At 40.6% G+C, this 57,671-nt stretch carries 48 protein-coding genes (2 of these 48 running past the window's edge); 24 read left to right on the forward strand and 24 right to left on the reverse strand.

Annotated features, from left to right (window positions below; genetic code table 11):
* Both Q4534_RS14530 and Q4534_RS14535 read left to right on the forward strand, forming a co-directional pair.
* Positions 1-1,211 carry the 3' portion of a sulfatase-like hydrolase/transferase gene (locus tag Q4534_RS14530; protein WP_303613873.1) on the forward strand. 331 nt of this gene lie to the left of the window's left edge, so 1,211 of the gene's 1,542 nt are visible here — the last part of the coding sequence; its start codon lies off the left edge, out of view; its stop codon occupies positions 1,209-1,211.
* A gap of 94 nt (positions 1,212-1,305) precedes the next feature.
* Entirely contained in the window at positions 1,306-3,363 is a 2,058-nt protein-coding gene (locus Q4534_RS14535; RefSeq protein ID WP_303613874.1) for a CehA/McbA family metallohydrolase, read from the forward strand.
* A 148-nt stretch (positions 3,364-3,511) separates the two neighbouring features.
* Here Q4534_RS14535 and Q4534_RS14540 read toward each other — a convergent pair whose 3' ends face one another.
* Positions 3,512-5,017, reverse strand: a complete 1,506-nt coding sequence (locus tag Q4534_RS14540) for a sulfatase-like hydrolase/transferase (RefSeq protein ID WP_303613875.1) — start codon at positions 5,015-5,017, stop codon at positions 3,512-3,514.
* Between the two features lie 242 nt (positions 5,018-5,259).
* On the opposite strand from Q4534_RS14540, the gene Q4534_RS14545 reads away from it, so the two are divergent.
* The 4 genes from Q4534_RS14545 to Q4534_RS14560 all read left to right on the forward strand — a co-directional run bounded on the left by Q4534_RS14545 (position 5,260) and on the right by Q4534_RS14560 (position 11,585).
* Complete coding sequence (locus Q4534_RS14545) at positions 5,260-7,407, forward strand: carbohydrate binding family 9 domain-containing protein (protein ID WP_303613876.1); 2,148 nt, start codon at positions 5,260-5,262, stop codon at positions 7,405-7,407.
* A gap of 239 nt (positions 7,408-7,646) precedes the next feature.
* Positions 7,647-8,909, forward strand: coding sequence for a hypothetical protein (locus Q4534_RS14550; RefSeq protein WP_303613877.1), 1,263 nt, complete (start codon positions 7,647-7,649; stop codon positions 8,907-8,909).
* 158 nt (positions 8,910-9,067) lie between these two features.
* A complete protein-coding gene (locus tag Q4534_RS14555) occupies positions 9,068-10,225 on the forward strand; it encodes a DUF4221 family protein (RefSeq protein WP_303613878.1) in 1,158 nt (385 codons plus the stop codon).
* Positions 10,226-10,844: 619 nt separating this feature from the next.
* Positions 10,845-11,585, forward strand: coding sequence for a DUF3891 family protein (locus Q4534_RS14560; protein ID WP_303613879.1), 741 nt, complete (start codon positions 10,845-10,847; stop codon positions 11,583-11,585).
* Between the two features lie 12 nt (positions 11,586-11,597).
* Here Q4534_RS14560 and Q4534_RS14565 read toward each other — a convergent pair whose 3' ends face one another.
* The 5 genes from Q4534_RS14565 to Q4534_RS14585 form a co-directional block, all read right to left on the reverse strand.
* Complete coding sequence (locus Q4534_RS14565) at positions 11,598-12,251, reverse strand: hypothetical protein (RefSeq protein ID WP_303613880.1); 654 nt, start codon at positions 12,249-12,251, stop codon at positions 11,598-11,600.
* A 144-nt stretch (positions 12,252-12,395) separates the two neighbouring features.
* Positions 12,396-14,447, reverse strand: a complete 2,052-nt coding sequence (locus Q4534_RS14570) for a glycoside hydrolase family 127 protein (protein ID WP_303613881.1) — start codon at positions 14,445-14,447, stop codon at positions 12,396-12,398.
* A gap of 22 nt (positions 14,448-14,469) precedes the next feature.
* Positions 14,470-15,855, reverse strand: coding sequence for a polysaccharide lyase family 1 protein (locus Q4534_RS14575; protein ID WP_303613882.1), 1,386 nt, complete (start codon positions 15,853-15,855; stop codon positions 14,470-14,472).
* Positions 15,856-16,006: 151 nt separating this feature from the next.
* Positions 16,007-17,131 (reverse strand): pectate lyase, encoded by a 1,125-nt coding sequence (gene pelA / locus Q4534_RS14580; RefSeq protein WP_303613883.1) that lies wholly within the window; start codon positions 17,129-17,131, stop codon positions 16,007-16,009.
* Between the two features lie 66 nt (positions 17,132-17,197).
* On the reverse strand, positions 17,198-18,487 hold the full coding sequence (locus Q4534_RS14585; protein ID WP_303613884.1) for a nucleoside hydrolase-like domain-containing protein: 1,290 nt from the start codon (positions 18,485-18,487) through the stop codon (positions 17,198-17,200).
* 315 nt (positions 18,488-18,802) lie between these two features.
* Here Q4534_RS14585 and Q4534_RS14590 point away from each other — a divergent pair, with 315 nt between their 5' ends.
* From Q4534_RS14590 to Q4534_RS14650, 13 genes are all read left to right on the forward strand, one after another.
* Entirely contained in the window at positions 18,803-19,576 is a 774-nt protein-coding gene (locus Q4534_RS14590) for a DeoR/GlpR family DNA-binding transcription regulator (RefSeq protein ID WP_303613885.1), read from the forward strand.
* Positions 19,577-19,614: 38 nt separating this feature from the next.
* Entirely contained in the window at positions 19,615-21,030 is a 1,416-nt protein-coding gene (locus Q4534_RS14595) for an L-fucose/L-arabinose isomerase family protein (RefSeq protein ID WP_303613886.1), read from the forward strand.
* 36 nt (positions 21,031-21,066) lie between these two features.
* Positions 21,067-21,894: a transketolase gene (locus Q4534_RS14600; RefSeq protein ID WP_149394731.1), complete on the forward strand. Its 828-nt coding sequence runs from the start codon at positions 21,067-21,069 to the stop codon at positions 21,892-21,894.
* A gap of 3 nt (positions 21,895-21,897) precedes the next feature.
* The gene (locus tag Q4534_RS14605; protein ID WP_303613887.1) at positions 21,898-22,869 is read left to right on the forward strand and encodes a transketolase family protein; all 972 of its coding nucleotides are present in this window, start codon (positions 21,898-21,900) and stop codon (positions 22,867-22,869) included.
* A gap of 14 nt (positions 22,870-22,883) precedes the next feature.
* Positions 22,884-23,840, forward strand: coding sequence for a D-ribose ABC transporter substrate-binding protein (locus Q4534_RS14610; RefSeq protein WP_303613888.1), 957 nt, complete (start codon positions 22,884-22,886; stop codon positions 23,838-23,840).
* A complete protein-coding gene (locus tag Q4534_RS14615; RefSeq protein WP_149394733.1) occupies positions 23,837-24,460 on the forward strand; it encodes a DUF2291 domain-containing protein in 624 nt (207 codons plus the stop codon). Before Q4534_RS14610 ends, Q4534_RS14615 begins: the two co-directional genes overlap by 4 nt.
* Before the next feature lies 1 nt (position 24,461).
* Positions 24,462-25,982 carry a sugar ABC transporter ATP-binding protein gene (locus Q4534_RS14620; protein WP_303613889.1) on the forward strand — a complete coding sequence of 507 codons (1,521 nt, stop codon included), beginning with the start codon at positions 24,462-24,464 and terminating at the stop codon, positions 25,980-25,982.
* Positions 25,979-26,953: an ABC transporter permease gene (locus Q4534_RS14625; protein ID WP_303613890.1), complete on the forward strand. Its 975-nt coding sequence runs from the start codon at positions 25,979-25,981 to the stop codon at positions 26,951-26,953. The genes Q4534_RS14620 and Q4534_RS14625 overlap by 4 nt, the downstream gene beginning before the upstream one ends.
* Positions 26,954-26,999: 46 nt before the next feature.
* Complete coding sequence (locus Q4534_RS14630; RefSeq protein ID WP_303613891.1) at positions 27,000-28,475, forward strand: glycerol kinase GlpK; 1,476 nt, start codon at positions 27,000-27,002, stop codon at positions 28,473-28,475.
* A gap of 27 nt (positions 28,476-28,502) precedes the next feature.
* Entirely contained in the window at positions 28,503-29,927 is a 1,425-nt protein-coding gene (locus tag Q4534_RS14635; RefSeq protein ID WP_303613892.1) for a DUF1593 domain-containing protein, read from the forward strand.
* Positions 29,928-30,016: 89 nt separating this feature from the next.
* The gene (locus tag Q4534_RS14640) at positions 30,017-31,489 is read left to right on the forward strand and encodes a DUF4038 domain-containing protein (protein WP_303613893.1); all 1,473 of its coding nucleotides are present in this window, start codon (positions 30,017-30,019) and stop codon (positions 31,487-31,489) included.
* A gap of 85 nt (positions 31,490-31,574) precedes the next feature.
* A complete protein-coding gene (locus Q4534_RS14645; protein ID WP_303613894.1) occupies positions 31,575-32,999 on the forward strand; it encodes a DUF1593 domain-containing protein in 1,425 nt (474 codons plus the stop codon).
* 189 nt (positions 33,000-33,188) lie between these two features.
* The gene (locus Q4534_RS14650) at positions 33,189-34,034 is read left to right on the forward strand and encodes a mechanosensitive ion channel family protein (RefSeq protein WP_303613895.1); all 846 of its coding nucleotides are present in this window, start codon (positions 33,189-33,191) and stop codon (positions 34,032-34,034) included.
* Positions 34,035-34,286: 252 nt separating this feature from the next.
* Here Q4534_RS14650 and Q4534_RS14655 read toward each other — a convergent pair whose 3' ends face one another.
* Complete coding sequence (locus Q4534_RS14655) at positions 34,287-34,514, reverse strand: hypothetical protein (RefSeq protein WP_303613896.1); 228 nt, start codon at positions 34,512-34,514, stop codon at positions 34,287-34,289.
* A gap of 11 nt (positions 34,515-34,525) precedes the next feature.
* A complete protein-coding gene (locus Q4534_RS14660; protein ID WP_303613897.1) occupies positions 34,526-35,833 on the reverse strand; it encodes a S8 family serine peptidase in 1,308 nt (435 codons plus the stop codon).
* 476 nt (positions 35,834-36,309) lie between these two features.
* Between Q4534_RS14660 and Q4534_RS14665 the strand changes: the two genes are divergently transcribed.
* Positions 36,310-37,446, forward strand: coding sequence for a DEAD/DEAH box helicase (locus Q4534_RS14665; RefSeq protein WP_303613898.1), 1,137 nt, complete (start codon positions 36,310-36,312; stop codon positions 37,444-37,446).
* Positions 37,447-37,551: 105 nt separating this feature from the next.
* Here the strand turns inward: Q4534_RS14665 and Q4534_RS14670 are convergent, their stop codons facing one another.
* Entirely contained in the window at positions 37,552-38,412 is an 861-nt protein-coding gene (locus Q4534_RS14670; protein WP_303613899.1) for an alpha/beta hydrolase, read from the reverse strand.
* A gap of 443 nt (positions 38,413-38,855) precedes the next feature.
* Here Q4534_RS14670 and Q4534_RS14675 point away from each other — a divergent pair, with 443 nt between their 5' ends.
* Positions 38,856-41,006: a prolyl oligopeptidase family protein gene (locus Q4534_RS14675; protein WP_303613900.1), complete on the forward strand. Its 2,151-nt coding sequence runs from the start codon at positions 38,856-38,858 to the stop codon at positions 41,004-41,006.
* A 35-nt stretch (positions 41,007-41,041) separates the two neighbouring features.
* On the opposite strand, the gene Q4534_RS14680 is transcribed toward Q4534_RS14675, so the two are convergent.
* The 15 genes from Q4534_RS14680 to Q4534_RS14750 form a co-directional block, all read right to left on the reverse strand.
* Positions 41,042-41,497, reverse strand: coding sequence for a phage tail protein (locus Q4534_RS14680; protein ID WP_303613901.1), 456 nt, complete (start codon positions 41,495-41,497; stop codon positions 41,042-41,044).
* 38 nt (positions 41,498-41,535) lie between these two features.
* Entirely contained in the window at positions 41,536-41,991 is a 456-nt protein-coding gene (locus Q4534_RS14685; RefSeq protein WP_303613902.1) for a hypothetical protein, read from the reverse strand.
* Positions 41,992-42,314: 323 nt separating this feature from the next.
* Complete coding sequence (locus Q4534_RS14690) at positions 42,315-43,166, reverse strand: cryptochrome/photolyase family protein (protein WP_303613903.1); 852 nt, start codon at positions 43,164-43,166, stop codon at positions 42,315-42,317.
* Positions 43,153-43,296, reverse strand: coding sequence for a DUF2256 domain-containing protein (locus Q4534_RS14695; protein WP_303613904.1), 144 nt, complete (start codon positions 43,294-43,296; stop codon positions 43,153-43,155). Before Q4534_RS14695 ends, Q4534_RS14690 begins: the two co-directional genes overlap by 14 nt.
* Positions 43,293-44,273, reverse strand: a complete 981-nt coding sequence (locus Q4534_RS14700) for an FAD-binding domain-containing protein (protein WP_303613905.1) — start codon at positions 44,271-44,273, stop codon at positions 43,293-43,295. The genes Q4534_RS14695 and Q4534_RS14700 overlap by 4 nt, the downstream gene beginning before the upstream one ends.
* A 101-nt stretch (positions 44,274-44,374) precedes the next feature.
* Positions 44,375-44,644, reverse strand: a complete 270-nt coding sequence (locus Q4534_RS14705; RefSeq protein ID WP_303613928.1) for a TIGR03643 family protein — start codon at positions 44,642-44,644, stop codon at positions 44,375-44,377.
* A gap of 253 nt (positions 44,645-44,897) precedes the next feature.
* On the reverse strand, positions 44,898-46,487 hold the full coding sequence (locus Q4534_RS14710; RefSeq protein ID WP_303613906.1) for a carbohydrate-binding domain-containing protein: 1,590 nt from the start codon (positions 46,485-46,487) through the stop codon (positions 44,898-44,900).
* Positions 46,488-46,668: 181 nt separating this feature from the next.
* Entirely contained in the window at positions 46,669-47,151 is a 483-nt protein-coding gene (locus tag Q4534_RS14715; RefSeq protein ID WP_303613907.1) for a hypothetical protein, read from the reverse strand.
* A gap of 29 nt (positions 47,152-47,180) precedes the next feature.
* Positions 47,181-47,321 carry a hypothetical protein gene (locus tag Q4534_RS14720; protein ID WP_303613908.1) on the reverse strand — a complete coding sequence of 47 codons (141 nt, stop codon included), beginning with the start codon at positions 47,319-47,321 and terminating at the stop codon, positions 47,181-47,183.
* A gap of 2 nt (positions 47,322-47,323) precedes the next feature.
* Complete coding sequence (locus Q4534_RS14725) at positions 47,324-48,316, reverse strand: nucleoside hydrolase (protein ID WP_303613909.1); 993 nt, start codon at positions 48,314-48,316, stop codon at positions 47,324-47,326.
* Between the two features lie 675 nt (positions 48,317-48,991).
* Positions 48,992-49,666, reverse strand: coding sequence for a hypothetical protein (locus Q4534_RS14730; RefSeq protein ID WP_303613910.1), 675 nt, complete (start codon positions 49,664-49,666; stop codon positions 48,992-48,994).
* A gap of 432 nt (positions 49,667-50,098) precedes the next feature.
* Positions 50,099-50,401 carry a HigA family addiction module antitoxin gene (locus Q4534_RS14735; protein ID WP_303613911.1) on the reverse strand — a complete coding sequence of 101 codons (303 nt, stop codon included), beginning with the start codon at positions 50,399-50,401 and terminating at the stop codon, positions 50,099-50,101.
* 14 nt (positions 50,402-50,415) lie between these two features.
* Positions 50,416-50,691: a type II toxin-antitoxin system RelE/ParE family toxin gene (locus Q4534_RS14740; RefSeq protein ID WP_303613912.1), complete on the reverse strand. Its 276-nt coding sequence runs from the start codon at positions 50,689-50,691 to the stop codon at positions 50,416-50,418.
* A 205-nt stretch (positions 50,692-50,896) separates the two neighbouring features.
* Positions 50,897-51,700, reverse strand: a complete 804-nt coding sequence (locus tag Q4534_RS14745) for a hypothetical protein (protein ID WP_303613913.1) — start codon at positions 51,698-51,700, stop codon at positions 50,897-50,899.
* A 373-nt stretch (positions 51,701-52,073) separates the two neighbouring features.
* Positions 52,074-54,626 carry a phosphoenolpyruvate carboxylase gene (locus Q4534_RS14750; RefSeq protein WP_303613914.1) on the reverse strand — a complete coding sequence of 851 codons (2,553 nt, stop codon included), beginning with the start codon at positions 54,624-54,626 and terminating at the stop codon, positions 52,074-52,076.
* Positions 54,627-54,869: 243 nt separating this feature from the next.
* Here Q4534_RS14750 and Q4534_RS14755 point away from each other — a divergent pair, with 243 nt between their 5' ends.
* The 3 genes in view from Q4534_RS14755 to Q4534_RS14765 are tightly spaced (at most 2 nt apart) and all read left to right on the forward strand, a layout consistent with a single transcriptional unit that may run on beyond the window.
* The gene (locus tag Q4534_RS14755; RefSeq protein ID WP_303613915.1) at positions 54,870-57,176 is read left to right on the forward strand and encodes a putative monovalent cation/H+ antiporter subunit A; all 2,307 of its coding nucleotides are present in this window, start codon (positions 54,870-54,872) and stop codon (positions 57,174-57,176) included.
* A 2-nt stretch (positions 57,177-57,178) separates the two neighbouring features.
* A complete protein-coding gene (locus Q4534_RS14760) occupies positions 57,179-57,589 on the forward strand; it encodes a Na+/H+ antiporter subunit B (protein ID WP_014020897.1) in 411 nt (136 codons plus the stop codon).
* A 1-nt stretch (position 57,590) separates the two neighbouring features.
* A protein-coding gene (locus tag Q4534_RS14765; protein ID WP_014020896.1) for a Na+/H+ antiporter subunit C crosses the window boundary here: on the forward strand, positions 57,591-57,671 show its 5' portion. 273 nt of this gene lie beyond the right edge of the window; only the first 81 of its 354 coding nucleotides appear in the window; its start codon is at positions 57,591-57,593; its stop codon lies beyond the right edge, outside the window.

Consider the following 57,671-nt stretch of genomic DNA (forward strand, 5'->3'; position numbering starts at 1 on the left):
GAACCATTTCGTCTGACTTCCAAGTATATACCGATTTGCTCGAAGAATCGGGCTATTTGGTTGGTCACCAAGGCAAAGGTTGGGGACCCGGGAATTATGAAGCAGGGGGATGGGAGCGTAATCCGGCAGGCAATAAATTTGACCGCTTTCAGGATTTTTTGGATCAAAGAGAGGAAGAGCAACCTTTCACCTATTGGTTCAGCTCCAGAAACCCCCACCGGCCCTATGCTGACAATGCAACGAAAGGTACTATTGACTTGTCAGCCATTGAAGTCCCTACCTATTTACCTGACAACGATTCCGTTAGAATGGACATGGCTGATTATTATGCTGAAATTCAAAGTTTCGACAGTGAAGTAGGAGAATTTTTGGAGACCTTAAAGGCTTCCGGCGAAATGGAGAATACCATCATCATTGTTTGTAGTGACAATGGTTGGCAAATGCCTCGGGGATTGGCCAACCTTTACACTTTTGGAACCAAAATACCTATGGTGATTTCCATGCCGGAAAGGTCATCTGGTGCGCGGGTAATCAATGATTTTATTAACCTCAGTGATTTGGCTCCTACTTTTCTTGAATTGGCAGGCCTTCAAATCCCCAAAGAAATGACAGCCAAAAGTCTGGTAAATATCTTGGAGTCAGATAAAAGTGGCACAATTGAACCTGAGAGGGACTTTATGGTAACCGGCAGAGAACGGCATGCCTTTGTCCGAAACGGTGGCGCCGGCTATGGAGGAAGATCTATTGTCACCAAAGATTTTCTATATATCCGTAATTACGAACCGGAACATTGGCCTGCCGGAGACCCTCCATTATTTGGAGATGTTGATGCACACATGCTCCACTACCCTTCCCCGACTAAAGAGTATATGCTTAGGTATCGGGAGAAAGAGGAAGTACAGGAATTGTTTAACTTGGCCTTTGAAAAAAGACCTGAAGAGGAGTTATTTGACCTTCGCCAGGATCCATATCAATTGAACAATCTGGCTTATAATGCTGACTATCAAAACACCAAGGAAATGCTTTCCGAAAGGCTGAATGCTTACCTCTCCAAAACAGGGGACCCAAGACTGGTCGGTGGCGAAATGAAATGGATAGGTGCTAAATATTTTATGGATAGAGACAAGCGGCCAAAACCGAGTGAAAACTCCCAGAAAATTTTAGGCCTTAAAGAGTCCTACAGTTATGTTGAAGACAGTGTAAAGCAATAGAAATAACCACATTAGGAATAAACCCCTAAAGCCTGAATTTAAAAAGATGACCCAAATTGTATTGAACCCTTTACCCTTCCGTTTCAAACTGACCATGCATTGTTTTTTCATGATCGTTTTTTCTCTCTTATTGGAAAATAGCTATGGGCAAGAAATCATTATAAGTTCAGGAATGCATCATTTGCGCTTTGGTGAGCAACAAGAATGGTCGGATTTCCCTAAAAAAGCAGCGGGAGACCGGCTGGAAATTCCATTTGCTTTAGAGAATACGGATGGTAATCAAACCCTACAAATTCGGCAACAGGACGTAAAACATGCTTGGCAGGTAAAAATTAACGGCCATGTTCTGGGCAAATTAGACAGGGATGAAAAAGACAAGATCATCTATTTAGCCATTCCATCAGGAATACTAACTCTCGGAAATAACAGGCTGCAAATTGATCAAATGGATACAATTCCGGATGACATTTGGATAGGTCAAATAACACTTATTAATCAGCCTATTTCTGAAGTTTTGTCTGACGTTTCCCTCAACATTGAAGTTTATGACAAATCTAGCGGGAATCTTCTCCCGGCGAGAATTACAGTTACCAATCCTGAAGGTGCCCTTCAAACGGTGGGGGCATCTTCTTCCAAAACTCTTGCGGTAAGACCGGGCATTGTCTACACCGGCAATGGAAAAGCCTCCTTTGGACTCCCATCAGGGAAGTTTACCATTTATTCCACTCGAGGAATTGAATATGGTGTAGATTCTCTCCAATTGGAAATAAAACCGGGAGATCAGATCCATAAAAAGCTTTATATCAAGCGAGAAGTACCAACTGAGGGATGGATAAGCAGTGACACCCATATCCATACCTTTACCCATTCCGGACATGGTGATGCCAGCATGCAGGAACGTGCCATCACCATTGCAGGAGAAGGAATAGAATTGCCTATCATAACTGATCACAATATAAATATTGACTTGGCACCAACTGCCAAGGAAATGCAGGTAAACCCTTACTTCACCCCAGTCATCGGCAATGAAGTGACCACCCATCTCGGTCACTTTAATATTTTCCCGGTTGCAGAAGAAGCACCTATACCGGAAATAAAAGCGGAGAACTGGGAGGCACTGCATCGAAACATGAAGAAAACTGTGGCGCAGGGTGTTATCATACTGAACCATGCTCGAGATGTGCATGGTGGGTTCAGACCTTTTGATCAGGAAAGGCATATTGGAGATGCCGGAATTAACCTTGAAGACTGGAAAGTTCCGGCCAATGCGATGGAGGTCATTAATTCAGGAGCCCATCAAACAGATCTCATGCGTTTATACAAAGATTGGTTTGGCTTGCTGAACAGGGGCTATTCCATAACCCCCATAGGATCCAGTGATTCACATGATGTCAGCAGGTACTTAGTAGGTCAAGCCAGAACCTATATCCAAAGCCAACGTGATGACCCGGGAAAAATAGACATAAATGAAGCCATTCAAAATACCCGAGAAGGGAAGGTAATGGTGAATTTTGGCCTGATGGCAGAGATGATTGTTGACAACAAATCTGGATCAGGTGATCTGGTACCAAACACCGGAGAGATTAATGTAGCGGTACGTGTTCTAGGACCAAGTTGGCTAGATGCGGACACAGTAAGGCTATATGCAAATGGTATAAAAATTCGTGAAGCAGTCATCTCTAAAGAAGATGAAAGTGAACCAGGCGTAAAATGGACCGGCACATGGACACTTCCAAAACCAGCGCATGATGTTTTTCTTGTAGCCATTGCCTCAGGCCCGGGAAAGGCTTTGCCCTTTTGGCAAATCGCCAAACCCTATCAGCCCGACAGCCCACTTTGGGAGCCAAAGGTAATGGGTTCATCAGGTGCCGTGTGGATTGATGTCGATGGGGATGGTACCCGAACAAGCGCTTACGATTATGCTGAAAAATTATGGAAAGATGCTGCAGGAAAGGTTGAACGGTTGATACAGAACCTAAAACCTTATGATGAAGCAGTAGCCATTCAAGCCGCCTCTATTTTAATGGAGGAAAGGTTACTAGGTAATCTAATGAAGAGCGACAAACCATTCCAACATGCTTCTCCAACCACAAAGGCTGGATTTCATAAATTTATAGAGGCATGGGTGCTTTCAGCAGCTGGTAAACCATAGCTTACCTGCAATGGGAATTAACTTGGTATTAATGCTTTCATTTGGCAAAAGGTTTAGGGGAGTAATTTTTCGTTTAAATCATGAAAGCCCTAGACCCTTACCTTGGATACCATTTAATTGAAAAGGTGAGGGCAACTTAAACCTAAACTCACTCATTCCCCTTCAACAAAAATCGCTTTTGATTCCTTTTAAACTCTCCGGGCTTATTGTGGTTGGCTTTTTGCTCATTGTATTTTGGCAAGCCTTCCCATTCCGGACCTTCTGTTTTAACCTCTTCCAGCAGGGCAAGCATTTCATTTTTCATTTCTTCCAGTTTTTCGGGTTCGGCAGCTGCCAAATCCATTTGTTGGCCGGCATCACTACTTACATTGTACAATTCAAAAAACTCGGGTTGAATCCTTTTTATAAAAGCCATGTCTATATCCGATACCCCATGGGTTCTTGGTACTTTATCATTGGACCTGCCTATTAACATATAATCCCCCTTCCGCATGGCAAATTCCGGTGAACTTCGGTAAAAATACCATAGCATGGGTTTTTCCCTTTGAATGGCCCCACCTTTCAACAAGGGTAGCAAATTTATCCCATCATATTTCCTGTCCTTAGGAATGGCCACTTCGCACAATTCACCTATGGTAGGCAGTAAATCCTGAAACCATATGGGCGTGTCAATTTCCCTATTCCCGGGAAAAGCACCGGGATAGGTGAAAATCCCGGGAACCTTGATACCCCCATCATATACCTCCCCTTTCAATCCGCGAAGTTCGCCTTGAGAACCTATCCGATAGGGGCCGTTATCCGAGGCAAAGAAGACCATTGTATTATTATCCAATCCTCTTGATTTTAAGGCTTGCAAAATCCTACCGGCGGCCAAATCCATGTTTTCAATATTGGCGAAATATTCAGCGGTTTTCTTGTCATAGTCTGGGTAATTGGCGATTAAATTATCAGGTGAAGCAACCTTAGCATGAGGCTCATGGAAAGCCACATAGAGGAAGAAAGGCTGTTCTTTTTGATAATTTTGCTCAAACCAAAGGTCTACTTCATCTGCTACCAATTGACAAGAATACCCCTTCTGCTCTCCTATTGGGTTTCCATTTCTAATAAAGTTGACAGGATTGAGATGAGAAGGCTGGGCATTGTTTTCCGTACCAAGTGAATAATCAAAGCCCTGCTGGTTTGGTTGTGGCTGATTGAGTTCCTTATCTTGAGGAAGAACGCTCAAATGCCATTTACCAAAATGAGCAGTCTGATATCCCGCAGGTTTGAGTAGTTCCGCAATTGTTCTTTCATTGTCCGGAAGGTGCATTACAGACCCAGGAGGCCTGTAGCTATACATGCCCGCCCGTGCCGGAATCCTGCCTGTCAAAAGTCCAACCCTTGAAGGGGAACAGTTGGGAGCGCCGGCATAGCAATTGGTGAATTTCACCCCTTTAGATGCCAAAGCATCCAAGTTTGGAGTGTTGGCTACTCCACCGTATCCCTGAAGATCCGCATAGCCCATATCATCTGCAAGGATGACCACCACATTTGGGCGTGTACCCCCATTCTCGCCCTTTGTTACCTTATAGTTTTGGGACCAATTATTTTGAGCATTCACCGCCTGGTTCAGTCCAAATAAGAGGAAAAGTAAGCAGCATAGATTTTTTGGCATTTTTATAACGATTAACATGCTATTGATAGGGTTTATATTTATCCTTTATAGGATTAGAATGTAAGAACAACTAATTATCGTTGAATATTTCCGTAAAATCAACTAGAGCTTTAACTATTAACACAATTCTCAGCCCTTCCATATAATAACTTCTGACAAGTCCTAAATATTCACGTATTTCATACATATAAATGAATATATCTGGAATAAAATATTTTTATGGGTTCTTTTTTTGTTTTTTTATGCTGTCTGGCCTTTATGCCCAACAGCCTAGAGACATTACGGCCTATCGTTTGGCGGAAAAGGAACAAATCAGCCTCGATGGAAGGTTGGATGAATCTTTTTGGTCAAAAGTCAACGCAGCAACGGCATTCCGCCAGCAGGAACCACTGGAAGGGCAACTTGCCACCGAGCAAACCTCTGTACAAATCGCATTTGACGAAAATAACCTTTACATAGGGGCAAGGTTTTATGACAGCGATCCGGATGGTATCAAAGCCTTTCAGAAAAGGCGAGATGCGGTTCTTGATACGGATGATACCTTTGCTTTTATTCTGGACACCTACAATGACCAACGTTCAGCCTTTTATTTCGAAATCAATCCCCATGGCCTTATGGGAGACGGCATTTTAAGAACAGGCCAAGGTGCTGAGGTCAATAGGGACTGGAATGGGATTTGGAGAGTATGGGTGGCCCGTGATGACAAAGGATGGTCTGCCGAAATTCGCATACCCTTTATGACCTTAAATTTTGATCCCAAAAATGATACTTGGGGTATAAATTTTCTTAGAACCATTCGCAGGAAAAATGAAATCACCCTTTGGGAAGGCTATAAAAGAAATCAAGGAATCGAAAGACCTCAGGATGCAGGAAAACTTCGGGGCCTGTCAAACATTAATCAGGGTATTGGATTAGAAGCTATACCCTATGCCATTACCTCTCAATCAAGGGTAAGAAATGATCCTGAGAAATCAATGGAAAAGCAAACCACCTTTAATGCAGGTGGTGAATTAAATTATAACATTACCCCCAATTTAAAAGCAGGAATCACAATCAACACTGATTTTGCCGAAGCAGAAGTAGATGACAGGCAGGTTAACCTTACAAGGTTTCCCATAGTATTACCGGAGAGAAGGGATTTTTTCCTTCAAGGGGCTAATGTGTTTGTATTCGCCCCCTCCAGTAACCCCAACCCCTATTTCAGTCGAAGGATAGGATTACAAGAGGGCCGGGCAATACCTATAAAACATGGCGCCAGACTTATTGGCCGCATAAAAAATACAGATATCGGTTTTATCCAGACGAGAACGGGGGAATCAGGTGAGCTCCCAGGAGAAAACTTTACAGTAGGAAGAGTCCTTCAAAACATTTCTGCTGAAAGTACCATCGGAGCCATTTATACCCGTAGAGACACAGATGGAGACAGTATTCCGGTGAGAGAAACCTTAGGCGCAGACCTTAATCTAAGTACTTCCAAATTTTTGGGCAATAAAAACTTCCAATTTCAGGCTTTCTTTGTAGGCCATAGCCCAACATCTTTTAATGACAGCAGCAGTAATATGGACCGATCTGTCAGAGGGTTCAGGTTTAATTTCCCCAACCAACCTTGGGAGGCCCATGTCTCCTATCGCGAGTTTGGCGTCAATTACAATCCAGCTGTTGGATTTGTTCCAAGAATTGGTTTCAGAAGGCTTCAACCGACAGTCACTTACAGCCCTTTAATGAAAAGGAGCTCCATTTTGAGAGAATTAAGTTGGGAATATGATTTTGAATACCTGATGCTGATGGATTGGCAACCGGCCACTGTAAACCATGCTATCAGAGCATTGGGCCTACGTTTTGAAACAGGCGATTTTATCAATTTCTCTTTCTTGCACAACTATGAATTTTTGGATTTCACTTTTGATATTTTGCGGGATGGAATATTCTTAATTCCTGAGGGTACCTACCAAAATAGGGGATATTCCATAGAAGCTTCCTCTGCTCCATTTAGAAAAATCGGCGGTACAGCCACACTTACCAATATAGGTTTTTGGACAGGAAGACAAGTACAACTGGATGCAGATGTGTTCATTAGACCTTTTACCGGACTTAACATGACTGCAACGTATAGCTATAGTAATGTCAATTTGGAACAAGGAGATTTTAAAACCCACCTTTTAAGGTTAAACAGCAGTTATGATTTTTCCCCTTGGGTTTCGGTAAATTTCAATATTCAATACGATAATCTCACTGAAAGACTGGGTACTAACAGCCGGTTTATCTGGGTGATTGATCCCGGCAACACATTTTTCATTGTCCATAACCACAACTGGCAAAGGTTTACAGACCGATTCAATGTCATGGAAACTCAATCCATTATGAAACTTGCTTATACTTTAAGGTTTTAAACTTGTGATTAGGCTTTATGTTTCGACGATAAAAGTAAGTAATTTCTTAATAAGTGGTTCTTATTTTCAATTCCTAAAGAGTATACTAAACCTACACAATAAGTCGGGACTCAAAATAAAAAGCAGGTTTTTAAATAATTTTCATTAATTTAATTGTTCTGTACCATATGGTAGCTGAATTCGATGCCATAATATTTCAAGTACAGCGCTTTTACCCAAACCCACTAAGCAATCACCTCATGAAAATTAAATCCTATCTGCTATTGCCTATAGTATTGCTTGCCTTTGCCTGCAAAAACAATACAGAGAAAAAAAACATCGCCGAAGAAATAAAAATACTGGTTCCGGAAGGGGTTACCTTCAATAAAGCAACCTTGAAAAGAATGGGGGCCAGTGGTGACAATTGGTGTATTACCTGGACCGCTGATGGTTCGCAAGTGGTTTCAATGTGTGATGGCAACTGGCTGGATCAAAAAAATTACGCATCACAAATCCACAACCACCTTTACAGAATAAAAGGAGGCCCGGAAAACTTTGAAAGGGAAGATCTTCCTAATTACCCTGAATTCAGTGGCAAGGAAGGCAGCTGGTTTGGCTATGGCATAGTGGCTGTAAATGGCACTATTTATTCAGCAGTATCTAAAACTCCGGGAGTCGCTTGGTCAGGGCCCTTTACTGGCGTAAAACTTTTGAAGTCAACTGACAATGGGGAATCCTGGTCCCGTGTAGACAGGGAAGGAAATGAACTTGCACTTACTGCAATGGACAGCATGAGAAATGTAGTCAATAAACAGGAGATGTTTTCTCTAAAGGAGCATGGACTTCCACATCAAACGCAGGAAGCCTACCCTTTTTCCTTTTTCGATTTTGTGCAAAACGGGCAAGACAACTCTGCTGCCAAGGATGAATACGTATATATTTATTCCCCGGAAGGAGCCGCTGCCCATCAACTGAACCTAGCGAGAGTTTCCCATGACAAAATTGGCATTCGAAGTGAATGGGATTATTTCACCAAATATGACGAAAACAATAATCCTCAGTGGTCAAAGAACATTGAAGATAGAGGTCAAGTACATGTTTTCCCTGAAAAAAGCAGTAAAAACCATTATTTTGGTTGGTATTCTTGGTTGCCTTCTGTTGTTTGGAATGAAGGACTCGGGCTTTACATCATGGTCAATGGCGGCACCTATGGCGGTCATGGCATGAGCAATTCGGATGAAGATTATTACCACAGTTGGATGCATACCGAAACGGGTAGTTTGGGTTTTTGGTACTCAGAAAATGCTTATGGCCCATGGACGCAGTTTTATTATACGGATTACTGGACCGTGGATGACTCCAACAACAGGACTTACCAACCAAAGCTATCCCCAAAATGGATCAGTGAAGACGGTAAAAAAATGAACCTTATTTGGTCAGATGCCATGAAAAACGAGGAAGGAAAATCTCACTCAATCAACTATATATGGAATCAAATGGAGATAGAAATTAAGGTGAAATAAAGCCTTACACGAAATAAGCATCAGCCATTCAATAACCGGGTATAAATTAATCTCAGATATTTAAATATAAATTAATTATGTTCGGGTTGGTTGGCAAACCTACTGTTTCCAAATAAATAAAACGATACTTTTAACGCCAGTCCTATAGTAATCCTAATATGAAATATATACCCAATCTCCTATTGCCTATTCTTTTGCTCGCTTTTGCTTGTAACAATGACACTGGTGAAAAATCTGATAATGATGTAACAGATGATCCTTTAGAACTAGTAGTTTCCGCGGAGAAAATATTTCACTTAAATGATTCGACAGCACCTACATCAACTTGTTTTCAATTTGTTCCTGAATTGAACAATTATTTAATGTTAAATGAATTCACAAATGAGATCATTTTTTATGATTATGATAATGGTTCTATTGTGAATAAAATTCACTTCCCAGCACAAGGTCCAAATGGGATTGGGAAAAAAGGTTTAAGTTTCTATTTCGCGAACAAAGATTCAATATTTATATCAAATTCTTGGCAGAACAAAGTATTTTTATTCGATGAAAAGGGGACTTACAAAAATTCCTATCTCCTAGAAAGAGAAGGGATAGAGGAAGGATTTATGACTGGGAAGGATAATTTAATGTTTCTCATGAATGGTACTCTTTATATCCCAGCTGGAAGAACGGGCGCACTTCTTGACGACAATACAGCGCTTAATAATTTCTATAAATTAGATTTAACCACAGGGGATTTTTCAAAAGATTACAATAGGCCTGACATCTACAACAAGGGGAACTGGGGAGCAAATTGCATGATGGAACTTAGTTATTCAACAATCAACCGTAAGGATAATTTTATTATTCGTTCAATTCCGGTCGATGCTGACATTTACGTTTATCAAAATGATCAACTTGTTGAAAAGCATCAAATAAAAAGTAAATATTTCGATGAGGTTCCGCCTATGTCCTTGAACAGAGATAAGGAAATGGACTGGAAAAAATCGGTGGTCTACGATTATTCAACCTCCCACTATTTCAATATCATTTATGATGAATACAGAGATGTCTACTATAGACTTACCCTACTTGGAAACACGATAGATGAAATAAACAATCCAGAAATCCAATACGACCAGGAATTTACCATCATGGTATTGGATAACAAGTTTAAAGTATTAGGAGAAACAAAATTTCAAAGAAACAAATACTTGGTTTATAATACTTTTGTAAACGAAAATGGGCTTCATATCCAATTGAATCCAAAAAACTATACCAATGAGAACCAAATGGAATTTGAGGTACTTTCTTTTAACCAAAATTTGTTATAAATACCATTAAATCTTTCACTTTCAGGTAGCAGGTAAATAATAAGCTTAAGAAAACCAAGGTGCTCGAGTTGGATTATGATTTATCGTTCAAAAATTTCCCCACATGATACACCCCTCTTTCCCAACCTTATTGTTATCACAGGCTTTTTGGATTTCACTTTTGATATTTTACAGGATGGAAAATCCTTAATTCGGCAATTTGGAACAAGGAGATTTAAAAACCCATTTAAGGTTAAACAGCCCGGCAACACTTTTTTATCGTCCCCAACCACAACTAACAATGGTTTACAGACCGGTTTAACGTAATGGAAATTCAAACGATTGTAAAACGGGCCTATATCTCAAGGTTTTAAGCTTACCAAACTAGAATTGATCAAACCTGAAACCTGCCCGAGCATATGAAGAAAATAGGCCTCATATGGGACAAAATGATTCTTTCTTTCAGATTTCCTATTCAAAAAGTTTCAGAATTTAGGCATCAAAATTGGTAGAAGGATGGTATTGAAAAGGCTTAGAAAATAGGTAAGCCCTTTCGAAGGTTAATCCGAAACATCATAAAAATCGCCAAAGTGTTGGCTCGCGTAATCTAGATGCCATATTTTAAATTAAACGAAACTTGATGATCGTAAATAAATCCATAGTAGGGCTTCATATAATTCTCCATGAGTCACATGGCCTGTTGGCCGGTAAAATTGCTAACGAAATTAAAGAAGTATATAGACCCATTTATTGGTTTGAAACCCTAATAGCCATTAGTGAGCATGATGACAGGCAACTTGACTTAAATGAAAAAGAGTACCTTTCTGATCTTGGCGTACCCATGGATTTTACTGAAGAAAGTTATCGAGTGGATGAAGTTATGGAAAGGATGCAGCGTATTTTGAGAACTTCGGGTAATAAATCTCAATGGATAAAGTTATTGATCTCCTACCATTTAGAATTTATTTATGGTCCGCTCAAAAATAAGAGCAAAAGAATTTTAGCATTTTTTCAACAGCAAGCGTCGGAACGGAAAACAATACTCAAGCATTTTGGCCTCACTAATGCAAAAGCGAAGGGATATTATGAATTTTTGCGCTTTTGTGACCGATTATCTCTAATCCTATGCAAGGATGAAACCCCAGCCTTGGAGCGGCAGCTGGAAATAAACACCTCAATTGACGGAAAAACATTTTTTATAAAGCAAACAGAAGATGAACGATTGATTATAAGCCCATGGATTTTTAAGAAAGAGAAGTTTGAGTTATCGGTCGAGGAAAGGCTTTTAAAGGATACACAGTTTAGCTCTTTAGAAAATTTTAAGGAATCTCTTTTGCAGACAATGCCGCAATCAAAAAAATGGATCCTTGCTAAAGAATAATCAATTGAACGATTACCTACTTTCGCTTTCAGGCAAAGTTAAATTCGTCACTTTTTCCTCCGGATACTTTTCAGGATCGTAAAGTACAATCCGATCCAAAAAATGATGAGCAGATCTCGCTGATATCTCTAATGTGTAGGTACCTTTTCTATTGATGCGCACATAAATTTCATGTGGATCGTTGTCACTGGTTTTGGTACGCCATGTCCAATCTGTAGTGCCGTGACTATAAACCTTAAACCATCCTTCTTTACCGGCACCTTCAGGACAATCATCCTTACATATTCCGTGAGGCCTTACTATATGATTTTCTTTTTTACCGAAAAAGTCTGAGGCACCAACCACCCTAAGCCAAGTGTCATTATTATCCGTTGAAGAGTTTCCCTTCCCTACCTTAGAATGCCAAATGATTTTATAGAGCCCAGGGTTATTGATTTCAATAGGATACTTTAGTGTCTTATTCCCGGGATCTTTGAAGTGCTCAGTTGTGGAATACAAGTAATGGATCGTACCTCCTTCTATATTCACACTTTCTCGAAACCAATCCCCTACACCTTCTACCGACTCAACCTCTATAATCAGCAGGGAATTCTTTTCATTAAACGTAACCTGCGCTGTTGCCTGAAAACCAATCAGGTAAATAAAGAAAAGAAGCTTCCTTGGCATATTTCTCATAAGACATTCTAAATATAAATTAATCTAGATTTCAATATAATCAATTCTGTCAATAATATAACTTTTACATGACAAGGATACACTCGATCCCTATTTACCGACCCTTCCATATTACCCTTACTAAAATTAGGAAGATCATTTCCTCAAGGGCATCCAAACTGCCATTTCTGATTTTCCTCTATTTCCCCAGGCAAAATATGGAATCAACCTGATATTGATGGGCTTTAATGTGTTTTTTTGATCTAATTCTTGGTACAATTTGCCTTCCCAATCGGACTTTCCTTGTAGCAAGGCCTGCCCCACTAAGAAGGTGAGGGAGGCACCTTTCACCATTTTTTTGACAGGGGTAAATTGAATGGCAGCAGGAAGCTCCACATCAAAAATGCGGGCATCTTGCAAGTCCGGAGATTCAATACAATAAACAACTGGCCCTCGTACAACGGCTACCTGATTCCTGGTTTCCTCCACCAGTGGGTTGGCCTCCATCAATCGGGCAGTCATGGGTAGATATAATTCAATCACATCACCCTTTTTCCACTTTCGTGATAAGGACAGATAACTTCCGGCTATAGGTTTTTCATTCGATTTTTCTCCATTAACGGTGATTTCAGCCTGACTGGCCCAGGCAGGGATCCGTAAATCTATGGCAAAGGGATCTTGCCCGGTTTTTTTGATGCTTAGCTTTATCTTTCCATCCCAGGGATAATCTGTCTCCTGTCTTAACTCTAGGCTTGAACCATTTGGCAAATTAGTTTTCAGTTCATTGCTACCATATAAATTGACTATCAAACCTTTATCAGAGAGTGCATAAGCATAATTATGGGTTTCGGCTACCGTTCTGACGACATTTGGAGGACAGCAGTTCGATTTAGAAATATAGGGTTCCCTCACCTTATTCCATCGAAATGTAAAAGGCAAATCCTCATCCACTCTCAAAGGGTTGGTATAATTAAAATTAGTCCCTCCTAAATCTGTACCAGACAATACACTATTGATTAAGCTCAGCTCTAATATGTCTGCATAGCGGCTGTCCCCAGTCACCAAAAGCATGCGGTGGTTCCACAAAACATTGCCAATATTTGCACAGGTTTCATTGTAGGCTGAGATATTAGGTAATTGAAAAGCCTGCCCATAAGCCTGGTGGACTTGCTGAATAATAGATGGCTTGTAGGTGGTTCCATTTGGGGACACACCATCATACAAAGCACCTGTAGCTCCAGTGATGTAGAGTTTTTTAGTGACCACATCCTTCCAAATACTTTCCAATGCCATCATCAAAGAATCCTCCCCTGTTTCTGCATAAAGATCCGCTACGCCGGCATACAAGTAATTGGCACGAACGGCATGTCCTACGGCTTCTCGCTGCTGTCGAAATGGAATGCGATCCTGATTGTGGTCTGTACCATCAGTTATCATTCCACGAATATAAATCATTTTACCTGCTAAGTCGAGGTATTCCTTGTTTCTTGTGGTTCTATACATTTCAACCACTCCCATATAATGGGAAGGGCAAATTGCATTTTGAGCTTGTTCGGCAGTTGCATTTTCATGGTAGGCAACAAGAAAATCTGTTGCCTTGATCGCAATGTCCAAAAAGTTGGTCTGCCCGGTTATGCGATAATGTAAGCTGGCCGCCGTCATCAAATGGCCCATATTATACGTTTCAAAGTTCATTCGATCTTCAAACTCTACCGCATCTTCAGGGTTATTGCGCTGCTTTATTATTGTAGAAGTATGAATATAACCATCTGCTCTCTGTGCGTCCGCAATCACTTTTATGACCCGCTCTAGCTCATCATAATACCTTTGGTCTTTTGTGCTGGCATAAACGGACACTAAGGCTTCAAGGGTTTTATAAAAATCTCCGTCATGAAAAGGAGCGCCCCTATGTCTTCCTTCTTTGTATCCTGCTGCTATTTCAAAATTGAGAAAACCATGGCTAAGTGTATCATTCTCGTAAATGTGCAACATATTCATGGCCATGGTGTCCTTACTGACATTCGCCCAATACCCCCAAAAACCATCCGTCCATTTCACCGCATCCATATCCACCGAAATTTGTTTGGCAAATGGGCTTATGGAGGTGTTTACCAAAGCTTTTTCCTGAGCATTTACTGGCAATAGTGGTGCAAAAATGATTGCCGTAAAAAGGCCAATCCAATTACTGTTCCTTTTAAAATCAAGCATATATAGTATTCTGGGTCAAATATTAATTGATGCTATTTAAATATTTCTCTAGCATGGTGTAACCATTCGCTAAATTGTTTCTATCCGCCGCATTCGAAGGATCAAGACCGTTTTTCTTTTCCCAATCATCTGGCATGCCATCGTGATCTTTGTCCTCAGGTGCTGGTGCACTTTTTAAATTTGGCCAGCCCCCTACATCTTTTTGTGAATCTATTATACCGGACTTCTTGGACTTATCTGCCAGGTTTTTGTTTTTCTTATAGCTTTCACCCTCAAAAGAAGCCTGCCCTTCTTTTGCTTCCTTTATTATCCTTTTATCCACAGGATCTCTTTTGGGCAAGGTAGCTCCTGCATTTTCGAGAACTACCTCATAGGCTTTTTCCGCTGTGTGCTGGTGAATTGGCATGGAAGGCCATGATGCTTCCATCTTTATAAATTGAAGATTTTGGGCTCCTCCCTGTGGCTGCACTCCTCCATCCCAATTGTCAGCAGTCACTTTGTTATTTCCATCAATGACATTGTCAGCAATGTACCATTTGCCAAAATCACTGGTTTTCTTGCGCATGGATGGGTTGGCAATCCTATAGGAAACCTCTCCCGGAATTGTGGCCGGTCCTGGTTTATAATAATTGGCCACAATGTTGAACTTTGAAAAAGAAAATTTTGGATTACCAACTTGTTGGTTTTCCCCACCATAACAACTGTTGTACCCCCAATTGTATATTACATTGTTTCTATAATCCGTGTAGCCAGAACCTGATGCCATTCTCGGATTGCGACTGCCATGACTAGCAATGAGATTATGATGGTATGTCCCATAGTTTGAGCCCCATATCCCTCCAAAACCATGTGCTCCTTTTACATGATTGGAGTTATACATGCTCTCAGAAATAATGCTCCACTGAACAGTAATGCTGTCACAATGATAAATAGACATGGTTTCATCCACACTCCAACTGGCTGAAATATGATCCAGAATAATGTGTTTGGTATACCTGCTTGAGACCGCATCGGTATCTTCGCCTGATTCATTCCCCAACCTAACCCTCAAATACCTAATAATGACATGATCTGCCTCTATTATCAATGGATTCTTTTTAAGGCAAATCCCATCACCAGGGGCCGTCTGACCGGCAATGGTGATATAAGGATGCTTGATCCGCAAAGGAGATTCCAGAGAAATGGTACCTGAGACTTTAAAAACCACTGTTCTTGGCTCCGAAGCCTCTACTGCGGCTCTTAAACTCCCTTCACCACTGTCATTCAAATTGGTAACTTCAAACACAACACCACCTCGTCCCCCTTTAGAAAATTTCCCGTAGCCTTCGGCTGTTGGAAAGGCAAGCTGTTGGGCAGGGCTATTAAATCCTATCAATAGCAATACTGCACTAAGAATTAAATGTTTCATGGAATGTTTTATTTTAAAAGGGCTCAAATGAAGCGGAAAACCGAACTTTTGTACTCTTGTTAATTGTGTTTATTGTCCTCAAATTATTTGATTGGTATTAAAGAATCGATTAAAATCCATTTCATAAAAAAACAAATTGCCAATTATTGTTTTAGTTAATCCCATTTCTTTTTTTCCATTCCGGGTATTTTTCCAGCATTTGTTCCGGAGCGCGGGTGTACCAGCTATAGCCGTTTCTTCGCTCATGACCTATCTCCGTTATGGAATCCTTTTTAATACCGTCTCTATCGCAGAAATATATTTTCTCGGTTTCCAGGTCATAAAATCGTCCCCAATGTAAAGGCGCATTTATATCTTCTACCACAATTCTATCCTTGCTTCCATCAGGCATCGTCTGAGTGTCTACCCTTAATCGTCCTACACTGTGGTCTTCAAACCATTTTACAGCTCCATTTATAGAAGCCTTGACTTCATTGGATGGGTTTTCTATTTCCATAAGCATAAGCACTATTCCTACAGATTCCGATCCACTAAATGAAGGCAATTCATAACTTCTGGCTTTTGCGGGTGCAAGGGTCACCGAATCATGTTGAGCACACCATGCGGTAGGCTCCCCTTTGACGACAATCTGAGTATTTAAAAAACACGCTATTCCTTTGTCATAGGCTTCCTGAATTTTCGCTTTTTTACTATCCGACAATTGAATGGACTGAAAAGCATGGTCGTCGGATAGCAATTCTTTTAAGAAACGCATTATATTGACCATGGCATCGTCATTGAAGGTGATGTGCCCGGAATACGCCACACTTCCTTTGCGTACCGGATAAAACTGAGGCCAACCCCCATTGTCGTATTGGGCCTTGAGTATATAATTTATTCCTTTTCCAAAAGCCTGCTTGTAGCGTTCGTCCTTGGTTTTTGAATACACATTGGCGAGAAATCTCAACTCGGTAATGGTTGCATCATTATCAAATGTTGCTCCAATTTTACCTTTAGATTTTAGGTAAGCTGCTTTTTTACCAGCATCCATTGGGTGATGATAGGGCTTATTTTTTTCCCAACCACCAATAGCTTTTTGGGTCAGCAGTACATTTTCTGCTACAAGTTTTGCTTCATTGGAAGCATACCAGGCTTCCGGCATTTTCACAGCAACATCCTTCCAGCGCATGTCTCGAAAATCTTTGGAATCATTCTGACCCATTACGGATCCAATCGCTAAAACTGCAATTAACCCTATCAATCCCATTGTTTTTGAAAGTGCAATTTTATTTTTCATTGTAATTGAATTTCCTTATTTGTGGTAATATTAATCCTGAAAGAGGCAATAGCCCTTCTATTACGTCTATTTTTCCAACCATTTCCATCTTTCTCCCCAGTCGCCCAAAAAGGTTTCTCTGAATTTAGCAATGGTTTTCGCTCCTTGTTGGTCTTTTATAAATAATCCTTCAGCTAATCGATCACTGTACCAGTTGGAGCCTAACTGGTAATCGTCTGAAGAGGGTTTACCTGGCCAAGGAATGGTACTGATATATTCTCCTTCCAAGCCATTCAGTTCAGGGATTTCACTACTGGTTTTGTATTTACCGTGTTCAGCCTTTTTAGAGCTATATTTTACTCCGTAAATCCCCTCTCCGAGGTAATAACCCGGCCAAACCTGACCTTGTATTTTGATTTGAAAAACTGCAGAATCCTCCGGAACCATTATTTTAGGCCCTTTAAATCTCCATTCGATTGTAGCATAAGCCGCCACTGTATCTGCCTTGGTGCTGCCACCTTCAAATACACTTCTGGAACTGCGGTCTATCTTCTCAAAGCTACCACCCCAACTTTCTCCTGTAGGGTCTTCCGGGTCTCCATTCATAACATAAGCCAGTGAAGGGGTATCTCCCATTTTTATTTCTCCATTGTAATAATTGATGAAATCCTTACCCATTACTCCTCGCCCTTGAATAAAATTGTCATAATACGCATCCGCTTTGTAAGCTTCGGAAGAACCATCATCCATAAACCAACCCCTATAAGTTGCATTGGATTCTATCATCCATAAATCTGAATGATTGGCAGCGATATATGAATAGGCATTGATGCTCCATTTCTTATTTGGGCCACCTATCCAATAGACCCTGATCTTTTCTTTGATTTCAGGTGCATCATACAATGCCTGAGCAAGGTCTTCTATTCCTCCCCAGACAAGCACCCAAAGTGGCTGATCACTTTCTTTTTTGGCGCATTTAATGATCCAATCTGAACCTTCCGTAGAAGTAGAATACCCCTGAAAAGGAGCTGCCGGAATGGCGCCCTGCTTGACCACCGCTCTCAAAGCAGCGGGTTTCGGAAGACCACTTGTATGTCTTGCTAACTGGGCATAATCTTTTTCATAATCATCAATTATGTTCAAAAAATTGCTTTTACGCCCATCTCCGAAAGGTGAAGCTACTAGTCCCTCAATTTCAAATTGATCCGCATACATTAATAAATGTATCATGGACTGAAAATCATCAGGATCAGTCCCCCCTATATCAGAACTAATTAAAACCCTGGGTTTAACAACATCATTTTCAATGGCTTTACAGCTCGATATTAAAACCATATAAATCACACATTGTAAACCGATTCCAAATTTTAACTTCATTTATATTTTTTTTATTTCCGAAATACTTAACCTTAAAAATCATAATAATCAAACACTTAAGGGATGAAGAAATTAATATCAATAGATTTCAAACCTTAAAACGAAAGTAAATGAAGGTAAAAATAAATAATAATAAAAAATATTTACGGTTTTTTTTATTATTATTTATTTTTTTTGGTTTAATTTACAACAGTGAAAAACACAATGGCATAATTTAAAATTATACATTTAACAGGTTTTCAATAGATTACATAACAAAACCATTCCTTTGTAATACCAAATTATTACATCTCCTATTGCTTCAAACAAAAGAACATGTTACCAAAACAAAGAAAAGAAAAGATACTTGCCTTACTAAAAGAAGATGGGTCTGCCAAAGTAAACGATTTGGCAAAAATCTTTAAAGTCACAGAGGTCACCATCAGGCAGGACCTAGAGAAATTGGAAAAAAACGGTTTGGTTATCAGAGATCATGGTGGTGTACATTTAAAAAATGTCGAAGATCAGGTGCGAAATTTCTCACTAGTGCACCAAGATCATCTAAAGGAAAAAGAAATGATTGCTGAAAAATGCTTGGAATTCATACATCCCGGAGACACAATCATTCTTGATTCTGGCTCTACTACGACAGAGATCGCTAAAAAAATAATAAACATCAAAGGGTTAACCGTCATTACGAATGCCCTAAATATAGCACTGATGCTAGGAGCAAATCCAAACATAGACATTATCATGACTGGAGGTGAATTCAAGGCGCCTACCTTATCACTTACTGGCCAAAAAGCGGCTGACTTTTTTAAGGGACTGAATGTGCAGAAACTCTTTCTGGCAACTGCAGGCATATCCTTAAAATCCGGACTTACCTACCCAAGCCTTAGCGATCTTGTAGTGAAAAAAGCCATGATTGATGCCGCAGACATTACCTACCTGGTAGCTGATTCTTCAAAAATTGGAAAAAGTGCTTTTGCCAGCCTCGGTGCTTTATCCCTTATCGATTACATTATCACCGACGAAGGGGTCGAAAATAAACACAAAGAAGTCTTCAAAGAAAACGAAATACAATTAATCATCGCTGAAGACAATAATTAAAGAAACAGAAAGTAAAAAGTACCATTTCTTACAAAACAATGAAAAATCAAAACGTTACTTTAGGCATTATCATAGGAAACAGAGATTTTTTCCCTGACAAACTTGTGTCAGAATCAAGGGTTGAGGTCTTAAACGTACTTGAGAAACAAGGTATAAAAACCGTTATTCTTGGAGAAAATGAGACCAAACTTGGTGGTGTTGAAACCTATACGGATGCAAGAAAATGTGCTGATCTTTTCAACAAGCATAAGGAAGATATAGCAGGTGTTTTAGTAGTACTCCCAAATTTCGGAGATGAACGAGGAATTGCAGACACTCTACATCTTGCTGATCTTAAAGTGCCGGTACTTATTCAAGGATACCCTGATGAGCTGAATAAACTAAATGTAGCCAACAGAAGAGATTCTTGGTGTGGGAAAATTTCAGTTTGCAATAACCTTTACCAATATGGTATCAAATATTCGATCACTACCAAACATGTGGTCCACCCTACCGACCCATCCTTTCAGGCAGATTTACAAAAATTCCTGGGTGTTTGCCGTGTAGTTAAAGGAATGAAAAATGTTCGAATTGGAGCCATTGGCGCCAGACCCACTGCTTTTAACACGGTGAGGTACAGTGAAAAAATATTGCAAAAAAATGGTATTTCTGTGGTTACCTGCGATTTGTCGGAAATACTTGGCAAAGCCAATAAATTGGACAATACCCATCAGCGAGTAAAAGACCATTTGGAGAAAATTCACAATTATGCTTCTACCGGAAAAACTCCAAGTGAGTCTTTAATTCAGATGGCTAAGCTTGATGTGGTATTGAATGACTTTATGACTGAAAATCAACTGGATGCCAATGCCATTCAATGTTGGACTTCGCTTCAGCAAAATTATGGCTGCAATGTTTGCACCAGCTCAAGTATGTTTAGTGAAGGCATGATCCCTAGCGCCTGTGAAGTAGATGTGACGGGAACCCTCAGCATGTATGCAATGCAATTGGCCTCTGGTTCTCCTAGTGCTTTGGTAGACTGGAACAATAACTATGCGGACGATGAAGATAAATGTGTGCTTTTCCATTGTGGAAACTGGGCCAAATCCTTCTTACCAGACATTGAAATAAGCAATGCCCCAATTCTAGGTACAACTGTAGGAGTTGAAAACACCTATGGTGCATTGGACGGGCGTACTCCTGCCTCCCCATTGACTTTTGGAAGAATCACAACAGATGACGCCAAAGGAATCATGAAAGCCTATGTGGGCGATGGTGTTTTAACAGATGACGAATTAAAGACTTTCGGAAATAGGGCCGTTGCCAAAATCCCAAACCTTCAGGGATTAATGAATTATATATGTAAAAATGGTTTCGAACATCATGTGGTGATGAATGCCTCACATACTTCTGATGCTTTGAAAGAAGCATTTGAAAATTATATGGGGTGGGATGTGTACCATCACAAAGGGTAAAAAAAGGTTAATTGTTACCAAGAAGACAGAACAATAATGTCAGATAAAGAATTAGAAAAGAAGTCAGTATTCCTGAGAAAAAATATTCTCAAATACATTTATAAAGCAAAAGCCGGACATACCGGAGGTAGCTTGTCTTGTGTGGACATATTGAATGTATTGTACAATAAAGTACTTAATGTAGACACCGAAAATTTCAGAATCCCCGATAGAGACCGCTATATTCAAAGTAAGGGACATTGCGTAGAAGCCTTGTTTGTCACGCTTGCAGACAGAGGTTTTTTCCCTGAATCAGATCTGGAAACGCTTTGTCAGTACCAATCTCACTATATCGGCCACCCTACAAAAAAAGTCAATGGTGTGGAGCAAAATACCGGAGCTTTGGGCCATGGTTTACCTATCTGCGTCGGAGAGGCTATTGCAGCCAAACTGGACAAAAAGCAACACCGGGTATTTACGCTTTTAGGAGATGGTGAATTGCCTGAAGGCTCCAACTGGGAAGCATTTCTTTCCGCATCGCATTATAAATTGGACAACCTTTACGCGATTTTGGACAATAACAAACAGCAAATTACAGGTTCAAATCAGGAAGTAATGAATACTGATTCCCTTAGGGACAAATTGGAAGCATTTGGTTGGTCAGTAAAAGAGGTTGATGGCCACAATTTGAATGCCTTGGTTTCAGCCTTAAACAATGGGCCTTTCCAAACAGGAAAGCCCAATTTCATCATTGCCCATACCGTAAAAGGAAAAGGGGTAAGCTATATGGAAGGCGTTTTAAAATGGCACCATGGCGTCCCAAGCACTGAACAATATGAATTGGCATTGTCAGAACTAGATGCGGCTGAGGCATTAATCTCATAGATCATGGAACTGGATAAAATTGCAAAGAAAAATTTAAAAATGGGTAGAGCAAACCAAGAAGTTTTTGCTGAAACTATTGAAAACTTAGCTGCTGCTGATCCATCGATCATTGCCGTAACAAGTGACTCCCGTGGTTCGGGGAAACTGGTCCCCTTTGGACAGAAATATCCAAACCAGATTGTAGAGGTTGGCATTGCTGAACAAAATCTGGTAGGCGTTGCCGCTGGACTTGCTTCTGCGGGAAAGAAACCATTTGCCGTTTCACCTGCTTGTTTCCTTACAGCAAGAGCACTGGAACAAATCAAAAACGATGTGGCCTATTCTGATAACCCCGTGAAATTGGTAGGAATAAGTGCTGGCGTAAGCTACGGTGCATTAGGCACCACACATCATAGCCTTCATGACTTTGCCGTACTTAGAGCCATCAACAATATCACCATTGTGGTGCCAGCGGACAACTTCGAAACTGAACAGGCGGTTCGTTTAGCGGCCAATCTTAAACAACCGATTTACCTTCGCTTTGGTAAAAAAAGCGTACCCTTCTTGAGTGAAGAAAACCAAACATTCGAATTTGGTAAGGGGAGAGTAATCCGTGAAGGTGCTGACCTCACCATTATCGCCAATGGAGAAACCGTCCAACATGCATGGCAGGCAGCAGAGGTTTTGGAACAGCAGCATGGAATCACTACCAAGGTTATCAGCATGCATACCATCAAACCTTTGGACACAGAGCTTCTGGATGATTTAGCCAAAGCTGCAAAACCAATAATCACAGTAGAAGAACATATGGTAAACGGAGGATTAGGAGAAGCCTGTGCTTCCTACCTCTTTCAACAAGGGGCGAGAAACCCATTCCATATTATGGGCGTTCCCGATGAGTACACCGTGACCGGTTCCCAAAATGACATCTTTAAGCATTACGGGATTTCCTGTGATGGCATAGTAGCGAAAGCAACATTAGTCTTAAAAAATTAACACCCAAACCCAAAATGACCAATTTCAACCCCTTAAGAATGCTTTGCTTTTTTGCAGTAGCATTGATTTTAAATAGCTGCGGAGGACCTGATGAACGCGCCTTGAATCAACCTAAAAAGGTGGCCGTAATTGTGTCCACTCTTAACAATCCCTGGTTTGTAGTATTGGCAGAAACAGCCGCAGATCGTGCTACTGAATTGGGATATGTGGCAACTATTTTTGATTCCCAAAACAATACCGCACTAGAAACAGATCATTTTGAAAACGCTGTTTCTTCAGGATATGACGCCATACTTTTCAACCCTACCGATGCAGATGGCTCGATTGCCAATGTAAGGATCGCCAAACAAAAAGGGGTACCGGTATTTTGCATGGACCGAGAGATCAATGCAACGGATGCAGCCACAAGTCAGATTCTTTCAGACAGCTATGCCGGCTGCGTGGCCATTGGGAAATACTTTGTTGAAAAGCTCAATAAAAAGGGCAAGTATGTAGAGATACTAGGCTTAGTTGGCGACAACAATACCTGGAGCAGATCCAAGGGATTCCATTCTGTGGTCGACCATTACCCCGAACTTCAAATGGTTGCCCAGCAAAATGCAGATTTCGACAGAAACAAAGCCATGGAAGTTATGGAATCCATACTACAGGTGCACCCCGACATCAAGGGGGTATTTTGTGGCAATGATGCCATGGCGATGGGAGCATATCAGGCACTTGTTTCTTCAGGCAAAGCAGATCAGGTAATGGTTTTTGGATTCGATGGTGCAAGCGATGTTATTAACTCCATCAGAGACAAGAAAATACTGGCCACAGGCATGCAGTTCCCAAAATTGATCGCCAGGACAGCAGCGGAATACGCACTATCCTATTTTGATGGAAAGCGGGATTTTGCCCAGAAGGTACCTGTAACGGTGGAAATGGTCAACCAGGAAAATGTAATGGATTACCAAGCCTACGGAAGCAAATGAACAGGAAAGCAATTAAATACAGCATTGGAATACTTGTCATCGGTTTATTGGGATATAACTCCGTCTATTTTCAGCCACTGGATAAAAAACTGGCAGATGGAAATGAAATAAGTTTTGATGCAAAAGCCTATGTGGATGGAATTTGGAGCAATGAATTAATGAAGGTCTATAAAGATGCACCAGACATTGCGCTCTTAATAGATAGCTTGGAGCAAAATACGGTTGCTGCCTTTGAAACTTATGGATACGCACTGGGCATTGGGAATATCGGCTATTTCAGGGTCCAAGGAGAAGGTCTGGTTACAGCCGTCAATAACAACAATGTCCTGCTGCAAGTGGGAAGCCATGTGATTGAAGTGGAAACGGAATTTGTGTATGGGAATGCCATCCGAGACGCTTCAGGTTTAGTCAAGTTAAATGATTATGACAACTCCTCTGATTTTAACAGCATCTCTGAATCAATCAATGAAAAAATTCGAAAGGAGCTTATCCCGGAATTCAGGTCTAAAGTAAAAATAGGAGATAAGGTAAGGTTTGAGGGGGCGATTGAGCTCAATAAAGCGCACCTAAAACTTAGCCAGATTGAGGTGATTCCTATTACTCTTCAAATAACAGAATAGCATGACAGCGCTACTTGAAGTCCAACAAATAACCAAGAAGTTCTCCGGGGTGACTGCTCTCAGCCAAGTGGATTTGCGCCTCGAGGGAGGGAAAGTCACCGCCTTAATTGGTGAAAATGGTGCTGGAAAATCCACTTTATTGAAGATCATGTCGGGAATTCACACCGATTACGAAGGTGAGCTATTATTTAAAGGTCAGGAAATCAAATTCTCCAGACCGAAAGATGCCCAGGATATGGGCATATCCATTATCCATCAGGAATTAAACCTTATCCCCTACCTCACTGTAGCCCAAAATATTTTTCTGGGCAGAGAATTGGTCAATGCTTTTGGATTTTTGGACCGTGATAAAATGATCCGAAAAACCAAAGCACTTTTGGAAAGGCTAAAACTGGAAGTAGAACCTACAGCCTTGGTAAGCACCCTGAGAGTAGGCCAACAACAAATCGTAGAAATTGCCAAGGCACTATTAACTGAATCATCCGTAGTATTTATGGATGAACCTACCTCTGCAATAGGAGAAAGTGAAACGGCTGTCCTTTTTGAAATAATTAACAAGTTAAAAGCTGAAGGAAAAGCCATTGTCTACATATCACACAAGCTGGAAGAGCTGTTTGCCTTGGCTGACAATTTTGTGGTTTTACGAGACGGAAAAGTCGTTGGACAAGGCGAGATTTCAGCCATTTCCCGCCCCATGCTGATCAATATGATGGCTGGCCGTTCAGTAAAGGTCATTAAAAAATCCAATAAAAAGTCCTCTAAAGAAAAAGTTTTACAAGTCAAAAACCTGCAATTAACAAACCCTGACAATCCCAGCCGACCTTTGCTTAACAATATTCATTTTGACCTGCACAATGGGGAAGTACTGGGAATTTATGGATTGATGGGTGCCGGAAGGACAGAACTTTGCGAAAGCTTGTTTGGCCTCCACCACCGCAGAATGACCGGGAGTATCGAATTGGAAGGAAAAGAAATGCTTTTCAAAAACCCGATAATGGCCATTGAAGCAGGTATGGCACTGGTGCCGGAAGACCGTAAAAAAGACGGGATTGTACCCAATATGTCTGTAGGCAAAAACCTAAGCCTTTCCGTTCTGGAGCAGGTAAGCAGCTATGGATTTCTAAACAGTACTTTACAGACAACACTTTACGACAAATATGTAGCCTCACTAAAGATAAAAGTACACAGTGAAGAACAACTTATTAAAAACCTAAGTGGTGGAAACCAACAAAAGGTTATTCTCGGCAAATGGATAGCCCGGTCTCCAAAAGTTCTTATGCTGGATGAGCCCACTCGAGGCATTGATATCAATGCTAAAAATGAAATCTATGAATTGATTTCCCAATTGAGCCAATCGGGCATCTCTATTCTCGTCGTCTCTTCAGAAATCCCAGAAATTCTAGCCATTTCTGACAGGATACTTGTGATGGCTGAAGGGGAAATTTCCGCTCAATTTTCAAGTGAAGATGCTACAGAAAACAATATTATGAATGCCTGCATACCGGAAAACCTGACCAAATGATCTCTATAAAGAAAAAATTAAATATCGCTCAATTTCAGTCCCTCATTGCCTTGTTTATTTTATGCCTGGGTCTGGCTTTGATGACAGACAATTTTATGACTACAGACAATTTCTGGAATGTCATGCGTCAGATTTCGGTAAACGTTTGCATTTCAGTGGGCATGACCCTGGTGATTTTAACTGCTGGAATTGATCTTTCTGTAGGTTCTATTCTGGCTTTTTGCGGGGCTGTTACTGCCGGCCTGCTTAGCAATGGAATCAGCATTCCTGCTCTCAATTTATTCATAGGCTTTACCGTTTTAGGAGCTGTACTTGCAGGCCTACTTGTTGGGGGTGGCTTAGGGTTTATCAATGGCTATGCCATTACCAAATTTAAAGTCCCTCCCTTTGTGGCTACCCTGGCCATGCTTACAATGGCACGTGGTTTCACCATGCTTTGGACCAAGGGGCATCCGATTTCGGGTTTGGGCGAGACCTTTGGTTTTTTAGGTACAGGTTGGTTTTTGGGCATCCCCATGCCGGTTTGGATTTCAGGAATTGTGGTCGTTACAGCGATAGTTCTAACCGGAAAAACACGGTTTGGCAGGTACATCTATGCCATAGGTGGCAATGAAAATGCCTCACTACTCTCCGGAATACCCATTGCAAAAGTTAAAATGTGGGTATATGCCCTTGCCGGCATACTTGCCGCAGTAGGTGGGATTTTGGTAACGGCTCGTCTGGATTCTGCTCAACCCAATGCCGGCTTCAGTTATGAGTTGGATGCCATCGCTGCAGTGGTGATTGGAGGAACTTCCCTATCAGGTGGAAGGGGAACCATCCTGGGAACTGTGTTAGGTGCTATCATTATCGGGGTCCTAAATAATGGGCTGATCCTTTTGAGCGTTTCCCCATTTTGGCAACAAGTAATTAAAGGGCTGGTCATTCTCCTTGCGGTAATCATTGACAAGTCCAACCAGAAAAGTGAATAAACGAGCGTTGCTTAAGTCCTAACAACAACGCATTACGAAAATAAAAATGTCATATATATTAGCCATAGATCAAGGAACAAGCAGTACCAAAACCATCGTTTTTGATGAACAAGGTAAAGCTTTGCACAAGGAGACCGCACCACTAAAAACCCACTACCTTGATGGTAACCGGGTAGAGCAGGAGCCTGAAGAAATCTATCTAAACATATTAAGCTCAATAGGCAAATGCCTGGAAGGATTTAGGGCTAAAAACGGTGATTTGAGCAAAATCAAAGCCTGCGGCATTTCCAATCAACGCGAAACTTTTGTCCTGTGGAACAAAGCAGGTGAGGCACTTTACAATGCTGTAGTTTGGCAATGTAAACGATCTGTCCCTGTTTGTGAGCGACTGAAAAGCGAGGGGCTCGCACCCAAAATCAATCAAAAAACAGGATTAATCATTGACCCCTATTTCTCTGGCACAAAGGTGATCTGGCTGTATGAAAACGAGCCTAAAATCAAACAGGCAATAGACAATGGAGAGGCTTTTTTTGGCACCATTGATACCTGGTTGCTTTATAAATTAACCAAGGGGCAGTCCTATTTGACCGATTATACCAATGCTTCCAGAACCTTGTTTTTTGATTTAAACAAGCTTTGCTGGGACAAAGAGTTATTGGAGGATTTCGGTTTGTCAAAGCTCAATTTACCAAAGGTAAAACCTTCTTCCTTTCATTTTGGAGACAGCAATTTTGAAGGATTAATAGGTCATTCTGTCAGTATTTCGGCCATGATTGGAGATTCCCATGCAGCAGCTTTTGGTGAAGGATGTTTTGAACAAGGAAGTGCAAAAGCAACCCTGGGCACCGGGAGTTCTATTTTAATGAATATAGGAAGTAAACCAAAAACTTCTCAGCATGGCATGGTGACCACCATTTGCTGGAGCACTGAAGATCGGGTGGATTATGCACTGGAAGGAATCATCGTCTCAGCCGGTGCCACAATTGAATGGGTTAAAAACCAACTCGGTTTGTTTGAAAATGCTGCAGACTTAGAGGAAATATGCTATTCCTTGCCAGACAATGGTGGCGTATATATCGTGCCTGCTTTCTCCGGATTAGGAGCACCACATTGGGACATGAAGCGGAAAGCGTCCATTGAAGGGCTTTCATTTGACTCCACCAAAAATCATGTGGTAAGGGCAGCGGTAGAGTCTGTTCCCTATCAAATAAAAGATGTGATATCAGCCATGGAAGTAGATTCAGGCACCCCACTTTCTGAACTCAAGATTGACGGAGGGATTACCGCAAATAAATTTGTATTGCAATTCTTAGCAGACCTGCTTGAAAGGAAAGTCACCAATATAGCCATTGCAGATGTTTCCGCTTTAGGAGCTGCCTATTTGGCTGGACTTCAATCAAAAATATACGAAAGTCTGGAGCAACTCCAGGGATTTAACCAGACTGCCAACAGCACCTTGGCGGGAGATGGCAGGAACAAAGCAAAACAGGCCTATAAAGGATGGAAAAACGTGATTGGATAAATTTTACCTCCACAAAGAAAATAAACCATGAAAAACAAACTCAAAACACAACTGGCTCTTACCGTTTTATTGGCTATAGGCTTCAATAACCTAATGGCTCAAAACAAGGCAACTGATAAAACCAGGGTTATCGTCACCAGTGATGGAGAAATTGACGATCAATGCTCCATTGTTCGCTTTCTATATTATGTTAATGAATGGGATGTGGAAGGAATCATTACCTCTAGTTCGCAATATCACGCTCAGGATCATAATTGGCCCGGAGATGATTGGATTGAGCCTTATCTGGATGCCTATGAAAAGGATTACCCAAATCTTGTAAAACACGACCCTGCATTTCCAACGGTAGATTTTCTTCGTAAACGCACGCTGTTGGGAAATGTAAAAACTGAGGGTGAGATGACCGAAGTTACAGCAGGCTCAAGCCATATTGTGAAAGTTTTGTTGGACGAAACAGATGAACGACCTATTTGGATTCAAGCTTGGGGAGGAACAAATACAATTGCCAGGGCCTTGAAAACCATCGAGGAAAATTACCCTGAAAAAATGGAATATGTAGCCAATAAAATTCGCCTTTACTTGATTTGGGAACAGGATAAGACATTCCAAGAATACATTCGACCAAAATGGGGAAAATACAATATTCCAACCATCATCTCTGATCAGTTTGAAGCCATAGCTTACCGATGGGCCAAGGTGCAGCCCAAAGAAATGCTGCCCTATTTTGAAGGACCATGGATGAAAGCCAATATTCTTGAAAACCACGGTGCATTGGCAGCGCTTTATCCGGCTATGGAAAATGGTGATTTCCGTTCTGAGGGTGACTCCCCTGCCTTTTTGCACAGCATACCCACAGGGTTAAGAAGCTTGGAATCACCTGGATATGGTGGCTGGGGAGGAAGGTTTGTCAAAGTACGTGAAAACACCTGGCTTGATCCTGTACCTGTACCAGGTTATCAATACCCTGAAGGCAGGTGGTATGGCAGCAATGGCTGGGGCAGACAAAGTTTGCGTGAAGGAAGCAAAGCCACCCCAACGCAGCGCAGCGAATATTTCAAACCCATGTGGCGTTGGTCAGACGCTTTGCAAAATGATTTTGCAGCTAGGGCAGACTGGGCTGTGAAATCTTATGAAGAAGCCAACCATGAACCTAAAGTAATACTTAAACATAAGGACGATCTTAGTCTGAAAGCAGGGGCGAAAGTCAAGCTTGATGCTTCCCTATCAACGGATCCCGATAAAGATCAATTGAACTTTAAATGGTGGAAACACCAAGAGGCAAGCACTTATCCTGAAAGTATTGCTATTAGAAATTCTGAAAGTGAAAAGGCTACTTTTATTGTACCTGAAAATGCTTCCAAAGGGCAAACCATCCATATTATCTGTGAAGTAAGTGATATCGGAACGCCAAAACTTACCAGATATCGAAGGATAATCATTACAGTAAAATGAGCTGCTTTAGACCGGACCTAAGATTATCTACAATATAGATGTAGTACTTTTCAAGTCTATGTCATTCTTTCCACTTAAACCCAAAAGTAATGATCCCTATTAAACATTTAGCCTCCACCCTATCTCTCCTGCTTCTTTCATGCAATTTATATGCTCAGGCCCCATGGGAATCACATGGCCCACTTGAGGTTGCTCCTAATAGGCACCATATCTCCCATAAAGATGGCACGCCATTTTTATGGATTGCTGATACGGGCTGGGGCTTGTTTCAGCAACTTACAAGAGAGGAAGTAGATCTGTATCTCGACCACAGGCAAAAAACCGGCTTCAATGTCATACAGACGGTAGCCTTTTGGTACCCCCATGGAGGAGGAATAAAAAGTGGCCCTCACAATGCTGCCAATGCTTATAGTCACAGGCCATTTACCGGTGGTGAAGATTCACCAAATACATCCGAACCATTAATCGTAGCGGGAGGAAGTACTGAGGCGCCCAATGATTATTGGGACCATGCAGATTACATTATTCAGGCCGTAAAGAAACGGAACATGTACCTGGCCCTACTTCCGAATTGGGGCAGGGCCTATATTTCCAACCAATTTGGTGGGGCACATTCCGAATTTACTGCACAGGAAGCCAAAGACTATGGTGAGTTTCTTGGCAAGAGATACCAAAATGAACCCCATATTCTTTGGGTATTAGGTGGGGATGCAAAAGGCTTTTACAAGGAAGGTGAGAAAAGCTTTGATTCACGGTCCATTTTCAGGGCCATGGCTGAAGGGATTGTTTATGGCGTTACTGGACAATCGGCAAAATGGAATGAACCAAATCCTGCCTGGAAAAAAGTTTTTATCACCTATCACCCGGATGGGGATGCCACTATAAATTCATCAAATTGGTTTCACGAGGATGCCTGGCTAACCGCAAATGGGGTGGAAGTATGGAAGGAAGTTGAAAAAGTGTATCCAAGCATGTTGAGGGAATACAATTTGGATAATCCCAAAAAACCGAGTTTATTCTTAGAGGGATCCTATGAATTTGGTGCCTACGGGCATGATTGTGGATGGATAACTCCTGTTCGTTTACGGCGCCAGGTCTACCATACCTTTTTTGCAGGAGGGGCCGGACACACTTATGGCGCAGGTCCAATTTGGCCCATGCGAGGCAATAGAGGAAGTTACAGCTGTGGGTACACCTGGCAACAAGCCTTGGATTTTCCTGGTGCTGTGCAGTTTGCCCAACTTGCCAAAAAATTCCTTATCGACCATCAATGGGCAGAATGGATTCCCGATCAAAGTATTTTGCAGGGCTCAGAAAGTGAAGGAGAAAGCCTGAAAACAGCTGTAAAACTGGACAATGGTGAAATGCTATTGGTGTATTTTTCCAATATATCCCAGGCCACTGTTAAAAATATACTTTCAAAATCTGCAGAAGCCAAATGGTTTGATCCTAGTGAAGGCCGGGAAGCCAAAGCAGAAGCCTTCAAATCTGGTGAGCTACGACAAATAACACCTCCATCGGCATGGGAAGATGCCATTCTGGTCTTAACAGCAAAAGAGTAAATACCGGCCCCTATTCAGGAGCTTTCAAATTGTTTTAAACCTATTAAACATGTTTAAATTATTACCAACAAAAACGGCTCATCTCATGAAAAATTATTCATTCAAATTTTTCCTCCTTGGCCTAATCCTGTTAGGAAGCATTGATCTAAATGCACAAAATACAATGGAGAAAGAGCGAATCATCGTGCTCACAGACATAGAAAACGAACCCGATGATGCCATGTCACTCATTCGGTTCCTTACCTATTCCAATCAATGGGATGTGGAAGGCCTTATTGCCACTACTTCCCGGCACCAGCGAGATCAAATTGCTGCTTGGAGAATTCGTGAAATTCTAACTGCCTATGATAAGGTCAGGGACAATTTAGAAAAACATGAAAAAGGCTACCCAACCGCGGACTATCTTTTGTCTATACTCAAGGAAGGTATTCCAAAATTTGGCATGGAGGCAGTTGGGGAAGGCATGGATTCTGAAGGTTCAGAATTAATAATCCAATCCGTAGATGCAGAGGATTCCAGACCCGTTTGGGTATTGGTTTGGGGAGGCCCAAATTGTCTTGCCCAAGCCCTCTGGAAAATTAACCAAACCCGTTCTCCTTCGGAAGTGGATAAATTTGTAGCGAAACTAAGGGTATATACCATTTCTGACCAAGATGACAGTGGTCCTTGGATAAGGAAAACATTTTCCAATTTATTTTATATTGCCAGCCCGGGAATTCATTCACTTGGAGCCTATCACCATGCGACCTGGACAGGCATCAGCGGGGACAAGTTTCACGGACGTTTTTCAGGAGGAAACTTTGAAATCGTGGACAATCCATGGCTTGATGAACACATTCGAAGCAAGGGACCATTGGGTGCGGAATACCCACATATGGATTATCTGATGGAAGGGGATTCCCCAAGTTTTATGCATTTGATACAAACAGGCATGGAAAATCCTGAACGACCTGATTTTGGCAATTGGGGAGGACGGTATGAATACTATCAACCGCGAACAGAAAAATGGTTTGCTGAACCCGAAACTCGTGCCCTATGGACAAATGCGCAGGATGAGGTGTTAGGAATGGACGGGAGTTACCATACTAGCAATAAGGCGACCATTTATCGCTGGAGAGAAGCTTTTCAAAATGATTTTGAGGCCAGAATGGACTGGACCATTAAGCCTTATGATGAGGCCAACCACCCACCCCTTGTCCGGCTTAAATCCGCCGAATATATCAATGCAAAGGTTGGAGATACTATTGATCTTAGTGCGGAAGGAAGCAAAGATCCGGACGGAGATGACTTGACCTACAATTGGTATCATTACAGAGAACCCGGGAGTTTTACCCAATCCGGTAGTAGGGCCCCAAAACCTATTGAAATAATAAATGCAAACAATGTAAAAGCTCAACTAACAATTCCAAAAGCTGAAAGGCTAGGGACTATACATGTCATTCTAGAAGTTACCGACAATGGTTCCCCTGCACTTACACGGTATAAACGTACCATTATAAGGGTAAATTAAGGCAATATGGTATTATACTCTTAACATCATATAGCTTGAAAAAAGACCCATAGAAGTTTGTATAAATGCCTCAATTCAACACGATTGAGGCATTTCTTTCTGTAGCATAAATTTTTGCACAAAAAAGCTGATGAGTTATCAATTGGCATCATTTTTAAGTAATTTACTTTCAAACAAAATAATTAGATTTTGAAGGAAGCTTTAGAGAAATTAAGAGGAATACTCATGGGTGATCTGGAAAGTGTGGAACAAATGGCTGTTTCACTCTTTGTTGGCCTCCTAATCCTTATCTTTTTTATCTACCTGTCCCGATGGATAAAAAGGATAGTCAGTAATCGACTAAGTAAGAAAACTGACGATCACTTGCTTACCAATTTTATCAGTGCTTCCATCAAAAGTCTGGTTATGGTTTTTGGCTTGGCCTTATTGCTTCGTTTCCTAGGGCTAACGGGTGTGGTCAATAGCCTGCTTGCCGGGGCCGGAATTACTGCTTTCATAATAGGCTTTGCGCTCAAGGATATTGGAGAGAATTTTCTCGCCGGTATACTCTTGGCCTTTAAACGGCCATTTAAAATCGGTGACATGGTGGAAATCAACGGTATCAGTGGAAAGGTGCGGGCCTTAAACCTACGGGATACTCAAGTCAAGACCATAGATGGCAAGGATGTTTTTATTCCCAATGCCACCATTATAAAAAACCCAATGATCAATTTCACCATTGATGGTTACCTGAGCTATAGTTTTATCGTCGGTTTGGATTATGGATCTGACTATGAAGCAGCGCTAAAGCTCATTTCTGAGCTTATTCAGTTGGTTCCGGGAGTCTTAGACGGTGATAAAAAACCTACAGTATATGTCAAGGAGCTGGCTTCCTCTACCTTAAATGTCAAAATAACCTATTGGGTGAATACCTACAACCGCGATCAGATCGATGCAAAAATTCATTCTCGGGCTATTGTTAAAGTTCTTACTGGATTGGAAGAGAAAGGCTTTACCTTGCCAGGAGATATTGTAGAAGTTAAAAACCGCCAATAACACCCCTCAATATCATTCAAGCCGTATAAGATCCCAATACCCTTTTTCCGAGAGGTAGAATATAAAATTGCTTCGAGATAAGGCTTTTAATCGCAAGAAAACCATGCCCTTTGGAGATTCCTGCAAAGCTCGTTACATTAAACTGGAAACAACAACGAACTGGTTGATTTAGAACTGATTTCACACCTAACAAATGGTCTACTGCATATTTCGAATAGAAAATTGCTTATATACCAATTACTGATTACCGCATTACTCATCTCCCAAAGCTCCCATCTCCCTTTCTTCTTCGATATGCTTGATTCCGGAGATTTTTAAATCCTCCAGACGTGCTTCTTTTCCGGAACTACAGCCGGTGATAATTCCTGAAAACTTTAAAACCTGCTTGATGGTACAGCCCTGCAGCCTCAATTGGCCGGCAATCTGCTCTATATCCCCAGCAGCATTGTCTTCAACAGATGCAATAAAATTCTTTTTCATGATTTTGTCATTTATTGAGGTGCCTGAACCAAACCTGCTCCAGCATCCCTTCCCGGCAAACCTACATTTCTGGCACTTTCGGTGAGTTTTTCCCATATCTCCATCGCACTTGCAGAAGGATATGCCTCCCAAAGCATTGCCGCCACACCTGCGACATAAGGTGTAGCCATACTTGTGCCACTTATGACTGCATATTCTTGAGGTTTTTTCCAAGTGCTGTAGATCTCTACCCCCGGACCGGCAATATCTACGCTTCCCCCATCAGGATTAAGCCCTCCACATGAGAAATTTGCTACTGCTGATTTTTTATCCAAGGCTCCTACTGCCATTATATTGGGGCAATTCCCGGGGTGGTTCACCGGCATAATTGTACCCTGGCTCCTTTGACTGTCATTCCCTGCTGCTGCAATGATGAGTGTCCCCATGTCCATGGATCTTTTGGCCAAGTCATTGTAAATATTGGAATACCTGGTGTTTTCCCCTACCGATGCTCCCAAAGACATAGAGATCACCTTACATCCATTGTTTACGGCCCACTCCATACCGGCCAATATTCCACTATCACTTCCCACTCCCTTATTGGACAAAACTTTGCCTGCATAAAGGGAAGCATCACTTGCGGCACCATAGCGAATACCGGTGCTACTATTTACGCCTCCTGCGGCTATCCCTGCACAATGGGTCCCATGTCCATTTAAATCATCCACTGCTTCTCCCGCTATAAACGATTTGGACACAATCGTTCGGTTTTGAAAATCCGGATGCGCCAGATTCATCCCGGTATCTAAAATGGCCAAATGAACACCTTTGCCTGTCTTCTGACTTTGCATACCATTCAAAGCATGTATCGCCCAATAAGCCTTGCTATTATTTTCAAAACTCGGGGGCTCAACCACCGGTGGATCTTTAGGAGTATCTTCAGGTTTTTTGATCCCGAAAATCTGACATATAAAATTCCACAGTAGCATGCCGAAATTACTTTGACCGGGACTGTCCAAGGTGTAAACATAACGCTCAGGCTCCATATATTGGAAGGATTGCCTTGCTGCCATCAGGCCGTTCACCTGTTCATCATGATCTGCATTGATCACAGCAACATTAAACTTTTCGAAAACGATGCCGTCTCCTTCTTCAAAAGCTTTGGCATAATCGCCTTCCTTGTTTTTATACTCACCGGAAGGTGCCAACCTCAGTGCAGCACCACTCGCTTCTTCATCTATATTTTTAAAACTCGCTTCAGGATGAAGCAATACTAATTTTTTGCCGGTAAACTCAGACTTTTTGCCTGATGCGGCTTGGTTGTTATAATAGGGATCCATAATTGGTATTGGTTAAAGGGCTAGGTACTTCAATTAAAAAACTATAATCCTTGTTAAGGTAATAATTTATTAGGGGAATTTCAATAGGAAAAATCACCTAACTCATTGAATTACTGACAAATTAAACTTCACCACCCAATAAACACAGGCCCCAATCAAGATTAATTTTCAAAGAAACACTTCTACCTAAACCTCCAAAATGAAGTAAACCCCATAAGACAACTATTAAATAAAAACCTTTCTAATAGAAGTGAGTAATTGATTATTATTTATTCAGGTAGCCTAAAGATTATATTTTTAAGGTTCAATTGCTTAATTTTAAATTTGCATGCCAGTTGGAATACAATGCAAACCCATACTTCACATTATTAGAAAAAATAAAAGTAGCCTGTACTCATTTTTGGTCGGCTTAACATTATTTTTAATACGATTAATCGTCAGTTGAAGCCCTAAACCTTTTACTATAAATTTGAACCATGTCTTTTCAAAAACTCAAGCTCCACCCTTCTATACTTGGCAATATTTCTTCCTTAGGCTATACCACTCCTACGCCCATACAAGCGCAAGCCATCCCCGTTATTATCAAGGGTAAGGACCTACTCGGGATTGCCAAAACTGGTTCGGGGAAAACAGTAAGCTACGTAGCCCCAATATTGGATCAATTGTTCCGTGGGAGTGCGGGTAGGAAGAACAGACAGCCTAAAGTTTTGGTCTTGGTCCCTTCCAGGGAATTGGCCATTCAAGTGGTGGAGGTATTTAAAGAATTATCCCTTAAATCCCCTCTCCCCATCAAATCCATGGCAGTATATGGAGGTGTTTCGATCAACCCACAGATGAAAGGTCTTTTTGGAATAGACATATTGGTAGCAACTCCCGGGCGTCTGCTTGACTTACAAAGTTCCGCTGCCATAGATCTTTCCAAAGTTTCCACATTGGTATTGGATGAAGCCGATAAGATGCTGAACCTGGGTTTTCATAAAGAAATGGAAGAAATTTTTGATCTACTGCCAAAGAAAAGGCAAAACTTGTTGTTTTCAGCTACGCTAAGCCAGCAATTGTCAGGAATCAACCGCGTACTGCTGATGGATCCGGAAGTCATTAAGATTGAGGATAAGGAGGAAGACGTGGAGTCGATCAATTTATCCGGTTACTTTGTAAGTGATGAAAAAAAAGGGCCACTGCTCAGACACCTGATCAAAGAAAATGACATGAAACAGGTTTTGATCTTCACCTCCTCTGGAATCAAGGCGGACAAGGTGGCCGGTAAGTTGCAAAAAAATGGCATCCCAGCCCTATCCATACACGGAAAAAAGAGCCAATTTGCTAGGCTCAAGGCATTGGAACAATTTAAATCAGGACAAGCTCCCGTTTTGGTTGCCACAGATCTGATTGCAAGGGGCATTGATTTTTTGAAGCTTCCTTATGTAATTAATTATGAATTGCCTCGATCACCCAAGGATTTTGTACACCGAGTAGGCCGAACTGGGAGAGCCAAAGAAGAAGGTTTGGCCATCACTTTTGTTACTAGAGAGGAAACCCACCACTTCAAGGTGATTTTGAAAAAAATGAAACGCTACATAGATATGGTAGATAGCGAAACCATGGATTTCTAAATCCAGTTTCTTTATTTCGAATTGACCCTTTCCAATCAATCCCTAAATACATAGCAAACAATCTTCTATATATTTGAGGATTCGTACCTTAAGGTAAAGAGCCCATCAAATTAAACCGTATAGGAATGTGGCAATTTTAATCTCAAAGTCATCCATATGAACAACAGGAGTATGACCCGCGGCTGTATAAGTAATCAATTCGTTTTTGACTTTATGTGCTGTTAACTTCTTCACCAATTCAACTGAATTGCTGTAAGGAACCGATTTATCAGCCGTCCCATGGACAATAATGGTTGGAGGAGCCTTTTTATATCTATTCAGCATGCCCCATTTCTCACCGGTACTTCCCCATAAATTAACAAACCCAATAATCCCTGCTTTGTCTTTTTTCTTAGTTTTGTTACTGAAGAAAAAATTAGAGCCAAGAATGCCCCCGGCAGATCCGCCCCCAACGATGATTTTTGATTTGTCAATATTTAAATCCTTCCTGTGTTTTCTTACCCATTTTAGTGCTTTGGTAGCATCTTCCACTGCATCAGAAAGGGTGCCGCCAATATCTTCTATTGGTTGGTCTCTCACACGGTAATCAATGGATATACACACATAACCTTTCTTAGCAAACCTTTTTGCCATTTCAACGATATAAGTCTGCGTTTTATCGTTTCCATACCTGAAGCCACCTCCATGCATCCACACAATCACCGGGCGGTTTTTAACATTATCATTTTCAGGTGTATAAATATCAAGAGCCAGCGATTCTTTGATTCCTTTTGCATTAACAGCCTCGCCAAAAACCACATCTTTTTGAATGGAAACCTCCTCAAACACCGTATTCAGGTAACGCTCCTTATTTTCTTTGACAGGTTCCAACAATGGATTCCTTGAAAAAGCAATTGATACGGTACAAAAACAAAGTGCTATGACAATAAATAATAGTCCACCAATTTTAGAAAGTGACATGTTCATTTAATTCTTCTTTTTTAATTTCTAGGTAAACTTGTCAAATGGGCAGCATTTAATTCCGGTGCTCCATTTTTTTTTAGCTCCAAAAACCCTTCAATCTAGTAAGGTTTTTACGGTTATAAAAGAAATCCTGTTGTTTTACTAAATTGATCCTTTAGCAAAGGAATAGCTATCAAATCAGGAAGCATTAATTAGATTATTTTCCAGCATTCCCCCCCTACAATTATAAGGGAAGGTCTGGAATTTTATAGTGTTTTACCTGGGAAGGACAAAAATAAGGGCGGAAAAACATTTCAATCCCCTTGTATCCTAATTCAGGCTTTTCGGAAAGAACTCTTTATATTTAACCCTAAATTCAGAAATTAATTGACAAAATTAAATACTAATGTGTATTTGGATCTAGAAATTGAATTAGAGTTTTTATCAATTTTATAAAAAGTAAAAAGATGCAAAACCTTTCCACTTTTTCACTTTATCTAAAAAAGTATAGCATCGCCTGCTTAACAATTCTGGCTTTGGCCTGCTCAAAAGAAAACCAGTTTAAAACCATACCTGTGGACTATCCAAATACAGAAAAAACCGACCATACTGACCGCTATTGGGGAGAAGAAGTAGCTGATCCTTACCGTTGGCTGGAGGATGATTATGCTGAAGACACCAAAGAATGGGTGCAGGCCCAAAATAAAGTCACTTTTGGTTATTTGGCTGAAATTCCTTTCCGAGATGCCATTCGAGATCGACTCGAAAAAGTGTGGAACTATGAAAAAGTAAGTGCCCCTTTTTTCTACGGAGAATGGACCTATTATTTTAAAAATGATGGCCTTCAAAATCAATCGATCCTCTACAGGTCCAAAAAAGAAGGGCAGGAAGAGGTTTTTTTAGACCCCAATAAGCTGTCTGAAGATGGCAGTACCTCTCTGTCTAGTATTGCCTTTACCAAAGATGGAAGCCTTTTCGCCTATGCAGTTTCAGTGGCAGGATCAGATTGGCGAGACATCTATGTGATGGATACAAAAAACAAAACTTTGCTAGACGACCGGATTAATGACGCCAAATTTACAGGCATTTCCTGGCAAGGGGAAAAGGGTTTTTACTACAGTACCTACGCCCAACCGGATGGTTCCAAACTCTCTGCCCTAACCAATGACCACCGGCTTTATTTTCATCAGTTGGGTACTTCACAGGCTGAAGATATTCTGGTATTTGGAAATGAGAGGACACCAAAAAGGTATGTTTCCGGTCGCGTAACAGAAGACGGTCAAGTTCTTGTCATCAGTGCTGCCAACAGCACTACCGGAAATGAGCTATATGTCAAAGACTTGAGCAAAACAGGAAGTACCATCCGGCCAATCGTTTCTAATATGGACAATAACCATGATGTACTCGATCATCAAAAGGCCTGGCTTTTGGTTCAAACCAATAAGGATGCCCCCAATAACCAACTGGTGAAAATAGACTTGAATAATCCAAAACCCGAAAATTGGCAGGTTTTAATTCCTGAAAAAGAAGAAGTCATGCAGGTTTCCAAAGGGGGAGGAAAGCTCTTTGCTACCTACCTTAAAGATGCCATCAGCGAAGTCCGGCAATATGACTACCAAGGCAAAGAAGAAATGTCAATCGACCTTCCTGGAGCGGGAACTGTCAGTGGCTTTTCATCCAAAAAGAACCAAAACACCATCTATTATAGCTTCACATCCTACGTTCAGCCCGGAAGCATTTACAGTTATTCTATTAAGGAAGGAAAGCATAAACTTTACCGCCAACCGCAACTGGATTTTGATCCGGAAGCCTATGAAAGCCGGCAGGTTTTTTACACCTCAAAGGATGGAACAAATGTTCCTATGATCATTACCCATAAAAAAGACTTAACCTTGAATGGTAAAAACCCGACCATTTTGTACGGTTATGGAGGCTTTAATATCAGCCTTACTCCTGCTTTTAGCATTGCCAACACCGTGTGGTTAGAAAATGGAGGGATTTACGCTGTTCCTAACATTCGAGGGGGTGGAGAGTATGGTGAGAATTGGCACAAGGCCGGAACAAAACTTCAAAAGCAAAACGTGTTCGACGATTTTATCGCTGCAGGAGAGTTTCTGATCCAGGAAGGATATACTTCAAGTGATTATCTGGCCATCAAAGGAGGGAGCAATGGTGGATTACTGGTGGGTGCTACCATGATCCAAAGACCCGAACTTGCCAAAGTGGCCTTACCGGCAGTAGGCGTGATGGACATGCTGCGGTACCACCAATTTACTGCGGGAGCAGGCTGGGCTTATGATTATGGAACAGCCGATGAAAGTGAGGAAATGTTTCGGTACCTTAAAAACTACTCCCCTGTTCACGCTTTGAAGCAAGGAACTGCTTACCCTGCAACCTTGGTTACGACAGCTGATCATGACGACCGGGTAGTACCGGCCCATTCTTTTAAGTTTGCTGCCGGTCTTCAGGAAGCACATAAAGGGGATAGTCCGGTATTGATTCGCATCGAAACCAATGCAGGGCATGGTGCCGGAAAGCCTACCGGGAAGATCATTGATGAACAGGCAGATATTTTTGCCTTTACACTTTACAACATGGGAGTCGATTTTAAAGACTGAAGCGAATACTCATTTAGTTTATAAGAAGAAAAGGATTATACTTGATTTATGGTTAACCCCTCATAAGCCAATTCAATACTTTCAATGGTTATTTCACTTCCATTTGATTCTAGGTCTGTCCCGGAAACTTTACTAGGCCAGGCATTGGATAGGGTCCATTTCATTGTAGGGTTTCCGGATTCATCTAGCAATTCAATGACAACTTTTTCTCGACTTATGGTAGTCATATTAATAGAATTAAACCAATCGTAAAATTCATTTTTATCCGGAAAGATGCCTTTTTTTAGCGTTATATTCTCTGGTTTCGAAATGCCCGGTAAATCAAAGGAAGAAATAGACTTGATACCTCCATTATTGAATTCCAAAGGTTTTGCTTCGTTATCCAAACCTGACACTTCCTGACACAGTACGGGGCGATCCAATGATTCAAGTTTTACAGAGAAGTAAAACTTAGGCAGCGGCCAAACTGAAATTTGATCTTCTCCTGCCATAATTTTTTAATTTTATAAGTGGATATCCAAGGTATACATTACTTAATGCAATTGGTTTCCAAGACTCGTTTCAGTTTTTCCGGCTCAGTGCTTCCCACCATTACAGTTTTCTTTTTCCCTTTACTTTTATAGCTTATTCGCAATGCATCCCAGCCATGTATGCTGTAAAGCATACCATTTGGAGTTATTCTAATCCCAATTCCATAATACCATGGCACTCGAATAATCTCTGTTTCTTCCAATTGATCGATATCAAATTTGAAATTTATCAACCCGATTCCATATGCCAATCTGAGTGTTGAACCTCTAACCTCCACCGTAAGTTTGTAAAGCATAAATCCCAAAACCACAAGAAATGAGCTAAGTACCAAAAAAGGCGTAAATGTAAGTGGATTATTCCCCCATTGCAGGGCGCAGGCCAAGCAGAGAAAAACCACCAAAAGTATAAACAATAAAATTATTACCCATCCAAACTGTGATTGCTTGTATTTCATATACGGGGAATTAAAATTTTCAGGTAATTACAAGTTACTGAATTATCCCTTATTTCAGATGATAAAATTCAGATACTATATTACCTTTTATCCATTTCTTTCATCTTTTTTTAGCTTATGAGGGTTGCAATTACAAGTTGGCTTCAGAACTACTTATACCAATAATACCTGCATGGTATTTTACTGGCTAAATATCGCTTCAGAAGAGAGGAAATATTAGGTATACCTAAACATAATGGTACATTAGCGGTCATTGCTCGAAATCATTTCTGAGTTAATTTGTGGATTGATTAAAGTTATTTGGTAGTTCAATAGCTTCTTTTTTATAAGGAAAGGGCACGTTTCACAACCTCTGACGGTAAAATCAAGCCGCTGTTCATTAAAGGCGAAAGTAGGCTATGGTTGATAAAAGAAGGTTCTTTTAGTATGGCATCCTCGTATTTGCCAAAATCATGAAAACGATAAGCTAAAAACTGCTCAAGCCAATCTTTGGCTTCTTTATGCGTGATAGGATAAATCCTGTCTTTAGAAACATCTCCCGGGTTTTTACTGAAATGCTTCCTTGTATAGGTGCAAGCCTCTTCCCAGGTCTTTGAATATTTAGGGGAATTTATGGCCGGAGGTGTTTTTCCTTTAGGAAACTTCTTCCTGTTTTCTGCATCAAACGACCATTTCCCTCCCACCGGATTTTGCTCTTCATCAACAAGAATCCCAAGCCTTTTGCGCTGCTGCTTATAAAATGTGGCCTGCAAAAAAGATTTTTTGTCTCCTCTAAAGAAATGCTCCAAATCTTCCTCAGTATTTAAAAATTGTGGACTGGGAAAAACCTTGACTTCACAGTATTTGGAGAAACTTTGAATGCGCTGCATCAGCCAATCATCAACAGGGTCTATCAGCCAAATGGACTCAATTCCTTTTCTATTAATCTCTTGGCCGAAATTTCTTATGTCTGATAAGGAGTTGTTGGTGTCTATATAATGAACTTTAAGACTCAATCCCTGCAGGTATGCCTCGTAAGCTTTCATGGAGGCCCGGTAAAAGGTAATTTTCTGCTTGTGAAACTTGAATTGACGAAAAAAAAGGAACTCTTCAATCAGATAGGTCTCCCGTCCAGATTTTATAAGTTCGCTTGCTTCATAAAGTTGGTGGGGGAAAATAATATTAATGCCTTTCATTGTCTTTATTTCTTTTGCATTTTTCACTGCAGTACTTCACTTGCTCCCAATCCCTTTTCCATTTTTTGCGCCAGGTAAATGGGCGTTTACAAGTCAAACAAACTTTTTCGGGAAGGTCTTTTTTCTTCATTTTAGGAGTTCTTTCTTACACTTTTTCCAAAAGGAGAAAAAGGAAGGATAATAACCTGTGACTGTACTGAGCCATTCCCGGGGTTCTTGGTGACCTTGAAAATGTAAATTGAGCGGATGTTCCTTATAAATTATGTTTTCAGGGGATATTTGGGCAAGAAGCTCATCAAACTCCCCTACATACAATTGTATACCCGGAATATTTTCAGCCAAATCAATCACAAAATCGATGCATTTTTGATGCACCGGGAATTTTTTAAATAGGGAAGGCTCCAAAATCAATATCCGCTGAAAATTGTCTCTCTTGTACCATTCAGGATCCAGGTTATAGTAATTGTAGATCAAGGTGGCTTTATTTTGAAAGGCCAAGCGCTTTGAAGTCTTTGGCAGCTTATATACCACTTCAAAGGCTACATTTTCCCTTAGCACTTCAGGGATTTCCATTCGTTCAAATTGCCCGTATGGAATGTCCAAGAAAGTATTTCGCTGGGCACTGTAAAAGAAGCGATTGATATTCTCTTGGTTGGCATAATACTTCTTATTGGCAAAGGCTCCTGCCACCCATTGCCAACTTAGCTGGTTACTTGCAATATCTCCATCCAAAAGATGCGCATACATCCATCTAGCAGGGGCCAACCAATGAGAATGCGCCATATTACAGCAAATGGAGGCCACATACATGCGCATATGGTTGTGCATATAGCCAGTTTCGTACAACGCTCTAATGGCCTTATCCACCACATCGATGCCGGTGGAAGCCTCCACAATTGCCTTTGGCACCTGAAAATTTGAAACAGGCTTCTGAATATGCTTAAGTTCGGCATGAATTGCATCCCCTTTGGCCAACCATACCTGCTGCCAATAATCCCTCCAAGCAAGCTCCTGAATAAGTTTCTCCGCATCTTCCATTGCCAGGTCCTGAATATGTTCATAAACCTGCCTGGTACTGATTACACCTCTGGAAATATATGGACTCAAGTGAGTTACAGCACCATCTTCATAATTGCGAGACTGGGCATAGCGTACAGGGTCTATTGCTGTAATTCGCTTTTTTATGGCTTCTATTTGGGTTGGAAAGACTATCTTTTTGAAATTTTATTGTTAGCAATGGTTTTTTGTCTTGAGGATTTAAAACGATTTATGGCTCCATTCCTTTTGTGGAGGTGTTTTTTACTGGTCCCACTGTTTACCCGCTTTCTCCAAAGCCTGAATGAGCTCGGTTTTAACACCCTGCGCATGCAGACGATTACTTCGGATTCCGAAAGTCCAAATTGAGCATGTATGGCCTCAAAAGGTGTTTTATCTTCCCATGCCATCTCAATGATTCTATCCCTGTCAGTTGCTGTCATTTCATTGACTATAACTGATTCACCCAATCTTTGTTTATCAGGTATTGAAAAATTCACATGCTTGAGTATTCATTAACACTTCTATCAACCGGAAAAAATCAGAAATCAATTCACAAAATTGATAATACTTTATCAAAAAAATAGGGAGCACATTTACCTACCTGTGCTCCCATGTCATTTAGAAGTTATAAATTTCAATTCAGTATTTATAGCTCTCCAAGAGACTTGGTGTAATTTATTTTGACGGAATGGACTACCTAGGCCCACCCCCTCCGCCACCGCCTCCTTCTCCAGGCTCTCCGGTGGGACCCAATTCTCCACCAATCTGCGTAACGGAGGTGTTGACGGTAAAAGAATCACCGGAATCCATACCGCCACTATAGGTACCTGAGGTATACAAACCATTAACTTCTGTACCTCCTATAACACTTCCTCCGGTATAGATGGAATAAGTTGTTCCTGATGCTAATTTTGCATTGGAATAAATGATGGTATTTACCCGATAAGGGACTTCATAGGTAAGGGCTTCCGTTCCATCTTCGGATTGGATATTCAATAAGGTATTGGCACTGATGCCATCAAAAATCACTGAGTTCTGGGTACTTTCACTTACTGTTGGGAACGAAGTGTTCAAGCCTAAACCTAAAATGGTTCCTCCGGTAATTTTGAATAAATCATCATCAGTATCAAAACTTCCATCAGGCTCATCTGTTCTTATGGCTATGGCAATGGTAGTCCCCCCGGTAATGGTAATCCCTTCATTGCTATCTATGGCATCATTTAAGGTGCTATAAATATAAGTAGTCCCACCATTAATGTATAAGGTACCTATGGCATTAAGCCCATCGTCATAGGCATTGACATTGATCGTGCCTCCATTGATGGTCAACATCCCTTTGGCCTCAATCCCTTCCCCTTCGCTGGTATTGATTACAAATTCACCTCCATTTATGGTTACATTTGGGGTAATGGAATCATCCGGCTCATCTTCGTCATCTATATCATAAGAGGCTGCAATCCCGTCATCTACAGCATTGATTGCAAAGGTACCATCGTTGACAATAATATAACCTTCACCACAATCCATACCGTCACTTCCTGCAGTTAAATTAAGCGTGCCCCCATCAACAATTATATAATCGTTGGCATGCATCGCATCCGATGATGCTTCAGAAACAGTGATGGTTCCACTAATCACCCGAATATAATCATCACTTGCAATGCCATGCTTGTATTTCCCGGCCACATTTAGCTCTCCGGTACCACTAAAAACCAATTGCCCTTCACTAAAAAACGCTGCTTTTGCATCTTCATCATCCGGAATATTAGGATAACTTGACGCATCAGCTAAGGTATTTACCCCTTCTAAAAGAACAAAAACAGTTTTTGATGATTGAACATTAATTGCCGGACCGTCATTATTGGCAATACTTAAATTACTAAGCGATAATTTAAACTTTTTATCGCTATAAATTTTCAACATGCCATCTGTGGTTGCTCCTGAAACTTCATAAGCCACTTTTGAAATGGAAGAATTAATGGTAACATCGGCACCGTCTTGTGTAATTAATACATCCTCCGGAACCGGATTGGTAATGGTTGCTGAAGCTTCTGAAAATACTATTTGCACTGTGTTTTCAAAAGTGGCATTTGCTACCAAATCATCTTCATCCGCTCCTGTATTTCCTACATCTCCTTCAGCTGTTCCCACCGTATTCGTATCGGTTATGGTTATATCACTGGAGGTGGCAATGATTTCCATATCTTCTTCATCACTACAGGCAGTAAAAACAGCCAAGCCTAAGGCCAAAACCCCTATTTTCTTTAATACTTCGTATTTCATAATCCTATAATTTTAAAAATATTCTCCCTGTTTTCTTATTAGACGGAGGTATTTAAAAAATCCCTCGAAAGGATTAAAATTAAACCCGAAATATGCAATAAGGAATCTCTAATTACTGATTTGGGCCTTGAGCCTACCGAAGGGTTCCAGCAGTCATTATACTTAGTTAGGATAAAAATTGTTAGTGTTTATTTGTTTCAATGCTTCTGGCATCTGATATTAAATGCGCAACTATCTGCCATTCGTCGTTTTTATAAAACAATCTGTGGTGGGTTGTACTACGAGGACCTAAATCACTATTATCGCTTAATTTTTGACCTTTTCTGGAAATTGTTGAAATAGCTAAAACAGTATCATTATAAATGTATTTTAACTTCAAAGAATTCTGTTCTGAATTACCGGCCATAACGAAGTTCATTTTGAAAACTCTTGCTAAATAGTCTTTAATTGCAGTTTTTCCAATCATAGCGAATCCAAACGCATTTGTGAAATCTGCATCATCTGAATACCATTTTGTAGCTAAATTGGCATCTTTTGTTTTCCATGCTTTGTTCCAATCTTCAACTTTAGAAACGATTTGGATGCTATCATTTTTGGAAATGTTTTGTGCGTATATCTGTGTGGATCCACTTAAAATAGCTATCAGAAATAATACTTTTTTCATAATGTTAGTTTTAATAGCCAGTATTGTTTTCAAGTGGTCACTGAACCTGTCGTAGATACATTGAATCGGTCAAAAAGACTGTTAATGGGGACTTTAGCCCATACCCCTGGGCTTTTCGAAGGGCCGTCCGAATGCTCAGGTCTTTTCAATGTCTCCCTTTCTGCGATCATTTTTATTCAGCTTTTGAACCGTAGTTTTCTTTCATTCCTTGGTAGAGCATACTAAAGGTTTTATCTCTGTCAATGTCATAGCACCTTAAAATATTTCCGTTTGTTTTAAAAAAATTGTAATCCATGTATTGTGTTACTGTCGGACACTCGATAACCTGCCATTTTGCTATTTCGGGATCAACCAATGCCGCAATGTCACCTAAATCAAAATATCCCTTATCAACCCTCATATAATAATCAGATTTAAACCGATAATCGTATAAATACTCTCCCAAGTCCCCATAAGGCTTAATATTTAATTCGGTTTCTTCTAATGTGCCGGCATTCAAATGAGTGCCTGTATCAAAAATAATCAGGGGAAATGGAGCATGAAACATCATCCGTGAAGCATGTATATCACCTTTAATGTTATAATTGTGGGCCCTGTATGGCCAGGTATTTTCTGTTCGTGCATGCCAAAACATAATCACACGATCTTTAATTCTTGGTTCAGCTAAATAGGCAGAAGCCAGATCAGTTGGTGAACCCAAACCGATTATCCATAAAGGATCTTCAGGACTGCATTCCATTGCTTTCTCTATAATAAAATCAATGCCCTCTGCCTTACTTGGTGTAAACTCATACTGCATCGGGTGTCCTCCCGGATAAACAGGATACTTGCCCTCGAGGCCGGCCTTTTGCAATATAGTTTCAATGGTTTTCACTGATGTTTCGATGCTCTTGGGACCTATACCGTTTTGCGTATGGTCATAATTACTGCCAACAAAACCTAAAATATTAAATCTGTCAGGATGCATCAAGGCCAAGGAAATGGCCCATACATCATCAATCTCATTGCTGGCATCACTTACTATTATCACTTTTAATTGCTCCCCTTTTTCAGGAATGGTCGGCACTGTTTCTTTGGTACCGAAAAACAATTTGCTTTGTGCATTTAATGTTTGTGAATAGGCAAGCACAGTAATCAAGCTTAGAAATATTAGTTTTTTTACCATTTTAACTCATATTTTTTTATTAAAAATTTATCGTTACACAGGTTTAATACCTGGTTTCACTAATTCCCTTTGATTCATTTTTTCTATTGGTGTTTATGGTAATTCTTTTGTTGGCATTCCTAAGATAGGAAATTATGTAGTCATATGTTTTATATATTCGAAAGGAACCAATTGGCAATGGCTATACAAAGCTTCTCTAATCAATTTTTCAAGTTTTATAAAGTGGATAGGTTATACTAAGTATTTTAGGCCATTTACGATCCCAACCCAATCCCGCACAAAAATAAGATCCTACCTAATCTTTCATGTTTACCCTTTAGAATTAATCGGTCTCCCAAGCATGTTTTTAATTAGCTCAACCTAACTTCATTTAATATTACTACCCCCTAGTCTATTAATTCAATAGACATAACCTATATGCAAACACCGATAAATATAAAAGTAAGATTTGCATCAGTAATTCGGTTTGAATGTTGCCATAAGCAGCTATAAAAATTGCTAAAGCAACAAGCTATGAACCCCTATTCCCCTACTCCAAGCACTAAAATAATAAATTGGGGAAAGTCATTTCCTTGCCCGCCGCATAGCCCTAATCGAACCGGCCCCTGAGCGTATCGAAGGGGGCGATGGGCCAACCGTCAGAATGCTTGATTGGTATGTAGCGTTTATATTTTTTTAATTCCTTTTTGTTAATTGCCTGATTGCTACCAAGTGCCCAAACAATACTATCGGAACGATTACTGTTGGTAATAAGTTGAAAGGAAAATATAATACTGCAATGTTAGGCTGTTCAAATGCCAATTTCTGAAAGGGTGAGGGAAAGGCAAATACTGCGGTTATCACAACGTTCAGCAAAAGTAAGAGGCAAATGATGTTCCACCACAATAAAAGTGTTTTCTTCTTTTCGGTTTTCCAAAAGGCTAAATAGGCAACCAATGGTGCCGTTATGCCTGAAAGCAAATCGAAGTTGGTACCTTCAAATGTCATATAAACAGATACTACACCTTGATAAAAAAGCAAGGCAAGTACTATCTCAACCGGTATGCGAATACTATGAAAATAAGTCAGTGTTTTCAAATCAATCTGGTCTATAAACACTCTTCCTTTTTCTGTCAAAAAGGTTAATCCGATAAAGATTAGCGCCGGGAAAATACCGAAAAGCATCATCTTTGGCGGCATTGCTTCAGTGTTTTGATACATTCCACTCAGACCAATAATAATTTGCAATATCGTCCAGAAGATAGCTATAAATAGAAATGTTTTGGATTTGGATGCAAAGTAGAACCAAACAATTGTCCCGATTTCTGTCAGTCCGAACAGAAGGCTAATCAATATTGGTAAATTTTCCATTATTACTTTCAAGTTGACTTAAATGCACCAGTAGGGTAGCGCCTGAAAGGCTACATTTATAGCTATAAAGATAAGGAGAAGAAGCAAAAGATCAGCGCCTCTTTATCAAAGCGTATCCTGTTAAATACAAGATAAGCCACATCATATAAGAACACCTATCGAAGCTACAAGGGTTCACACTTAGGCATTGCCGCAGGATATTTGAAACAAGGGAACTTCAGCCAATTTCTTATGAAATTTACGGTACGCTTTTCTTCAGGGTGAAGAGTCAATTTCCCTGATACGGTTTACACCTACTGGATAAATGCCACTTCGTAGCGCACCAAGGTTTTACAATTTGACAAGCTAGGGGTTTTGAAACCCGCTTTTATCTCACGTGATAAAAGCCGAATTGGAAACGTGAAGTTAATGTAACCATCTCAACACCAATTGCTATATTGTGTGCTGTGGTGCGTTTATCTTTATTTTTGTCAATATGTCCTGCTTATCTTTAGACGCTTCTTCGATATCATAGTCATCTTGAATTCCAAGCCAAAATTTTGCAGTCGTACCGAAATAGGAAGAAAATCTCAATGCAGTATCAGCGGTTATTCTCCGCTTTCCTTTAATAATCTGAGAAATGCGGGTCTGTGGTATCTCGGTATCCTTTGATAATCTATAAGCAGTAATCTCAAGAGGGCGTAAAAACTCCTCAAGTAAAATCTCTCCCGGGTGAATGTTTGCTAATCTATCCATTTTAATCCGCCTTTTTAATGATAATCCATAATCTCAACATCGTGAGCACTATTGTCAATCCACCGAAATACAATTCTCCATTGGTCATTTATCCTGATACTGCAAAAATCAGAACCTTTTAATTTCTCTAATCTGTTGGATGGAGGTATTCTCAAATCAGTATAGTTTTGAGAGTTGTTTATCATCCTTAATTTTCTCCGTCCAATCTGTTGTATCTCAATCGGCATCTTTTTGACACGTTCTCCAATCCAAATCCTTTCTGTATCCTTTGAGCCAAACGAAACAATCATGCTATCACCTTACGTTACTAACGCCAAAGATAATTATTTTGTTTCGATTTGTCAGTTCATTATCGGAATGTTCGTCCAAATACACCTCAACGCCAAGCTAAAATCCGTAGGCTTTACCTTTGATAATTTCAATAAAAGTACCTATTGTACCTGTTTCAAATGCCCTTTGCAAGTAGGTCATATGCCTATGTATTTTTAGCGTCTGTTAGCTGTATTTACGTTCGGGAAAATACTTGTCAACTACCTCCTTAATTTCATTTATTAAGTTAGTCAATCCAGTTTTTCTCGTGGTTAATGCTCTGAAAAAAATGTAGTTTTGCAACATAAGTAAGAAACTCACAAAATCTTCCTTAATCATATAGTCATAGGCTATTTCATGAAGTTCAGCTGAGTCAAAATTTAGATTGAGAAGATTTTCTGTTTTATCGGATTTTCCAATTCGATTGAAAATTGGGTCATCAAATTCAAAACCAGAGTTCCTGATCTCTAAAATTTCTTTTAAGGCCTCTACATTTGGTAGTCCAAATGCCCAGTTACTACAAAAGCATCTGATTGCATATTTTAGTCTTTTTTTAACTTCACTCTTATCAGTTAATTTAAGGAGCCAATACCAGTTGTCAGAATATTCGGGGAATAATTCAGTAGACCGTTTTAGTAGTCGCGTTGCTTCCACCGTATCCTTTTTTGAGAATACCTTTGCTCTTTGGAAACAACTCAAGAAATAATTTTCATCCCTGAGGCCGGGATAAACTAATACTTCACCAGTTTCTAAATCAAGATTATTTAAAAATGCAGTTAAGTCGTAATGGATTGGTTCAAGTATGGACTCCTCATGGTTCAGATGAAAAACATGAGGAGTCTCATCCTCTTGTCCAATTGGCCAATACAAACAAAAATAATCTCCCGCACCATCATTTCCTTCTTCGAAAAGGACGGTTCCAGATGGAGGAAAATAGGAGTTCTCTATTCTTTTAGGTGTTATTTCGGTATATTTTTCAGGTAGTCTCATTACAGCTAACGCACGGCTAAAGCACTCAGTGCACTTTATTGGCCTTCCAACTACCACTAAAACTAAGGAATAAATACTAATTAAAAAATTTATCCCACTGTTTAGGCTTACAATACCTTCTTTAGTTTAAAAACTTATGACCCAACAAGATTATATTAAACGTTAATTAAAACGGATAATATTCCACTTTCTTAGGATGATGCTAGCTAGGGGCTTGCATGGATTTATTCGATATACAATTTCTATTTTTATTTACTTGTAGGTTAAGCAATAACTACTTTCTGAATTAAAAAGGATGCATCAAGTATAGGTATAAAAAAAAGGCCACTGAAACAGTGGCCTTTTATATTTATCAGAAAATTTCTAATGTATGTTATGCGGCATTTCTGGCGGCATTGATGATACCAAACATGGTCCTGAGGATCAGTTTTTGTAAAGCGGTATCTTCTTTTCCTTTATCCAAAATGGTCTGAATGGCATACTGCTGAATGGTGATCAACGGTAAAACAATTCTTTCCCTGATGGCTATGGACTGGTTACTAAGCGGACTGTCCTCGAGTAAATTTGTCATTCCTGCCACTGCGAGCACCTTTTCGTAAGATCTTTGGTACTCACTGTACATCAGGTCCCAGAAACCTCCAAATTGAGGATCGTCCTTAAGATAAGCGGTAGCCGGATAAAAAGATTTTGCCAGGGACTGCATGGAGTTGCCCAATAAAGATCGGAAAAACAAAGAGTCTTTGTACAGTTGCTGCACCTCTCCCAGTCTACCTTGCTTCTCAAGCTCCTCTATGGCTTTACCTACACCAAAGAAACCTGGTATATTTTGCTTCATTTGCGCCCAGGCACCTACAAATGGTATGGCCCTAAGGTCTTCAAACTTCATGCTTCCTCCCTTGCTCCTTTTCACCGGTCTGGAACCAATATTGGTCATGCCGAAGAATTTCAAAGGCGTTACTTTTTCCAGATAGGGAACAAATTGCTTGTGATTTTTAAGTTCCTTATACGCATTATAACTGATATCCGCCATCTCATCGATAAGCGATTTTTGTTTCTCAGTCAGGCTATTTTCACTGGAAGGATACAAGTGACTTTCCATGCCGGCACTAAGCAGTTGCTCCAGATTGTAAGAACAGCTTACCGGTTTACCATAGTTGGCACTAATGGTTTGTCCCTGAATGGTGATCTGAATCTCACGGTTTTCCACATTAGGACCGAGAGAAGCATAGAAGTTATGGGTATTTCCACCACCTCGAGCAGGAGGTCCACCCCTACCGTCAAAGAAGATGACATCAATCCCCTCTTCTCTGGCAACTTTGGTTAGTTCTTCTTTGGCACGCAAAATGGACCAGTTGGCACGGATATAACCGCCGTCTTTGGTACCATCAGAAAAGCCCAACATGATGGACTGCTTGTTGCCACGCTTGCGCAGGTGATCCCTGTACACTTTATTGTTATAAAGCTTGGTCATCACCCCATGGGCTGCTGCCAAATCATCGATGGTTTCGAACAATGGTACAATATCAAGCGAAAGGTCACCACCATCTGCCAACAACAATTTATTCATTTGATAAACCTCCAGCACATGCAGTACTGATTGGTTGTTGGAAATGATGTATCTGTGACAGCCCATTGGACCGTTATTCTTCTGAATATAATTGATAGACTTGACACTTTCCAACATTTCTCTGTGGAATGGATCCTCAAGAGAACTGATCTCAGGCAGTTTGTCTATCGAAAGGATTTTCTCAATTTTTGCTTCTTCATCACCTTTGTGGTAAGTTTCCAAAGCAGCTTTACCTTCACTTTTCTCTAATATTTCATCCCAAAGGGCATCGTGTTTCCTACTATCTTGCCTTACGTCCATGCTGGCAAAATGGAATCCAAAAACCCTTACTTTAAGGATAAACTCATCCAATAATTCTAGAGATAGGCCTCCATGTTCTTCAATAATTCCCTTTCTGGCTTCATATAAAACAGCAAGCAGGTCATCCTTAGAATTAAAAACGTCTCCATCTCCACCAAAAAGGGTATTGTAGATCCCTTTTTCTGCTTTGATCAGGTGACTCTCCACATTGTGGAAAGTGAGACGTCTTCGGACTTTGCGAATGTCTCTATAGTAGCATTTCAGAATACTGTTCTGAAGCTTATCAGCTACTTTTTTGGTGATTTCATGTGTAACAAAAGGATTTCCGTCCCTATCGCCTCCCGGCCAAAAGCCTACTTTCAGCAAATTGGGGTTTTCCCAATCGTGAAGGGGAACATTTAGCTGATTGAGGACACGGATCATTATATCCGAAATACTTGGATAGAACACATATTCCAAAAACCAAGTAAGGCTGACTGCTTCTTCGTAGGGAGAAGGTTTCTCTTTATTAATAAAGGCTGTTTTGCCTAATTGACGAAGCAGAAGGTCTACATCTCCCAGGTCATTTTTCCTTATGGCTTGTTCCAAGTCAGTGATAATGGCCAGAACATTGCCGGGGTAAAACTGTGTAGGGTGTGCAGTTAAAGTTAATCGAACGGAAAAGTTTTTAAGCTTTTGTATAAGTTCGTCTTTTTTATGGTCGTTTTCTGCTCTCGCAATCAAGGCGGTCATGGTACCTTTGCCTTTGATATCGTTGAATTTTTCAAAGGAAGCATCTTCTATCGAATCAAATAATACCACTTGGCGTTCGATATATTGTACCATTTTAAAAAGAAGGTCGTGCCTTTCTTCTTCAGATTTATCAGCCATCAATTCTTCAAAGAATTGGCGGATAATTTCCTTTGGCGTTTTATTTTTTTTAAACCCGTTTTGACATGCTTCAGACAAAATAGGTAACAAAGTACCTGTTCTGTAAATCTGGTCAAAAGGCAGGTCTAAAAACAGACTGTTATAAATCGTAAAACGCTTTGCGACTTCAGTCTCGTAGATGTTTGCCATGGTTGAAAAGGTTAGATTTAATCTTTGCAATATCTCAAAAATGCACATTTTTTTGCTTCAATGCATCAATTTTTTGTTATAATTTCTTATCGATATTACTCCTATATTATATTTTGCTTACTATCAGTACATTATTAATTCCATCAACTAACCGTTAATAGAAACGATTCGTTAACTCCTGTCTTATCCTATAATTTTTTGTATTTTAGGCTTTTGTTAAACAAACTCATTAAATAATCGCTGATGTTGATTGCCGTAATTTCGGGATTTATTTTTGCTTTAGTAATTCCCATGATCATGGGTAAACTGAAGGGAAAATCCACTATTTGGGTTGCTTTACTGCCGTTTTCTATATTTGGGTTTTTTCTTTCGAAACTCCCAATCCTATTGGCAGGGGACACCATAAAAGCCAGTTATCAATGGGTACCATCTATAGGAATCAACCTGGATTTCCACCTTGATGGCCTTTCCTTTCTTTTCGTGTTATTGATAAGCGGGATAGGCACCCTGGTCTTTGTCTATACTTCATCCTACCTCAAAGGACACCAATACCTCGATAGGTTTTATGCCTATCTTTCCATGTTTATGGCATCTATGCTTGGCTTGGTTCTTTCTGACAATATTTATGCCCTTTTTATTTTCTGGGAGTTAACCAGTATAAGTTCTTTCTTTTTAATTGGATTTAACAACGACAATCCGGATTCAAGAAAGTCAGCCATCACAGCTTTGGCCATCACCGGATTCGGTGGGTTATTTTTGATGGCTGCCATGGTAGGCTTGGGACAAATCACCGGTACCTCACAAATATCTGCTTTAATACCTCTTACCGATTCCATTCAATCTCATGAGCTCTATGGGTGGGTTTTGGTGTTTCTATTTATCGCAGCTTTTACCAAGTCCGCTCAATTTCCATTCCACTTTTGGTTGCCCGGCGCAATGAAAGCTCCAACACCTGTTTCAACCTACCTGCATTCAGCGACTATGGTAAAAGCAGGGATTTACTTGCTGGCCCGGTTTACCCCCGTCTTAGGAAACCATGAATGGTGGAACAGTACCCTAATCATTGTAGGGGCCATTACCATGACCTATGCGGCCATTCATGCTTTGTTTAGGCTAGACCTCAAGGGAATTCTGGCCTACTCCACCATTTCTGCATTAGGTATTCTGGTTTTCTTAATTGGCCTTGGCACCAAAGATGCTTTACTGGCAGCTGCGGTGTTTATACTGGTACACGCCTTGTATAAAGCCACACTATTCCTAGTAACCGGCATTATAGACCACGAGACAGGCACCCGAGACATCCGCCAGCTTGGTGGTTTAAATAAGGTAATGCTTCCCGTGGGAATTGCAGCCATTCTTGCCGCCATCTCCAATGCCGGTATTCCTCCTTCCTTTGGATTTGTGGGAAAAGACTTGATTTATGAGGCCACCTTGGGCATGGGAGACATTGCTTGGCTCCTAACCGGTCTGGCCATCATCACCAATGCAGCCTTATTATTTGCCGGTTTTTTAGCCGGAATAAAACCTTTTGTAGGGAAACTACCGGAAAAATACCAAAAGCTTCACCTGCCTAGCCCGGCCATGTACCTTCCCCCAATGTTGCTTGGCATATTGGGTATTCTTTTCGGTCTGGCCCCGGGATTAATTGAAGGAGGCATTATAAAGCCCGTCGTACAATCCATCACAGGAGGCACCCCGGATTTTCAATTAAAACTTTGGCATGGTTTCAACCTGATTTTGGCTCTTAGTGCCATCACCATTGGTTCAGGCATCGCCTTGTATTTCTTATTGAAACCTTCTGAAGGGCTACTTGCCAAGGTAACAAGGTTTGAAAAGATTTCCCCCCATACAATTATCAACAAAATTGCCGATGCTTTTGTAGGCCTTAGCAGGATATGGACAAAGTTTTTCCAAAATGGATACCTAAGGTTCTACCTCATCACGATCCTGTCCTTCCTATGCATTTTGTTGGCTTACCGCTTCTTCTCAGGTGTAGAGTTATACCTGGATACATCCAAACTCTCCGATGTTACATTCTATGAGGCGGTGGTAGTTGTGATCATGGCCACTGCCATTTTCTTCACTGTATTTTCAAATTCCAGACTTACGGCTGTGGCCTCCCTTGGTGTAGTGGGATACTCTTTCTGTATGATCTTTTTGTTTTATTCTGCACCTGACCTGGCCATGACCCAGTTTTCTATAGATACCCTCACGGTTATTCTATTTGTTTTGGTCTTATATAATCTTCCAAGGTACTTGGTATTGCCTGATAACAATGACAAAATCCGGGACGGCTTACTCGCCTTGGTGTTTGGTGGGCTTATCAGCGTATTGACCTTGGAGGTAATGAATGAGTCGGTAACCAAGGAAATCAGTGAATACTATGCAAAGAACGCTTATATTCTAGGTAAAGGAAAAAATGTGGTGAACGTTATCCTGGTAGATTTCAGGGGCTTTGATACCATTGTGGAAATCACTGTATTGGCCATTGCAGCCATCGGTGTATTTGGCCTTTTGAAACTTCATCTTAAAAGTACTGAAAAAGAATAATTATGAAAACCATCATATTTAAGACAGCATCGGCATACCTGCTTCCCTTGCTTTTGCTTTTTTCAATCTTCATCCTATTGCGTGGTCATTATTTACCGGGCGGAGGTTTTGTTGGGGGATTAATGGCTTCCATTGCTTTTGTAATTCATTCTTTTGCCAATGGAATCGATAAAACGAAAAACATCATGACCTTCCATCCGGGATTTTTGATGCCTGTAGGCCTACTATTGGCCTTGGTATCCGGCGCATTGCCCTTGTTTTTCGGGGACACCTTTATGACAGGGTTATGGATGGAGAATGCAGTACCAGTCATCGGTAAGGTAGGTTCTGCTTTATTTTTCGACACGGGCGTTTACCTGGTCGTTATAGGTGTTACCCTCACCATTATTTTCACCATATCAGAAGGATTATAATATGGAAATTTTATTGGTAATAATCATAGGGCTCTTGTATGCCGCAGGCATCTATATGATGCTGAGAAGAAGTTTGGTCAAG

It is taken from the genome of Cyclobacterium sp. 1_MG-2023 (assembly GCF_030546805.1).
Classification (GTDB): Bacteria; Bacteroidota; Bacteroidia; order Cytophagales; family Cyclobacteriaceae; genus Cyclobacterium.

Coding starts and splice junctions, on each gene's coding strand:
- Q4534_RS14705 (WP_303613928.1), bottom strand. CDS start 44,644: ATGACAGCAACTGACAGGGATAGAATCATTGAGATGGCATGGGAAGAT.
- Q4534_RS14695 (WP_303613904.1), bottom strand. CDS start 43,296: ATGAAGAAAAAAGACCTTCCCGAAAAAGTTTGTTTGACTTGTAAACGC.
- Q4534_RS14710 (WP_303613906.1), bottom strand. CDS start 46,487: ATGAAATACGAAGTATTAAAGAAAATAGGGGTTTTGGCCTTAGGCTTG.
- Q4534_RS14585 (WP_303613884.1), bottom strand. CDS start 18,487: ATGAAGTTAAAATTTGGAATCGGTTTACAATGTGTGATTTATATGGTT.
- Q4534_RS14740 (WP_303613912.1), bottom strand. CDS start 50,691: ATGATTGTTTCGTTTGGCTCAAAGGATACAGAAAGGATTTGGATTGGA.
- Q4534_RS14570 (WP_303613881.1), bottom strand. CDS start 14,447: ATGCTTGATTTTAAAAGGAACAGTAATTGGATTGGCCTTTTTACGGCA.
- Q4534_RS14725 (WP_303613909.1), bottom strand. CDS start 48,316: ATGGTAAAAAAACTAATATTTCTAAGCTTGATTACTGTGCTTGCCTAT.
- Q4534_RS14675 (WP_303613900.1), top strand. CDS start 38,856: ATGCAAAACCTTTCCACTTTTTCACTTTATCTAAAAAAGTATAGCATC.
- Q4534_RS14735 (WP_303613911.1), bottom strand. CDS start 50,401: ATGGATAGATTAGCAAACATTCACCCGGGAGAGATTTTACTTGAGGAG.
- Q4534_RS14645 (WP_303613894.1), top strand. CDS start 31,575: ATGAAAAATTATTCATTCAAATTTTTCCTCCTTGGCCTAATCCTGTTA.
- Q4534_RS14615 (WP_149394733.1), top strand. CDS start 23,837: ATGAACAGGAAAGCAATTAAATACAGCATTGGAATACTTGTCATCGGT.
- Q4534_RS14760 (WP_014020897.1), top strand. CDS start 57,179: ATGAAAACCATCATATTTAAGACAGCATCGGCATACCTGCTTCCCTTG.
- Q4534_RS14660 (WP_303613897.1), bottom strand. CDS start 35,833: ATGGATCCCTATTATAACAACCAAGCCGCATCAGGCAAAAAGTCTGAG.
- Q4534_RS14655 (WP_303613896.1), bottom strand. CDS start 34,514: ATGAAAAAGAATTTTATTGCATCTGTTGAAGACAATGCTGCTGGGGAT.
- Q4534_RS14640 (WP_303613893.1), top strand. CDS start 30,017: ATGATCCCTATTAAACATTTAGCCTCCACCCTATCTCTCCTGCTTCTT.
- Q4534_RS14730 (WP_303613910.1), bottom strand. CDS start 49,666: ATGGAAAATTTACCAATATTGATTAGCCTTCTGTTCGGACTGACAGAA.
- Q4534_RS14665 (WP_303613898.1), top strand. CDS start 36,310: ATGTCTTTTCAAAAACTCAAGCTCCACCCTTCTATACTTGGCAATATT.
- Q4534_RS14595 (WP_303613886.1), top strand. CDS start 19,615: ATGAAAAATCAAAACGTTACTTTAGGCATTATCATAGGAAACAGAGAT.
- Q4534_RS14670 (WP_303613899.1), bottom strand. CDS start 38,412: ATGAACATGTCACTTTCTAAAATTGGTGGACTATTATTTATTGTCATA.
- Q4534_RS14565 (WP_303613880.1), bottom strand. CDS start 12,251: ATGCCAAGGAAGCTTCTTTTCTTTATTTACCTGATTGGTTTTCAGGCA.
- Q4534_RS14635 (WP_303613892.1), top strand. CDS start 28,503: ATGAAAAACAAACTCAAAACACAACTGGCTCTTACCGTTTTATTGGCT.
- Q4534_RS14605 (WP_303613887.1), top strand. CDS start 21,898: ATGGAACTGGATAAAATTGCAAAGAAAAATTTAAAAATGGGTAGAGCA.
- Q4534_RS14745 (WP_303613913.1), bottom strand. CDS start 51,700: ATGAGACTACCTGAAAAATATACCGAAATAACACCTAAAAGAATAGAG.
- Q4534_RS14535 (WP_303613874.1), top strand. CDS start 1,306: ATGCATTGTTTTTTCATGATCGTTTTTTCTCTCTTATTGGAAAATAGC.
- Q4534_RS14690 (WP_303613903.1), bottom strand. CDS start 43,166: ATGAAAGGCATTAATATTATTTTCCCCCACCAACTTTATGAAGCAAGC.
- Q4534_RS14555 (WP_303613878.1), top strand. CDS start 9,068: ATGAAATATATACCCAATCTCCTATTGCCTATTCTTTTGCTCGCTTTT.
- Q4534_RS14590 (WP_303613885.1), top strand. CDS start 18,803: ATGTTACCAAAACAAAGAAAAGAAAAGATACTTGCCTTACTAAAAGAA.
- Q4534_RS14560 (WP_303613879.1), top strand. CDS start 10,845: ATGATCGTAAATAAATCCATAGTAGGGCTTCATATAATTCTCCATGAG.
- Q4534_RS14755 (WP_303613915.1), top strand. CDS start 54,870: ATGTTGATTGCCGTAATTTCGGGATTTATTTTTGCTTTAGTAATTCCC.
- Q4534_RS14550 (WP_303613877.1), top strand. CDS start 7,647: ATGAAAATTAAATCCTATCTGCTATTGCCTATAGTATTGCTTGCCTTT.
- Q4534_RS14545 (WP_303613876.1), top strand. CDS start 5,260: ATGCTGTCTGGCCTTTATGCCCAACAGCCTAGAGACATTACGGCCTAT.
- Q4534_RS14600 (WP_149394731.1), top strand. CDS start 21,067: ATGTCAGATAAAGAATTAGAAAAGAAGTCAGTATTCCTGAGAAAAAAT.
- Q4534_RS14750 (WP_303613914.1), bottom strand. CDS start 54,626: ATGGCAAACATCTACGAGACTGAAGTCGCAAAGCGTTTTACGATTTAT.
- Q4534_RS14610 (WP_303613888.1), top strand. CDS start 22,884: ATGACCAATTTCAACCCCTTAAGAATGCTTTGCTTTTTTGCAGTAGCA.
- Q4534_RS14630 (WP_303613891.1), top strand. CDS start 27,000: ATGTCATATATATTAGCCATAGATCAAGGAACAAGCAGTACCAAAACC.
- Q4534_RS14720 (WP_303613908.1), bottom strand. CDS start 47,321: ATGATCGCAGAAAGGGAGACATTGAAAAGACCTGAGCATTCGGACGGC.
- Q4534_RS14715 (WP_303613907.1), bottom strand. CDS start 47,151: ATGAAAAAAGTATTATTTCTGATAGCTATTTTAAGTGGATCCACACAG.
- pelA (WP_303613883.1), bottom strand. CDS start 17,131: ATGAAAAATAAAATTGCACTTTCAAAAACAATGGGATTGATAGGGTTA.
- Q4534_RS14620 (WP_303613889.1), top strand. CDS start 24,462: ATGACAGCGCTACTTGAAGTCCAACAAATAACCAAGAAGTTCTCCGGG.
- Q4534_RS14680 (WP_303613901.1), bottom strand. CDS start 41,497: ATGGCAGGAGAAGATCAAATTTCAGTTTGGCCGCTGCCTAAGTTTTAC.
- Q4534_RS14540 (WP_303613875.1), bottom strand. CDS start 5,017: ATGCCAAAAAATCTATGCTGCTTACTTTTCCTCTTATTTGGACTGAAC.
- Q4534_RS14685 (WP_303613902.1), bottom strand. CDS start 41,991: ATGAAATACAAGCAATCACAGTTTGGATGGGTAATAATTTTATTGTTT.
- Q4534_RS14625 (WP_303613890.1), top strand. CDS start 25,979: ATGATCTCTATAAAGAAAAAATTAAATATCGCTCAATTTCAGTCCCTC.
- Q4534_RS14575 (WP_303613882.1), bottom strand. CDS start 15,855: ATGAAACATTTAATTCTTAGTGCAGTATTGCTATTGATAGGATTTAAT.